General features: G+C 44.1%; 51 protein-coding genes and 2 pseudogenes (1 of these 53 running past the window's edge). 30 read left to right on the plus strand and 23 right to left on the minus strand.

The window, feature by feature from the left end; all coding sequences use genetic code 11:
* The 5 genes and pseudogenes from AAFP11_RS01365 to AAFP11_RS01385 all read right to left on the minus strand — a co-directional run.
* Nucleotides 1–358: pseudogene (locus AAFP11_RS01365) on the minus strand (hypothetical protein); the annotation flags it as partial.
* Nucleotides 359–367: 9 nt separating this feature from the next.
* A complete protein-coding gene (locus tag AAFP11_RS01370; protein ID WP_341735398.1) occupies nucleotides 368–847 on the minus strand; it encodes a hypothetical protein in 480 nt (159 codons plus the stop codon).
* Nucleotides 848–1,110: 263 nt separating this feature from the next.
* Nucleotides 1,111–2,355 carry a tyrosine-type recombinase/integrase gene (locus AAFP11_RS01375; RefSeq protein ID WP_341735399.1) on the minus strand — a complete coding sequence of 415 codons (1,245 nt, stop codon included), beginning with the start codon at nucleotides 2,353–2,355 and terminating at the stop codon, nucleotides 1,111–1,113.
* A 343-nt stretch (nucleotides 2,356–2,698) separates the two neighbouring features.
* Nucleotides 2,699–3,583: a ChaN family lipoprotein gene (locus AAFP11_RS01380; protein ID WP_341735400.1), complete on the minus strand. Its 885-nt coding sequence runs from the start codon at nucleotides 3,581–3,583 to the stop codon at nucleotides 2,699–2,701.
* A 593-nt stretch (nucleotides 3,584–4,176) separates the two neighbouring features.
* The gene (locus AAFP11_RS01385; protein WP_341735401.1) at nucleotides 4,177–4,452 is read right to left on the minus strand and encodes a hypothetical protein; all 276 of its coding nucleotides are present in this window, start codon (nucleotides 4,450–4,452) and stop codon (nucleotides 4,177–4,179) included.
* Between the two features lie 168 nt (nucleotides 4,453–4,620).
* Here AAFP11_RS01385 and AAFP11_RS01390 point away from each other — a divergent pair, with 168 nt between their 5' ends.
* The 4 genes from AAFP11_RS01390 to AAFP11_RS01405 all read left to right on the plus strand — a co-directional run bounded on the left by AAFP11_RS01390 (nucleotide 4,621) and on the right by AAFP11_RS01405 (nucleotide 7,525).
* Nucleotides 4,621–5,259, plus strand: a complete 639-nt coding sequence (locus AAFP11_RS01390) for a peroxiredoxin (RefSeq protein WP_340524493.1) — start codon at nucleotides 4,621–4,623, stop codon at nucleotides 5,257–5,259.
* 100 nt (nucleotides 5,260–5,359) lie between these two features.
* On the plus strand, nucleotides 5,360–5,944 hold the full coding sequence (locus tag AAFP11_RS01395; protein WP_341735402.1) for a Uma2 family endonuclease: 585 nt from the start codon (nucleotides 5,360–5,362) through the stop codon (nucleotides 5,942–5,944).
* 126 nt (nucleotides 5,945–6,070) lie between these two features.
* Complete coding sequence (locus tag AAFP11_RS01400) at nucleotides 6,071–7,045, plus strand: cysteine synthase A (protein ID WP_341735403.1); 975 nt, start codon at nucleotides 6,071–6,073, stop codon at nucleotides 7,043–7,045.
* Between the two features lie 180 nt (nucleotides 7,046–7,225).
* Complete coding sequence (locus AAFP11_RS01405; protein ID WP_341735404.1) at nucleotides 7,226–7,525, plus strand: (2Fe-2S) ferredoxin domain-containing protein; 300 nt, start codon at nucleotides 7,226–7,228, stop codon at nucleotides 7,523–7,525.
* A 14-nt stretch (nucleotides 7,526–7,539) separates the two neighbouring features.
* Here the strand turns inward: AAFP11_RS01405 and AAFP11_RS01410 are convergent, their stop codons facing one another.
* From AAFP11_RS01410 to AAFP11_RS01425, 4 genes are all read right to left on the minus strand, one after another.
* Entirely contained in the window at nucleotides 7,540–8,772 is a 1,233-nt protein-coding gene (locus tag AAFP11_RS01410) for a hypothetical protein (RefSeq protein ID WP_341735405.1), read from the minus strand.
* 36 nt (nucleotides 8,773–8,808) lie between these two features.
* The gene (locus tag AAFP11_RS01415; protein ID WP_341735406.1) at nucleotides 8,809–9,090 is read right to left on the minus strand and encodes an HNH endonuclease; all 282 of its coding nucleotides are present in this window, start codon (nucleotides 9,088–9,090) and stop codon (nucleotides 8,809–8,811) included.
* A 61-nt stretch (nucleotides 9,091–9,151) separates the two neighbouring features.
* A complete protein-coding gene (locus AAFP11_RS01420; protein WP_341735586.1) occupies nucleotides 9,152–9,910 on the minus strand; it encodes a class I SAM-dependent methyltransferase in 759 nt (252 codons plus the stop codon).
* A gap of 232 nt (nucleotides 9,911–10,142) precedes the next feature.
* Nucleotides 10,143–11,162 carry an LD-carboxypeptidase gene (locus AAFP11_RS01425; protein WP_341735407.1) on the minus strand — a complete coding sequence of 340 codons (1,020 nt, stop codon included), beginning with the start codon at nucleotides 11,160–11,162 and terminating at the stop codon, nucleotides 10,143–10,145.
* Between the two features lie 242 nt (nucleotides 11,163–11,404).
* Here AAFP11_RS01425 and AAFP11_RS01430 point away from each other — a divergent pair, with 242 nt between their 5' ends.
* On the plus strand, nucleotides 11,405–12,838 hold the full coding sequence (locus AAFP11_RS01430) for a carotenoid oxygenase family protein (RefSeq protein WP_341735408.1): 1,434 nt from the start codon (nucleotides 11,405–11,407) through the stop codon (nucleotides 12,836–12,838).
* A gap of 219 nt (nucleotides 12,839–13,057) precedes the next feature.
* On the opposite strand, the gene AAFP11_RS01435 is transcribed toward AAFP11_RS01430, so the two are convergent.
* Nucleotides 13,058–13,270, minus strand: coding sequence for a hypothetical protein (locus tag AAFP11_RS01435; RefSeq protein ID WP_341735409.1), 213 nt, complete (start codon nucleotides 13,268–13,270; stop codon nucleotides 13,058–13,060).
* A 263-nt stretch (nucleotides 13,271–13,533) separates the two neighbouring features.
* Here AAFP11_RS01435 and AAFP11_RS01440 point away from each other — a divergent pair, with 263 nt between their 5' ends.
* Together AAFP11_RS01440 and AAFP11_RS01445 are read left to right on the plus strand one after the other, a co-directional pair.
* Nucleotides 13,534–14,358, plus strand: coding sequence for an SDR family NAD(P)-dependent oxidoreductase (locus tag AAFP11_RS01440; protein ID WP_341735410.1), 825 nt, complete (start codon nucleotides 13,534–13,536; stop codon nucleotides 14,356–14,358).
* A 272-nt stretch (nucleotides 14,359–14,630) separates the two neighbouring features.
* Nucleotides 14,631–15,188, plus strand: coding sequence for a hypothetical protein (locus tag AAFP11_RS01445; RefSeq protein WP_341735411.1), 558 nt, complete (start codon nucleotides 14,631–14,633; stop codon nucleotides 15,186–15,188).
* 27 nt (nucleotides 15,189–15,215) lie between these two features.
* Here AAFP11_RS01445 and tsaB read toward each other — a convergent pair whose 3' ends face one another.
* The 3 genes from tsaB to AAFP11_RS01460 form a co-directional block, all read right to left on the minus strand.
* On the minus strand, nucleotides 15,216–15,998 hold the full coding sequence (tsaB, locus tag AAFP11_RS01450) for a tRNA (adenosine(37)-N6)-threonylcarbamoyltransferase complex dimerization subunit type 1 TsaB (RefSeq protein ID WP_341735412.1): 783 nt from the start codon (nucleotides 15,996–15,998) through the stop codon (nucleotides 15,216–15,218).
* A gap of 3 nt (nucleotides 15,999–16,001) precedes the next feature.
* Nucleotides 16,002–17,714, minus strand: a complete 1,713-nt coding sequence (locus AAFP11_RS01455; protein ID WP_341735413.1) for a serine/threonine-protein kinase — start codon at nucleotides 17,712–17,714, stop codon at nucleotides 16,002–16,004.
* A 237-nt stretch (nucleotides 17,715–17,951) separates the two neighbouring features.
* On the minus strand, nucleotides 17,952–18,200 hold the full coding sequence (locus AAFP11_RS01460) for a Ycf34 family protein (protein WP_341735414.1): 249 nt from the start codon (nucleotides 18,198–18,200) through the stop codon (nucleotides 17,952–17,954).
* A gap of 106 nt (nucleotides 18,201–18,306) precedes the next feature.
* Here AAFP11_RS01460 and AAFP11_RS01465 point away from each other — a divergent pair, with 106 nt between their 5' ends.
* The gene (locus AAFP11_RS01465) at nucleotides 18,307–19,560 is read left to right on the plus strand and encodes a CCA tRNA nucleotidyltransferase (RefSeq protein ID WP_341735587.1); all 1,254 of its coding nucleotides are present in this window, start codon (nucleotides 18,307–18,309) and stop codon (nucleotides 19,558–19,560) included.
* Nucleotides 19,561–19,764: 204 nt separating this feature from the next.
* Nucleotides 19,765–20,778, plus strand: a complete 1,014-nt coding sequence (locus AAFP11_RS01470; RefSeq protein ID WP_341735415.1) for a site-specific DNA-methyltransferase — start codon at nucleotides 19,765–19,767, stop codon at nucleotides 20,776–20,778.
* 12 nt (nucleotides 20,779–20,790) lie between these two features.
* Here AAFP11_RS01470 and AAFP11_RS01475 read toward each other — a convergent pair whose 3' ends face one another.
* From AAFP11_RS01475 to AAFP11_RS01490, 4 genes are all read right to left on the minus strand, one after another.
* Nucleotides 20,791–21,384 carry a restriction endonuclease gene (locus AAFP11_RS01475; RefSeq protein WP_341733041.1) on the minus strand — a complete coding sequence of 198 codons (594 nt, stop codon included), beginning with the start codon at nucleotides 21,382–21,384 and terminating at the stop codon, nucleotides 20,791–20,793.
* A 6-nt stretch (nucleotides 21,385–21,390) separates the two neighbouring features.
* On the minus strand, nucleotides 21,391–21,750 hold the full coding sequence (locus AAFP11_RS01480; protein ID WP_341735416.1) for a DUF952 domain-containing protein: 360 nt from the start codon (nucleotides 21,748–21,750) through the stop codon (nucleotides 21,391–21,393).
* A gap of 293 nt (nucleotides 21,751–22,043) precedes the next feature.
* Entirely contained in the window at nucleotides 22,044–22,496 is a 453-nt protein-coding gene (locus AAFP11_RS01485) for a cupin domain-containing protein (RefSeq protein WP_341735417.1), read from the minus strand.
* Nucleotides 22,497–22,751: 255 nt separating this feature from the next.
* A complete protein-coding gene (locus tag AAFP11_RS01490) occupies nucleotides 22,752–23,522 on the minus strand; it encodes an isochorismatase family cysteine hydrolase (RefSeq protein WP_341735418.1) in 771 nt (256 codons plus the stop codon).
* Between the two features lie 309 nt (nucleotides 23,523–23,831).
* Between AAFP11_RS01490 and AAFP11_RS01495 the strand changes: the two genes are divergently transcribed.
* From AAFP11_RS01495 to AAFP11_RS01510, 4 genes are all read left to right on the plus strand, one after another.
* Nucleotides 23,832–25,409, plus strand: a complete 1,578-nt coding sequence (locus tag AAFP11_RS01495) for an amidohydrolase family protein (protein ID WP_341735419.1) — start codon at nucleotides 23,832–23,834, stop codon at nucleotides 25,407–25,409.
* A gap of 88 nt (nucleotides 25,410–25,497) precedes the next feature.
* Entirely contained in the window at nucleotides 25,498–26,691 is a 1,194-nt protein-coding gene (locus AAFP11_RS01500) for a glycoside hydrolase family 10 protein (RefSeq protein ID WP_341735420.1), read from the plus strand.
* Nucleotides 26,692–26,860: 169 nt separating this feature from the next.
* Complete coding sequence (gene hisA / locus AAFP11_RS01505) at nucleotides 26,861–27,634, plus strand: 1-(5-phosphoribosyl)-5-[(5-phosphoribosylamino)methylideneamino]imidazole-4-carboxamide isomerase (protein WP_341735421.1); 774 nt, start codon at nucleotides 26,861–26,863, stop codon at nucleotides 27,632–27,634.
* Nucleotides 27,635–27,746: 112 nt separating this feature from the next.
* On the plus strand, nucleotides 27,747–29,150 hold the full coding sequence (locus AAFP11_RS01510; RefSeq protein WP_341735422.1) for a cation:proton antiporter: 1,404 nt from the start codon (nucleotides 27,747–27,749) through the stop codon (nucleotides 29,148–29,150).
* 350 nt (nucleotides 29,151–29,500) lie between these two features.
* Here the strand turns inward: AAFP11_RS01510 and AAFP11_RS01515 are convergent, their stop codons facing one another.
* Nucleotides 29,501–30,475, minus strand: a complete 975-nt coding sequence (locus tag AAFP11_RS01515) for a hypothetical protein (protein ID WP_341735423.1) — start codon at nucleotides 30,473–30,475, stop codon at nucleotides 29,501–29,503.
* Between the two features lie 215 nt (nucleotides 30,476–30,690).
* On the opposite strand from AAFP11_RS01515, the gene AAFP11_RS01520 reads away from it, so the two are divergent.
* Entirely contained in the window at nucleotides 30,691–30,960 is a 270-nt protein-coding gene (locus tag AAFP11_RS01520; protein ID WP_341735424.1) for a helix-turn-helix transcriptional regulator, read from the plus strand.
* A gap of 54 nt (nucleotides 30,961–31,014) precedes the next feature.
* Here the strand turns inward: AAFP11_RS01520 and AAFP11_RS01525 are convergent, their stop codons facing one another.
* On the minus strand, nucleotides 31,015–32,019 hold the full coding sequence (locus AAFP11_RS01525; protein ID WP_341735425.1) for an ADP-ribosylglycohydrolase family protein: 1,005 nt from the start codon (nucleotides 32,017–32,019) through the stop codon (nucleotides 31,015–31,017).
* 116 nt (nucleotides 32,020–32,135) lie between these two features.
* Between AAFP11_RS01525 and AAFP11_RS01530 the strand changes: the two genes are divergently transcribed.
* Entirely contained in the window at nucleotides 32,136–35,027 is a 2,892-nt protein-coding gene (locus tag AAFP11_RS01530) for an S-layer family protein (RefSeq protein WP_341735426.1), read from the plus strand.
* 172 nt (nucleotides 35,028–35,199) lie between these two features.
* Here the strand turns inward: AAFP11_RS01530 and AAFP11_RS01535 are convergent, their stop codons facing one another.
* The 3 genes from AAFP11_RS01535 to AAFP11_RS01545 all read right to left on the minus strand — a co-directional run bounded on the left by AAFP11_RS01535 (nucleotide 35,200) and on the right by AAFP11_RS01545 (nucleotide 40,314).
* Nucleotides 35,200–37,374: a glutamine synthetase III gene (locus AAFP11_RS01535; protein WP_341735427.1), complete on the minus strand. Its 2,175-nt coding sequence runs from the start codon at nucleotides 37,372–37,374 to the stop codon at nucleotides 35,200–35,202.
* Between the two features lie 701 nt (nucleotides 37,375–38,075).
* A complete protein-coding gene (locus tag AAFP11_RS01540; RefSeq protein WP_341735428.1) occupies nucleotides 38,076–39,158 on the minus strand; it encodes an ATP-binding protein in 1,083 nt (360 codons plus the stop codon).
* Between the two features lies 1 nt (nucleotide 39,159).
* Entirely contained in the window at nucleotides 39,160–40,314 is a 1,155-nt protein-coding gene (locus tag AAFP11_RS01545) for an FIST N-terminal domain-containing protein (protein WP_341735429.1), read from the minus strand.
* A 308-nt stretch (nucleotides 40,315–40,622) separates the two neighbouring features.
* On the opposite strand from AAFP11_RS01545, the gene AAFP11_RS01550 reads away from it, so the two are divergent.
* The 13 genes and pseudogenes from AAFP11_RS01550 (at nucleotide 40,623) to AAFP11_RS01610 (ending at nucleotide 55,007) form a co-directional block, all read left to right on the plus strand.
* Nucleotides 40,623–41,198, plus strand: coding sequence for a hypothetical protein (locus AAFP11_RS01550; protein WP_341735430.1), 576 nt, complete (start codon nucleotides 40,623–40,625; stop codon nucleotides 41,196–41,198).
* 241 nt (nucleotides 41,199–41,439) lie between these two features.
* Complete coding sequence (locus tag AAFP11_RS01555) at nucleotides 41,440–43,920, plus strand: glycoside hydrolase family 31 protein (protein ID WP_341735431.1); 2,481 nt, start codon at nucleotides 41,440–41,442, stop codon at nucleotides 43,918–43,920.
* A 398-nt stretch (nucleotides 43,921–44,318) separates the two neighbouring features.
* Nucleotides 44,319–44,600, plus strand: coding sequence for a hypothetical protein (locus AAFP11_RS01560; protein ID WP_341735432.1), 282 nt, complete (start codon nucleotides 44,319–44,321; stop codon nucleotides 44,598–44,600).
* Entirely contained in the window at nucleotides 44,584–46,665 is a 2,082-nt protein-coding gene (locus tag AAFP11_RS01565; RefSeq protein ID WP_341735433.1) for a cold shock domain-containing protein, read from the plus strand. The genes AAFP11_RS01560 and AAFP11_RS01565 overlap by 17 nt, the downstream gene beginning before the upstream one ends.
* Before the next feature lie 43 nt (nucleotides 46,666–46,708).
* Entirely contained in the window at nucleotides 46,709–47,164 is a 456-nt protein-coding gene (locus tag AAFP11_RS01570) for a hypothetical protein (RefSeq protein ID WP_341735434.1), read from the plus strand.
* A 63-nt stretch (nucleotides 47,165–47,227) separates the two neighbouring features.
* Nucleotides 47,228–47,482 carry a DUF2281 domain-containing protein gene (locus AAFP11_RS01575; protein WP_341735435.1) on the plus strand — a complete coding sequence of 85 codons (255 nt, stop codon included), beginning with the start codon at nucleotides 47,228–47,230 and terminating at the stop codon, nucleotides 47,480–47,482.
* Nucleotides 47,479–47,901, plus strand: coding sequence for a PIN domain-containing protein (locus AAFP11_RS01580; RefSeq protein WP_341735436.1), 423 nt, complete (start codon nucleotides 47,479–47,481; stop codon nucleotides 47,899–47,901). The genes AAFP11_RS01575 and AAFP11_RS01580 overlap by 4 nt, the downstream gene beginning before the upstream one ends.
* A 10-nt stretch (nucleotides 47,902–47,911) precedes the next feature.
* Nucleotides 47,912–48,046: pseudogene (locus AAFP11_RS01585) on the plus strand (Uma2 family endonuclease); the annotation flags it as partial.
* Between the two features lie 62 nt (nucleotides 48,047–48,108).
* Nucleotides 48,109–48,447, plus strand: coding sequence for a GUN4 N-terminal ARM-like repeat domain-containing protein (locus AAFP11_RS01590; RefSeq protein ID WP_341735437.1), 339 nt, complete (start codon nucleotides 48,109–48,111; stop codon nucleotides 48,445–48,447).
* The gene (locus AAFP11_RS01595) at nucleotides 48,417–49,634 is read left to right on the plus strand and encodes an AAA family ATPase (RefSeq protein WP_341735438.1); all 1,218 of its coding nucleotides are present in this window, start codon (nucleotides 48,417–48,419) and stop codon (nucleotides 49,632–49,634) included. Before AAFP11_RS01590 ends, AAFP11_RS01595 begins: the two co-directional genes overlap by 31 nt.
* Nucleotides 49,631–50,242 carry a hypothetical protein gene (locus AAFP11_RS01600; RefSeq protein WP_341735439.1) on the plus strand — a complete coding sequence of 204 codons (612 nt, stop codon included), beginning with the start codon at nucleotides 49,631–49,633 and terminating at the stop codon, nucleotides 50,240–50,242. Before AAFP11_RS01595 ends, AAFP11_RS01600 begins: the two co-directional genes overlap by 4 nt.
* A 19-nt stretch (nucleotides 50,243–50,261) precedes the next feature.
* The gene (locus AAFP11_RS01605; protein WP_341735440.1) at nucleotides 50,262–53,081 is read left to right on the plus strand and encodes a DEAD/DEAH box helicase family protein; all 2,820 of its coding nucleotides are present in this window, start codon (nucleotides 50,262–50,264) and stop codon (nucleotides 53,079–53,081) included.
* A 30-nt stretch (nucleotides 53,082–53,111) separates the two neighbouring features.
* The gene (locus tag AAFP11_RS01610) at nucleotides 53,112–55,007 is read left to right on the plus strand and encodes an ABC transporter ATP-binding protein (RefSeq protein ID WP_341735441.1); all 1,896 of its coding nucleotides are present in this window, start codon (nucleotides 53,112–53,114) and stop codon (nucleotides 55,005–55,007) included.
* Between the two features lie 398 nt (nucleotides 55,008–55,405).
* Here AAFP11_RS01610 and AAFP11_RS01615 read toward each other — a convergent pair whose 3' ends face one another.
* A complete protein-coding gene (locus tag AAFP11_RS01615) occupies nucleotides 55,406–55,834 on the minus strand; it encodes a hypothetical protein (RefSeq protein WP_341735442.1) in 429 nt (142 codons plus the stop codon).
* A gap of 289 nt (nucleotides 55,835–56,123) precedes the next feature.
* On the opposite strand from AAFP11_RS01615, the gene gnd reads away from it, so the two are divergent.
* Complete coding sequence (gnd, locus tag AAFP11_RS01620) at nucleotides 56,124–57,578, plus strand: decarboxylating NADP(+)-dependent phosphogluconate dehydrogenase (protein ID WP_341735443.1); 1,455 nt, start codon at nucleotides 56,124–56,126, stop codon at nucleotides 57,576–57,578.
* A gap of 56 nt (nucleotides 57,579–57,634) precedes the next feature.
* Nucleotides 57,635–57,671, plus strand: partial view of a restriction endonuclease gene (locus AAFP11_RS01625; RefSeq protein ID WP_341735444.1) — the start only. It continues 455 nt past the right edge of the window; 37 of the gene's 492 nt are visible here — the first part of the coding sequence; it begins with the start codon at nucleotides 57,635–57,637; its stop codon lies off the right edge, out of view.

A 57,671-nucleotide genomic window follows, 5' to 3' on the forward strand; every position in this document is an offset into this window, starting at 1 on the left:
CGGCGCGCTTTTTTACGAGCTCGTTGTCGGCAACCACGCCCTCATATTTACGGTGGTGTTTGTGGACTTTGGCATCGGCTTCCTCAATCTTGCCAGCAGCTTCATAAGCCCGTTTGGCGTGACGTGCGCCCTCAGTTTTCTCCTTTGCCAGCGTCTTCATCGCATCGGCTTCTTCTTCTGTGAAGTAGCGGGGTTTTTCGATGATGGGGACTGAGCGTTCACTTGCTGCGAACTTCCCAGGATTTAGCGGACTGATTGCGTCGGCACTGGTTGGGGCTAAAACGGTGGAATGGTTAATAGCGTGGCTACCATGAGCTAAACCGCCCGATTTCTCGTCATTTTTAAAGATTTTGTTCATGCGTCCCATTTATTTGGCTCCTATTTGAATGTTGATGCGGACTGGGGGGAATAGATTGAGGGGGTTGATTTGTCGCCACATGGACATAGCCAGCACAAATACCCCCACAGAAGCGAGTGCAAGTGCGATGAGTTGTCCAAAATCAACCCAGTCAAAGAAGGTGGAATTGTGGCGGGTAAAGTTGCAGACGGGGAAAGAGCCGTCATTAGTCCAGTCGAGGGTGTCTACACTGTCTACAGCTTGTAAGTCAAGCGGTTTAGATGTTTTGTCTACACTGTCTACACTTGCAACTTTATTGGTGTCTACACTGTCTACACTTGCTGTCTCAAGAGATTCATCGTCAACTAGGTACAGTTCCAGCAATGCTTCCCATGTAGCAGTTTTGCTAAGTTTCCCGAACTGTTTGGCATCTTCATTGGTGAAACCACGGTCAAAGGCGATCGCTTTGAGTTTGTCAATGCGACGGTGGCTGATGGGGGGTTCAGTCATGGCAAAACCCCGCCAACTCAATCATTAAGAGTTGCGATCGTCCCTTGGGACAATCGGCTGAATGTGGCATTATATTTAGGCTCCAAACGTTGAACAGAACGGTTTAGGGAAGTCGTGACTTGGCTAGCACTGCTAATGCTAATCAGTCGCGCATCAATCTTCCTTAGTTACATACGATCGCAGCTTCCCAGCAAACTGTCAACAGTTCGGTTGTAAAGTTTAGTGTCGCAAAAGTTGCCCAGAGAATCAACATATTAACAGTATCAAAGCGGGCGTAAATGCTCCAAAATTTTGCCGTCTAAATACACAGAATTAATCACTTTCTCAGACGTATCACACCACTTAGCCACCACCGCACTCGGTACACCCTTGCCAACTTGTTCGCTGATAAAAGTATCCCGACAAGAGTAGGGAGTAGTAGTTTTCCGCTGTCCTTCAATCTCGCGAGTTTTCTCAGTAATTGGGTCAACCAACTTATGCCAAGTGCGGATAGTGAAATTGCTGTAATTAATCGCCCCGCCCTTTTTGGGCGAAGGAAAAACCAGACTGTTTTTGTCCGTCAAGTTTTCCGGTTCAAGATTTCTTAAAAACTCGGTTAATTCCTGATTGCAAGGGAACCTACGACGCTTGTTGTTTTTACTACCATCAACCCTAGTCTCTATCCCGCCCGGATGCTGCACACTGCCGTTAAACACAATGTGAGAAAAGTCGGAGGCAATATCGCGCCACCTCAAGCCAACAGCCTCAGAGGGACGACATCCAGTCATGAACCAAAACTGCACCAAAGGGTAATAAAAGCAAAGCTTCTGCCCTCCATAGCCTCTGCCGTTCCAATTCCCCTTGTGGTTTTTGAAAGCTTCTAATACTAACGCCTTTTCTTCTGGACTAAAAGCGTTAGGTTCGGGGTCGCTTTGCCAGTTATGTTTTGGCAAGTCGGCTGCCATTCCGTTAAAAGGGGAAGCGGACAACCTGGTGATAATTTTAAATTTAATCCCCCATTCAACCGCTGCATTCACGTAAGTCACAACTCGCTTAGTCATGCTGTTAGTAGTATCGGCTAGCAGCCACGCGCGTATTTGCAAAGCATCATCTTCGGACAAACTTTGGTAGGGACAGCGGTTAATATAAGCCTGAATACTCGTTACTAAGTAGTGAAAAGTTGTGGGCTTGACAGCAGGTTTTTTGAACTCTAAATATCTCTCAAACAATTTAGTTAGAGTCAGTTCCGGTTTAGGCTTGATTGTCTCAACAACAGTCAAGTGAGTGTGTGACTTGTACTTTTTGAGTGTGGGGTCAAACCGCTCGAACTTGATGTCAGATTCAATCAACTGTGCTTTAGCTTGTGCCAGTTCCCAGTTTTCAGGGGTATCTGCCATCCCTAAAGACAGGTATTTTTGCTCGCCCCCGTACAAATGTCTCGGCAGTTGTAACCGCAGTCTACCCTCACGAGTTGCTACCACCACAGAACCGTAAGAAGCTTTGCTGCCCGATTTGGGAGTTTTAGTCATGTATTTTTACTCAAACCCGATCGACCAATCTTACCAAATTGACTACGGTTTGACTACGGAAACAGCGGACGGCAAAAACATTTTGTGAGAATTCCTTACAGGACAAAGGGTTTGCAGATTCCTTCCTATCGCTTCCCATGCTGAACGTCGCGGGTTCGAGTCCCGCCGTCCGCTTATACTATACAAGCCTCAAACCAACGAGAAATCAACGGTTTGAGGTTTTTAAATGCCAAGCATAGGGCTTAAATATAATGCTTGTGGAGACAATTTGGAGATAAATGCAAAGTCTTTCGCCCTGGAAACGATATTTTTGTATTTCCAAACCACAGGGCTTCATCACCAATTAATGTTTCCAAATATAGTCGGCAATGGGTTTGTCTGCGGACAAAGGAGAGAACGAAGTCTCTGTAGGCAAATTAAATAAGATCGATCGCGCTTTTACCAAACCAACTCCCAAACGCCTTTCTACACGGCTAGGAATCCCATAACCATAAACAAGATGTCCTGTCCCCGCTAACACTACAACTTGATAATCGGGATTCGCTTTGACAAATTCAGCTATTTTTTCAGCCATTGTTTCATCCCACAAAATTTGAGCTTGCAAAAATCTTTCAAAGGCCTTACTATTTCCCTGTTCTGCTTTTTGATGTTGTTGGTAAATCTCTAGTAACATTTTTCGATAGGCGACGTTATCAGTGCGGATTTCTGAGAGTGGTGGAATGTGCTTTTTTTCATCGGGAGTGAGGCTTTCTAAACCTTGGGTGGCAACTTTTCTCGTTACTTCCGTTGGTGTGTTTAATGCCAGAAGTTGCAGTTTATTTTCTTTTGCCAATCGCACAATCGGCGCGTAATATTCCCAGGGAAAACGCCATCTTTGATTGTATTCTGTTTGCTCAATCAATTCCTCTTCTGTGAGTTTACCTGCTACATATTGGTCTAGTACGCTTTGGAAGGGGCGCTGAAACATTTCAAGGGCGATCGCAATTTTCGGGTTTTGTCGCTGCATTTCTCGGATAATAACCAGTTGAGCTTGATGGTCTTCGATGCGATCGTGGGTTTCTCCCAGATAGACGACTCTTGCCTTTACCAACTGTTGCATAATCTCAGAGTTGGTATAAGTCTGCTGTGGCTGAGGGTTGGCTGTCGGTTCCGCCTTGGCTGCACTGCTACACAATAAAACAATACTGAGCGATAGGGCGCACAGTTTGATGAGTTTGGTTGTTTTCATACAAATATTATGCCCTTTTTTTCGATCGCAGGCAGTGCCAGACTCTAGTATTTTAACTTCATACCCACAAGCTCATTATTAATAATCCTTTACCTTCTGCCCTCTTGCTGCTGCCTTTATTTGTAAAGTTTAGTTGCAGGTAGTTGCACTTTTCAAACCAGGTGCTAAATTAACAATATGAAGCAAATAAAAAGCTTCTCTGACAGATGCCACAGCGAAGTTCAAAATTGAATATTAAGGAGTAAAACGCTGTTTAATCTCAAATCTGTCTCATCAAAAGTCAATAGCAGCACCCACCAACAAAGCTGATAATTCCTCAAATAATTAGAGGGAGCAATGCCAAGGAATCTCCGAATTTATGGCAACTCCGTATGGAATTTGAAAAAAGAGGAAATCCCTCGGTACATATGGTTAGGTGCTGTTGTTGTTACAAAAAGAGATTATGTAGCCTTTCTCAGAAAGATGAGGTAAGATCGGTAATTGGTAATGGGTAATTAGTAATACCCTATGCCCCATGACCCATTACCCTGTACCCACCTAACTGATAAAGGCTATAGCATTTTGTACTCCGCTATCCTAATGTCAGATTTTTTTTAACCCCAAGTGCGGGAATGCGATCGATAATCAGGACAGTCGATCGCGTCTTCCGACAAGGCTATTGTAGGGCGAACGGGACACTTGAGGTGGTAGTCGCCAGTAAAAAATACACAATTAGCACAAGGGATTTGGTGCATACGTTGGGCTCGGCGCAGGGAGTCGGTGACAGCACGGCCAATACTTGAAAATAGCACAAACATTAAGCCCCAGGCAGACACAAAACACAGGGGGACTAAAATAGGCTGTATTGTCTTAATCAAAAAGTAAAGCATAGAAATATTGCGAGTGTGGTAGAAACAGAGCACATATAAACCATCTGGATAGTCGAATTGGCGATCGCAGGACCAAAAAGTTTAAAATCATGTAAAGTTCGATCAAGAAACCGGACCATTGTGAGATGATAGAGAACCGTCCTTAAATACAATTAGAGGAAATCAGTTATGTCTCTGCGATTAGGCGATACAGTTCCCAACTTTACCCAAGCATCCTCCGAAGGAGAAATCAATTTCTACGACTGGGCTGGCGATAGCTGGGTTGTGTTGTTTTCCCACCCGAAGGATTATACTCCAGTGTGCACTACAGAACTAGGTGCGGTGGCCCGTCTGAAGTCTGAATTTGACAAGCGCGGTGTCAAAACCATTGCCCTGAGTGTCGATGATGTAGATTCTCACATGGGCTGGATTAAAGATATTGAGGAAACTCAAAAAGTCACCCTCAATTATCCAATTTTAGCAGATGGCGATCGCAAAGTCTCAGACATTTACGATATGATCCATCCTAACTCGTTAAATAACTTAACAATCCGCACTGTTTTTGTAATTGACCCGCAAAAGAAATTGCGTTTGAGCATTACTTACCCAGCGAGTACGGGACGGAATTTCAATGAAATTCTGCGGGTAATTGATTCCTTGCAACTTACGGACAAATACAGCGTTGCTACTCCCGTAGATTGGAAAGACGGCGACGATTGCGTAATTGTACCTTCCATTACCGACCCCCAAGAGTTGGCCGAGAAATTTCCCAAAGGTTACACCCCAGTTAAGCCTTATTTACGGATGACTCCTCAGCCAAATAAATAGGTTAAATTTACCCACAGGTTTGTAGTAGGGACGACCGTCCTTACTACAAACATAAAAATTGCACTATTGTCTTAATAATTGAGATTTGAGGAAAGGCAAAATGCTGTCATCAACAATCGTATTGCGAATACCGCCAAAATTGCAAATGACAGACGACCAGTTTTTCGAGTTCTGTCAAATCAATAGTGAATTACGCATTGAACGAAACAAATCGGGAGAATTGCTAATTATGGCCCCTACGGGTTCGGAGACGGGAAACCGAGAAGGTAATATATTTGGGCCTCTGTGGGTTTGGGCAGAACAAGACGGTACAGGTTTAGCATTTACTTCGAGTACAGGATTTACTCTCTCCACAGGTGCAGAAAAGTCGCCGGATGCTGCTTGGATTAAATTGGAAAGATGGAATGCTTTGTCACCGGAACAAAAGGAAAAGTTTGCTCCTATTTGCCCGGATTTTGTAGTTGAACTCAGGTCTGCTTCGGACAATCTCAAGCCCTTGCAAGAAAAAATGCAAGAATATATGAGAGAACCTGGAGTGCAGGTAGGATGGTTAATCGATCGCAAAAATCGCAGAGTTTACATTTACCGTCCCGGTTTGCCAGAGGAATGTTTGGAAAATCCGGCGACAGTCAGTGGCGATCCCGTTTTACCCGGATTTGTTCTGAATATGAGTAAAGTTTGGTAGGAGTTGAGTCGTGCTGATTCCCAAACCAATTCGTCAGATTTCAGAACTATAATTAGTAATAAAGTTTCAGTTCGAGAAACCTGTGGAATCGAAAAGTTCACAGGAAACCACTTAGGTAAACTCAGCATGGATATCAAAAACGGTTTTGTAGGCACAATAGGCAACACGCCACTAATTAGATTAAACAGCTTCAGCGATGAAACTGGGTGCGAAATTCTCGGCAAAGCAGAGTTTCTCAATCCCGGCGGTTCGGTTAAAGACCGGGCTGCTTTATACATCATTAAAGATGCAGAAGAAAAAGGCTTACTCAAACCAGGAGGAACTGTAGTAGAAGGGACTGCTGGCAATACAGGCATCGGTTTAGCCCACATTTGCAACGCCAGAGGTTACAAGTGTTTAATCGTAATTCCTGACACTCAATCCCAAGAAAAAATAGATGCTTTGAGAACCTTGGGTGCGGAAGTTCGGACTGTTCCGGCTCTCCCCTACAAAGACCCAAATAATTATGTTAAATTGTCGGGAAGATTAGCAGCGGAAATGGAAAATGCCGTGTGGGCGAATCAGTTTGACAATTTAGCAAATCGCCAAGCTCATTACGAGACAACTGGCCCGGAAATCTGGGAACAAACGGAGGGTAAAGTTGATGCTTGGGTGGCTGCAACGGGTACTGGTGGGACTTTTGCTGGGGTAGCGATGTTTTTGAAATCGAAAAATCCTGCGATTAAAACTGTCTTGGCAGATCCGATGGGTAGCGGGCTTTACAGTTATTTTAAAACCGGGGAAATTAAGACTGAAGGTAGTTCGATTACCGAGGGAATTGGCACCAGTCGGGTTACGAGAAATATGGAAAATGCTCCGGTAGATGATGCGATCCAAATTGATGATACTGAAGCCGTTCGGGTGGTTTACCAATTGTTGAGAAAAGAAGGGCTATTTATGGGGGGTTCTGTGGGGATTAATGTGGGGGCTGCTGTGGCTTTGGCGAAGCAAATGGGGCCTGGACATAGGATTGTGACTGTACTGTGCGATGGTGGGGCTCGCTATCAGTCGCGTTTGTTCGATCGACAATGGTTAACTTCCAAAGGTTTGTCACCAAATTAAAAGTAACCAAGGACTCAGGTATTCCTGGGCTTAGGGTCTAGGGTCTAGGGCATAGATGTTTCCTTTTCTGTCTGGGAATTAGTAAATGCGTAGCTCCCTGACAGGAGAATAGTTATATGCTCGCACCTATTCCCATGATAAAAAAATAGCATATATTGAGATTATTGTCAAATAAAAACTATGAAAATTATCGAATCTTCTCGGCGAGTTCTGGTTTGTCAAAACCGCACTTGTCGCAAGCAAGGTGCAGCCAAGGTACTGGCGGCTTTTCAGAGTTTGTCACCCTCAGCAGTGGCGGTGGTTGCTAGTAGTTGTTTGGGACAATGTGGCAGTGGACCGATGGTGTTAGTGATGCCAGAAGAGGTTTGGTACTGCGCTGTTTGTCCTGAAGAAGTAGCCTCAGTTACAGAGCGACATTTGCGGGGAGGAGAGCCGGTGAAGGCGATGCTTTACCGCAAATTTCATGGCTCTGCTAATTAGTCGATCGCCCTTGTTTAAAATTCTTCAGCAAACAATCGGCGGAGAATTTCCGTAACTTCGGCGCAGATTCTAGCATCGAGTTCGATCGCCAAACTATCGGTACTCTTAGAACCATCTAAAGTTTTTACACCCCGCAAAGTCAAAGCTAAAGTTCTGAGTTTGGCTGGCTTTCCACCCGCCTTTGGCCGATCGTCCACAAACCACATCAAAGCCAGGTAAACTGTTTCTATAGTTCCCCTAATCGAGCTGACTCCGTGGCCGAGTTTCGAGATAATTACTGGAGAAGTGATGACGCCATCCATCCCCAAAGTTTTAATTGCTTGATCTCCATATCGAGCCGTGTCATTTCCCATGGCTTTAATAATGCTTTTGAGGCTGTTCCACTGAGCACCTCGCAAGCGCGATCGCTGTTCCAGATTGTAGTGCCATCCTAACATTGAAACTAACTTAGTCAGATCGTAGGCGCATACAAGATTATCTTGTTTAGGGCTATTTTCAGCGGCTGTGAGTACCACTTTTTGTTTGATTTTATCAAAAATTTGGGGATTTTCAATAAACGGATCGTCGCCGTAGTCGCTGCGAAAAATGAGGTCATTATTGCCCGTGGTTTTCTTCAGCCACTGTTCGAGTCCTACACGAGTATCAAAGCGTTTGAACATCGCCGCCAAGGAGTTGGAAGTTGCGATATTTTCCGTATAGCTAATCATGTCGGCGGCTAAATCATCAAAGGGAATATCCTTTTGTTGCCCATCAACATCTCCGATCGTACAGTTACTAATGTCGCAGTCGGGATATTTGATATTTACTTGACAGACGGTATTGATTAGGGGAATAATTTTAGTACCACTCCAAAACTGAGCTTTGGTAAGTGCATTTTTTCCCAGCCACTTCGCCTGGATTTTACCATCCACAAAAGTGCCAATACAAACACAGGCTTGTTTGATGTCTTCGTGGATAAAGTTTAAAGCTTGAGTGTCAATTTGAGGCATGACTCCCAGACTCGGAAAGGGGCTAAATGTGAGCTGGTTATTGGCTGGGGGAATGTAGCTAATGAACTTTACACCGTCTGGTTTTTGCTTGAGGTAATCGGGATAGTTTTTAATTTCTTTGCGGTAAGCAGATTTTTGAATCCCCCAGTCTAAAAATGCTTGTTTGTCTGAGTTAGCTTGGATATCTATTTCGATTTGGAGGAATTTTTTGAAAATGAGCGATCGATCTTTCGCAATTTCGATGGGAGTTGGGTTCATAATAGTAGTTGGGTAGTCCGTCGGGAATTTGAAAGATTAAGCTTTTTTACCACGTACTTGAATACGTTTATCAGTTTTTTGTTTCTTAGCCCAAGAGATAAATCTCTGGAGTTGAGGGTCGTTTTTGAGCTTTTCCAGGGAGTTGAGCTCTTCGGCTAGGTGTTTGTTGTCAAATAGGGAGTGAATCTGGCGGTGACAAGCAGAACAAATGTCGATTGTCGGGCTGGGATCTGCGTTTTTTCGCTTGGTGTTTTGTTTGGGTATCAGGTGATGGGCGGTTAATGCTTCCATTTCGCGATCGCACAATTCGCACTTCATAGTTTTTTCTACGTTGTTTAATAGTATAAACTACATCAAACCGATGACTAATCACTCACAACTAAGCTTTTTTTTCAAATACCATTAAATGCTGCTGAGGTAACATTTCCTTAGTTTGTTTCCAAACTAAACCCACCGCTGCCATTTCTTTTTTTACTTGTTTTTGCGTCATTTTGTGCAAACCTTTAATCGGCAGTAAGGGGTTTTCGCCTCGATACTCGATGGATACTGTCCGTCCTCCAGGTTTCACCGCCTTGACAATGCCTTGCATCATCTCTCTCGGATATTCAAATTCGTGATAAGCATCCACCATGACAACTAAATCTACACTGTTTTCTGGTAAATTCGGGTCAGTGATACTACCCAAAACTGGCTCAACATTAGAGATATTTTTCTCAATCTTATTCAATTCTACAAATTTTAGCATTTGCGGCTGCACATCCACGGCAAAAACTTTTCCTTGTGGAACCAAGGGTGCAATCCGAAAGCTGAAATATCCGGTTCCCGCGCCAATATCTGCCACAATATCTGTTGGTTTTAAATCGAGATTATTCACTAATCTGCCTGATTTTTCTTCCATGCCGCGAGAAGGTCTTTCCAGCCACCCAGCCCCTTCATATCCCATGACTTTAGCGATTTCTCGACCCATATAAAATTTACCTATTCCATCGGGATTGTGGATGGTGCGCTGCTGATAAATCTCGTTGTCTTTGGCAATTTCCCCTGCGATTGCTACACCAACATTGAGTTGTAATAGACAAAATATTGCCAAGAAAATTGCTGATATTGAATTAATAAATCTTTTGGTGTTTTTCACAATAATCCTGAGCTTATGTTTGTATGATTGTCTCGTTTCCAGGCTCTTCCTGGGAAAGCCGATGCTTTGGGAGCATCCCGATTTTGCATAGGCGAAGCATTGCGGCAGACAATTTATTAGTGATAACCAGAGATTTACAGCCGCAATGCGAGAACCCCTACGAATATATTTGCAAAACAGAGATGTTCCCGATGCTTTGGCTCTGCCTCGCCAATATCGAGCACTAATTCCAGATTTAATTAACAGCCGACTCTAACAATCTAATTGTACCATAACGTGCATCAATTTCAACTTCTTGACCGATGGGTAAAGTGAACTTATCTCGAATATGACCGATCGCCGAACCGTACCAGGCAGGAATTTTCAAGGGGCGGATATGATCCGACAAAACTTGAGTTAAGGTTAGAGATTCCTTCGGTGTTTCGGGGTCACACTTGGTACATTGTCCGAAAATAAAACCGGATATTTGATCCAGAATGCCAGCTAACTTGAGTTGAGTCAACATTCGATCGATGCGATAAACTTCTTCGCCAACTTCCTCAACAAACAAAATATTGTTTTGCCAATCTGGCAGATACCCGGAGCCAATCATAGTTGAGATCACTGAGAGATTCCCTCCGATCAGCTTTCCCCTAGCTTTCCCTTCTCTAATAGTTTTTATATCCATTTTTTGAGGATTTTGGCAAGTTACAGCAGCACCCTCAAACAAAACTTTTTTGAGATAATCTACTGTAAAAGAACTCCAGCTAGATACACCCAAAGGTCCGTGAAATGTAACGAGATTAGTTTTAGTATGAATAGCTAATAATAGCGATGTCACATCACTGAAGCCGATAATTATTTTCGGATTTTTACGAATTATGTTATAATTGAGAAGTGGCAAGATGCGACCGCATCCCCAGCCGCCCATACCAGTGAAAATAGCTTGAACTGAGGAGTCGGCAAAGGCGTTATTGACATCGGCGGCGCGGTCGGCATCTTTACCAGCTAAATAGCCGTAGCGCTCGTAAAAATGTTCTCCCAATTTAATTTTTAAACCCAAGAGTTCGGTCGCTTTTAAAAAAGGTTTAACTTCCTTTTCGTAGGCGAAGGCGGCGGGATTGATTAAAGCTACAGTATCACCTAATCGCAGGCGGCGTGGTAAGATAGGAGTTGGGGATTTGGGTAAGATATTGGATTGGGCGATCGGTAATAATTGAGTACCAATAGCAGTTAGTCCAAAAGTTCGGAGCAGATAGCGACGGGGTATAACCATAGTGATTAAATGATTGACTTTATGATTGTATAATGAAATGTATGTTATACCAATTTAATGGGTCGTTGCACATATCTCGATCCCCCTCGCATCCCCCTTAAGAAGGGGGACTTCGATCGGAATCTTGTCCCCCCCGAATGTAGGGGGGTGCCAAGACTGCCCGCCCTCGGCTAGGGGGAATCGAGATATGTGCAGCCGCATAAAAAATTGATATTAGCTTAGTTTAATTTTGTGATTCTTCCATGAAAACAGACAGTAAAATATCAGCTAAAAAATCTTGGGCGAAACCTTTCGCCAGTCCCGCTACCGAGTTTCCGCTGACTAAACTATCAGTTAAAAGTGGCAAAATTCCCCTCGGATTTCGCGGGAGTCTCTACCGCAACGGGCCTGCTCGTTTGGAACGCGGAGGTGTTTCTGTGGGACATTGGTTTGATGGGGATGGTGCAATTTTGGCCGTACATTTTACTGATGGCGGTGCTAGTGCTGTTTATCGCTACGTGCAAACAGGGGGATATCTAGCTGAGGAAAAAGCTGATAAATTTCTCTACAGTAATTACGGCATGACAGCACCGGGCCCTGTGTGGTTGCGGTGGACTAAAACAGTTAAAAATGCTGCCAATACTTCTGTTTTAGCTTTGCCCGATCGCCTTTTGGCATTGTGGGAAGGTGGCCCGCCTCACCGCCTTGATTTGCAAACTCTGGAAACTTTGGGAATGGACGATTTAGGCAGTTTAGATAGTAACTTTGTGTATTCCGCTCACTGCAAGCGCGACCCGATTACTGGGAATATTTTCAACTTTGGAATTGCCAATGGTGCGACTACAAAGTTAAATCTGTATAAAAGCGATTTTACTGGCAAAGTCGTACAAAAATCAACTGTTACCTTAGATGGAATTTATGCGCTCCACGATTATGTTTTTGCGGGAAAGTATTTGATATTTTTTGTACCGCCGGTGCAAGTCAATTTTTTGCCATTGTTAGCGGGAATTAGCAGTTATAGCGAGTCCTTTAAGTGGAAACCGGAATTAGGAACGCAGATATTAGTTTTTGACTCGGAAACTCTATCTTTAGTTAGTCGCGGCGAAACCGAGGCTTGGTTTCAGTGGCATTTTGCTAACGGTTTTGTCAAGGAAGATGGTGAGGTGGCAGTTGATTTTGTCCGCTTTGCTGATTTTACAACTAATCAGCGACTGAAAGAAGTAGCGACTGGTGAAACTCACACCGATGCAGAGGGTACTCTTTGCCGAGTGCATCTCAATCCTCTAACGGCGAAAGTGACAGGAATAGAAGAATTGTTGGATAAACCTTGCGAGTTTCCCATCGTACCCGCGGCCGAAGTAGGGCAAGACTCCCGCTATATTTATGTGGCAATGTATCGACCTCAAGTAGATATTGTAGCGGAACGTTATGGTGCGATCGCCCGTTTCGATACCCATAACCGCAATCTCACAATTGCCGACTGTGGCGAAAATCGCTATCCCGCAGAACCCATCTACGTTCCAGATATTTCGTCCGAGAAAGGTTGGATAGTAACAGTTGTTTACGACGGCAATTCTGATAAAAGCGAAGTCTGGATCTTTGACAGCGACGGGCTCGATCGCGCTCCTATTTGTCAGCTAGAATTGCCTAGTGTCATACCTTTAGGGTTTCATGGTACTTGGAAAAATGCTGTATGAGCAGATTGTAAAGAAGTATTGCGGAACATTTATTAAAAATTGTTGCCGCTTTAGCTTCTAGTTGTTAAGGTGTGTGTAGAGAGGTAATTCTCGTATATAGGAGGCGTGAAATTTATGCTCTATATTGCTCAAAAATCCTCTGTTTTTTCCCGGCGAATAGAATTACCGGCTACACAGGAAAACACCGCCAATCCAGGCGAATATCCGATAAATTCCCGGTTAATTCCCGGCGAATTCCCGATGAATTCCCGATGAATTCCCGATGAATTCCCGGCGAATATCCGATGAATTCCCGGCGAATATCCGATGAATTCCCGATGAATTTTCGGCAAATTCCCGATGAATTCCCGATGAATTTTCGGCAAATTCCCGATGAATTCCCGGCGAATATCCGATGAATTCCCGGCGAATAAAATTCGCGGCTACACACACAAAGTCCGCCTGCGCGGACTCAAGATAGAGGCAAATTCAGCCAAAGTTGGTATAATTGTTCACCGGGTTTTCCCACCTCAAGTTTGTCTGCTTGAATGAGGTTTACTTATCAGATTCCTGACAAATTTCTGGCACATCAAAGTTTAGTTCAACTCACGGGTACGTTGTCGATTCAAAAGTTTTGAGTTAACTCCACAAAATTCACAACTCACAACTTATAACTCCGTACTCGGTGAGCACTTCAAATCCAGAGGGTTAAATCTATGCAGCTTCAAGGAAAAACAGCTCTTGTGACAGGGGCTTCTCGCGGAATTGGGCGATCCATCGCCCTGGAATTAGCCAGACAAGGCATCAAACGTTTGTTGATTGTGGCGCGCAATCGCCAGCAATTAGTTGAATTAGCGACTGAAATCGAAGTTTTTGGTGTAGAAGCAGTGCCATTAGCTTTAGATTTAACTAAGTCGGTAGCAGTGAATATTGCGATCGCCCAAGCGTGGCGAGATTGCGGCCCAATTCACCTCCTAGTCAACTGTGCAGGTGTCGCGCACCAAGCATCATTCTTACGTTCCCCAGTCCCATTGATCGAGGAAGAAATCGCCTTAAATTTACTGGGAACTTACACAGTTACGCGCTTAATAGCCAGGAGAATGGCGGCCCAAAGAGACGGAACAATTGTCAATGTTTCGAGCTTGATGGGCAAAATTGCGGCTCCCACAATGGCAACTTATTCTGCTACTAAATTTGCCATTTTGGGCTTCACCCAAGCTTTACGCAGCGAGTTGACAGCGTACAATGTTCGAGTCACAGCTTTGCTACCCTCGCTAACAGATACCGACATGGTGCGAGACTTGGAGCAATTTCGGTGGGTGGTGCCGACAACTCCCGAAAAAGTTGCCCTAGCGCTGGTGGCGGGATTGCACAAAGATGCGCCGGAAATCTTGGTAGGATATCAAAGTCATTTAGCAGTTTGGTGTCACCGAATTGCGCCTTGGCTGCTGGATTTTGTGTTGCGGATGGCGACTCCCCAACTTTCGGATAAAGCGCGGAGCGATCGCAAATTGCGAGAGGTTTTAGCTAGCGGGCGATAACCTTTACATAATACCCAGAACCCCGACTTATTTAAGAAGTCGGGGTTCTCAAATAAGAGTGTTAGCCTAATTTGGTATCAGATCGTGTCCGGTCGATCGACAATGATATAAAGGCCGGGGCGGGTTTAGTATATTATTAGTTTTAGGCAATTATTGTTGGTAAAACCCGCCCCTACAGGAATTTTATAGCAACCGCCAAGGTGGTTAAGGCATAACTTTGGGGTAAGGGCGAAGCATTCGGGCAGATAATTTATGGGTTTTACTCAAGGATTTTGGGCCCGAATGCGAGAGCCCCTACTGCCTTAATCGCCTTGGCGGTTGCTATCACTGGTTCCCAGGCAGAGCCTGGAAACCCATGTTTAGAAGAATTTCATGAACAACCATCAGGAAAACTTTGTTTACCCCTGAATCTACCCAGACCATATAAAGGCTTCACGCTGGACGAACATCTCCACGTAGCTAAGATTATGTGTTGTCAGATTAGGCAGTCAGCAATCACAACCATCCTGATCTGGAATGCTTATGGAAGCAATTCTAAGGCAACCAAGGCAGCTTACAAATGGTGGAAAGCGGCAACTGCCCTAGTTTCGGAACTTAATGAAGTCTCAGGTGAGATTGGTATATATGCCACAACGTATCCTAGTGACGAAGCCCATCGATTTGAGGTAGAAATTGCTGCCGATCAGAGCTTTGCTGAACCGCTGAGAATGCCATTGCAAAAATCTATTCTTCAAAAGGCTGTGGTGGCTAATGCCGGAAACGTCACTAACCATACGTACAACCTGGATCTCGGATTAGATTGGCTAAAAGTCAACATCACTTATCCCTAATTACCAATTTCCGAATCCCCCCAATATTTAGTTACCCTTAACCGGATGTTGACCGTAAAAAGGCAAAGCATCCGACCAATCTGGACGACTACCCATTTGCCACTCCAAATAAGCCAATTCTAATACACTAGAAACAGACGCACCCAACCCGCTAGTCGCTTCAATCAACTGATAAGAATTACCCCAACCATCCAACTTTTCCTGCCAAGATTCAGGAGTCATCACCGTATCAGGAAACAACTCATTCAAACCCGAATCTTGATTAACTGAATAAACAGCCCCAAATAATTGACCGCGCTGTGCAGGCATTTGCACCGCGACATCATCTCTCAAAAGCCCCCCTGAGTGTAGGGGCGGTGGATGGTGCGTGCCCGCCCTGGGTTGGGGGGGTTCCAATTCCAAAAGCCTCCCTGAGTGTAGGGGCGGTTCCAATTCCAAAAGCCCCCCCTTAATAAGGGGGGGTTGGGGGGGTTGTGCCCAAGCAAAAGCCGCCAAAGTTGAAATAGTAAAAATCGGAATATCCAACTGTTGAGCCAAAGTCCGCGCCGTCACCATACCAATGCGAGTCCCCGTGAAACCTCCAGGCCCCTTAGCAACTGCAATAAAAGCCAAATCCGCCCAAGTTTGTGGCTGAATAAACTCAACTAAATACTGGTGCAAATGAGTTGCTAAATCCCGATCCAAATTCCAAGTTGCACAGCGAGATTCACCGGCAAAATTGCTGATGGCGAAACCAAGTTCGCGACTGGCTGTGTGCAAGGCTAAGCCGTATTTTTTAACTGATGTTGCGGATTTGGGATGGCTATTCATTATTTATTGATAATTTTCCTTAATAAAAAACAGAGGAGAAGCTACAACTAAGCAAGCCAAAAGAAAGCCAAATATTCCCGTATTTAAAATCCTGGAATTTCCCATGCTTCCGGCCATCAGAAACAACAATACTAAAGTTGCAAATAAATTGTTATTCGCAAATTCTTTATTTTGGGAAACTTGATACTTGACGAACATAAAAGCCACTGAAATTATCAGGGCAAACATAGCATTAAAAATCACTATTTGAGAGCCAAAGATAAACCAAACTAAGCTAAACATCAGTAAGTCTATCCAAAACTCTTTTGTTTGCAACTTTGGCAACCAAAAATCTTGGGTAGCAAGGGGCGCGATTCGTTTAGCTAATTTATTATGGTGCAGCCGAATGATTTTATTTCTTAACTTAATCTTTGGGTCAATTTGCAATACTTGCTGCCACTCTGGCGCGCGGGAATTGTTAACTCTGCCCAACAACTTCACGGCTGCAATTTTATTTAACTGCAAATCGGTGAGTCTGGTGGTAATTATTTGAGCTAAGTGCGGATAATAAACGGGATTGTCTGGAGTTCTGTTGATGACGATATTCAGCTTGTGCTTGGCTTGGTTAACTTGAATTATGACATTATATGGGGCGATCGCCTCTTGCAAAGCTTGTTGAATTGCGGCGTGCTCTTGGGGACTGAACAGGGACACACCGGGCGCAGGTGTCAGCACCCGTTCTGCGGGTTCCTCCGGCGCGTCTAAAACAGGCGAAGCCTCTAAATATACCGGTTTGGGGTTTAATTGCCGGATGACGGCTGATACTGAACTATAGCGCCGATTGGTGGCACTTTGGAGCATGGTGTCGAGGATGCGGCCGAAATCGTCGCTAACAGCGGTTTTCAAATAATTTCGCCACGCCCAAGCATCCTCGGTGGTGTCGAACAAATCGAAGGGGGGAATTTGAGTCAGCAAATGAATGCAGGTGACACCCAAACTATAGATATCGCTGGCAAAAACTGCCTTACCCATCAGTTGTTCTGGGGCCGTATAAGCAGCACTGCCGATAATTGTACCAGTTGGCTGCAACCCCGGTGCTGTTACTTTTTTAGCGGCACCAAAATCAACGAGAACAATATCTTTTTGAAACGGAGATGGTTGAAAGGAATTTTCTAGTGGTGGTAAAGGGGTTGGGGAGAGTCGGCGACGAATAATATTTTCGGGTTTGATGTCACGGTGAATGACTTTTGATTTGTGGACAAAGTGGAGCACTGGTAATAAATCATTGAGGATTTGTCGAATTTGATTTTCGGTGAATGCTCCTTTTTGTTCTAGTTCTTGAGCTAGGTTTTTGCCGTCTATAAATTCTTGTACTAAATATTGTCTGCCGTTTTGTTCAAAATGTGCTAATAATTCGGGAATTTGCGGGTGTTTGCCTAATATTTGTAGTTGGGCTGCTTCTTGGTGAAATAGTCGATCGGCTTTTTCAGCGGGGTTTTTTTGGGGTAAGGATTGCTTGATGACGCACTGGGGAAAAATCTGGGGTTTGGTTTCATCTACTGCTAGGAATGTTCGACCAAAACCGCCTTGTCCGATCGGCTTTATGGTACGGTAGCGAGATGCTGGGGAGGCTTTTGGGTCTGGAGTTAACAATAATTGTGAGCCGCAACTTTCGCACAATTCTGCATCACCGAGGTTTTGCGGATGCTGACAAGTTGGGTTTAAGCAATAGCTCATTTGATTTTATATTTTATATTTTAGATTATTGATTGGTAATTGGGAATGGGGAATTGGGAATGGGGAATTGGGGAATTGGGAATTGGTTATTGGCAGCTCCAAGCGACGAAAAAATAACCAATTACCAATGACTAATGACTAATGACTACTGACTACTGACTACTGACTAATGACTACTGACTAATGACTACTGACTACTGACTACTGACTAATGACTACTGACTACTGACTACTGACTTAAGTCGGTACAAGTTCGCCCGGCCGCAATTTGGCCCATTTTCCGATTTCTTGCTTGAAACTTTCACAGCCGACTACATCCCATTCCATTTCTACTTCTTCTTGGCGGGGGCGGATGTTGACGTTGATTGTGGGTTCTACGGGGTCGAAATCGGGGGTTTCGGTGAGGTGAGGCTGTTCGTGCTGTCCTTCTACGGCGTGGTAGGTGAAGCAGCGGTCTACATAATGGCAGTTAACACAAATACACATCTTTGATATCCTCTGTGCATTTCAAAAAAATTGGTGAATTTCGAGCTTTCTGTTAATCTAGCGTAACCAGAGTTTTATGGTTGTAAGTTTATTTATTTTTGTTGCGATGTCGAATAGTTTGCCACCTACATTATCTCCTGATTCTTGGCCGTTTGATTTGGAACTGCTGACGCCACCTGCTTATTTGGTGGGGGGTGCGGTGCGGGATGCGTTACTGGGGAGGCGATCGCCTTATTTTGATTTAGATTTTGTTATGCTAACACGGGCAGTGAAGACTGCTCGAAAAATTGCCGATCGCACCAAAGCAGGGTTTGTTTTGTTGGATGCGGAACGCCAAATTGCACGGGTGGTGTTTGCGGGCGGTACGGTGGATTTGGCGCAGGCGGAAGGGGGGAGTCTGGAGGGGGATTTGTGGCGTCGGGATTTTCGGATTAATGCGATCGCCTGCAATCCTTTTACCGGAGAAATCATCGATCCTGTGGATGGTCAAACTGATTTGTGGCTGGGTTTGGTGCGGATGATTTCCCGCGCCAATTTGGAAGATGATCCGCTGAGGTTATTAAGAGCTTACCGTCAAGCGGCGCAGTTGGGTTTTGCGATCGAAGCGGAAACTCAATCGGCGATTCGCGAATTAGCACCGTTGTTGAGTCGGGTAGCGGTGGAACGGGTGCGGACAGAATTGGGTTATTTGTTAAGCAATCCTAACGGCGTACCTTGGATTTGTCGCGGTTGGGAAGATGGTTTGTTTTCGATTTGGTTTGAAAGTGCGATCGACCGTTTTGATACTTTAACCAAAATTGACCAATCTGCTGACCAATTAGCGGCAATTTACCCGGAATTAGCAAAGGAATTCGGGCGCCAGATTCGAGATACGATTAAAACGCCGTTGTTGGCTGTGGCTAAGTTGGCTATTTTGGCAGATTCTGACCCGACAATGGCTGAAACTGAGTTGCTACGGTTAAAGTATAGCAATGCTGAGATTAAAAGTGCGATCGAGCTTGTGAAATATTTGCCAAAATTGCAAGCACAACCTATCTCTAAGATGTCTTTGCGAGAACAGTATTTCTTATTTCGAGATGTGGGAATAGTATTTCCAGTTTTAGCAGTGTTGGCTGTAGCTGTGGGAGTTTCCATGGATGAGATTTCACTATTAATTAATCGCTATCTTGATGCGGGCGATATAGTTGCACATCCGACACAATTAGTTAGCGGCAATGATTTAATGGAACATTTAAATATGCCCAGAAGTCCGCAAATTGGTCAATTATTAATGGAAATTCAATTGGCGCGGGTAGAGGGGAGAATTTCTACTCGCGAAGCAGCGCTAAAATTGGCAGCAGATTTGATTGATGTTCATTGATTTTACAACTCTTGCCCCAGTTAACCTGAACTTTAAACCCCAATATTTGTCTGGCGGGTTCACCAACAATATTGGCCTAAAACCGATCATCTCGTAAACCCGCCCCCACCCCACGGTAAATCGCAATCTACCTCTTTTAAAATACAAGGGTTAAAGTGCGATCGAATCAATAGTCTCTTGACAAGAATAGCTGCAATTAATATTATGGAACTGAGAAATATCAACAAAAATAGTTCAATGCAACCTTTGAATATGATATCACCTGTGACTGCAACACAACGGGGATTGCGAGAGGTTTATCACAGCGAATACGGCATTCTATATCAGGAAGACTGTCTCAAATTTTTAGGTGCTATTCCCGATGACAGCGCCGATATTGTATTTGCCGATCCGCCATTTAATCTGGGCAAAGATTATGGCACTGGTGCAAGCGATCGACTAAATTCCAGCGATTATCTTGCTTGGTCAAAACAGTGGCTTAAAGAAAGTATTAGAGTGCTGAAGCCTGGGGGAAGTCTATTTATTTTCAATTTACCTAAATGGTGCATTGAATACGGTGCATATTTAAATCAAGAAGGAATGAATTTTCGTCACTGGATAGCTTGTAGAATGCCTAAAGCCTTTCCTCGCGGCAAGAAAATGTCTCCCGCACACTACGGATTGCTTTACTACACAAAAGGCGAACCAGCAGTTTTTAATAAAGTTTATACGCCGATTCAAGTCTGCCGACATTGTGGAGGAGAAATTAAAGATTACGGCGGACACCGCAAAAAATTAAATCCTCAAGGTATTAACTTAATGGATGTTTGGGATGCTCCCGAAGATGTCTGGGAAGATGCTTCAGCAGATATTATCGAAAAAAATCTGTGGACTTTAATTGAGGAAATGTGGACAGATATCCCACCAGTACGACACAGACAGCACAAGAAAAGGGGAGCCAACGAATTAGCTCCAATCATGCTGGAACGCATCATTGCTATGGCATCGCATCCGGGACAAGTTGTAATCGATCCGTTTGGAGGTTCTGGTACTACATTTTATGCAGCAGAGAAGTTGGGCAGGTATTGGCTAGGTACAGAAATCGGCGATATAGAACCAGCAGTCAAGCGGTTACAAGACTTGGCAAATGGAAATGTAGAAAATTGGGAATCAGCAAGGGGAAAGACCAAAAATAAAGCCCAACCAAACGAGTCAATTCAACTAGAGTTGTTTTCTTGAATGCCAAAAATTTTATATTAAAGCGCGACCATCTGTGCCTTTAGTAATTGTAGGTACGCTGCTATCAACGGCATCATGCTCAATTACAAATATGGCCAAAAAACCTTGTTGTATGTTAATAGCACGCCAGACATCAAAGTAAGGCTCTAGTTCCTCATAGTTGCCAATTCGATCGGTCAAATAAGGGTACAGTTTCCGGCTGGGCAAAACTAATGCCGTCCCCAAAAAAATCCCTCGTAAAATACCGAGAACCAGTTTGTTAACCGCACGGTGACTTGATGAGATGTTTCCTGTTTCCCATTCAAAGGCAAATAAATGATTGTCTAAGATTTTGGTAGCATCTACTCGTCCAGGGAATCTCGTTGCAAATCTGATTTTAGTTTCAAGCTGCCATCCAAAATCGTCATGAAGAGCAGCCATACAAGCATTTTTGATAGGTTTGACACCATTCCCGTGCCTGGTTGGATTTATCGTAAAGCTGGATGCACCGACCGGCCAAACGATGGCGTCAATAGCAATCCGTATTTCATTTTTGATAACTCCCCATTCTTGTGATTCCTCAAAGTCACCGTGACTAATAAGTGATACTTCTTGAACTATCTTCACAACGTACTAAGCCTGTTCATTTATACTTGCTCTTAATTCTGTCGGCAATTCAAACTTCCCATCGGCACCTGCTTCAAACTCCATAACTTTCAACACCGCATCCACATTCAGCGGCCCGTAAATATGGGGATACATATCTCCGGCGGCCGGTTCATACTTAACCTCTGCTTGCACTTTTTCCGAATCTATCCACAGCAAAAGTAATCCTGTTTGTCCGATAAAAAACTTATTAGCACTTCTAGTAATTTGCGGGATTGTCGAACAGTGGATGAATCCTTCAGAGTCTAGGGTATCGCCGTGATAGAATTGAAGCTGTTTTGCTTCTTCCCACTGTTGGCTTTTAGCAATGTGAAATATAACGCTCATAAATTGATAAGTTTAACGTAAAACAATCTGTTTTTGGATACCAGGTTTTTTCCAGTATCTGCCGATATTACCTTAGCATGAAATCGAGGCAGAGCCTCTGGATATGCGTTACCAGGCTCTGCCTGGTAACGAGATTTTACAACAGTTTAAATATGCGTTACCAGGTAGAGCCTGGTAACGAAATTTTACAGCAGTTTAAATATGCGTTACCAGGTAGAGCCTGGTAACGAGATTTTACAACAGTTTAAATATGCGTTACCAGGTAGAGCCTGGTAACGAAATTTTACAGCAGTTTAGCAGGCCACGAGTACATCCGATCGCCCTAATACTCTCATATCTTCCTCATCAAGTTCCACAGGCATACCGCTGCGTATTAGTTCTACAAAATCCTCATTAGGGACCATGATGCACAAAGCATACAACCGTTCGCTACCAGTGTTCTCAATTAGGTGGGTGCTGGTGGGTGGCACTAACAAACTATCTCCGGCCCTAATACTAACTGTTTTGCCATCACAGGTTGCTCGCCCTTGTCCCTTGAGTACAAAAAACATTTCTACTGCCAATAAATGCCGATTGGGAGGAGTTTTGCCACCCACATCAAAAATTTCGATGCAAACTGTTAATGAACTATTAGCTGCTGCGGGATCGAAGACGATGGCTAATCTATTAGTATCCCATGGACTAATGCGAAATACTTGGTAGTCTTGGGGAGACTTTGACACGGGAATCATGCACTGATTTGTCATGTTTTTATTATGGTAAATTATCAGTTGTTATGTTTTTAATGTCATTAGCGAGGGAGCCAGAGTCATTAGTTTAGGATTTAGGTATGGGTGGCCAGAAACCGGGTTTTTACGAGAAGACCCGTTACAGGCGACAAAAACTGCAAAAACCCGGTTTCTTTGGTGCTGGTTGTTATGTTTCTGATGTCATTATGACTAATGACTGCTGACTAATGACTGCTGACTAATGACTGCTGACTAATGACTAAGGACTGACTGCTATTTAATTGCTTCTAACATAGCCTGAGAATTAGACAAAAAACCAAAACATTGCTTAACGTTATATAGAGTAGCTTGCCAGCAATAATCTGGCGATGTCGTAGCAGTACAATCTTTGACTAAAATGCAGTCGTAACCGAGGAAATTAGCATCTTGCAGCGTCGCCATCACGCACTGATCCGCGTTGACTCCTGCAAAGAAAAGTGTAGTTTTGCCCAGGTTTTTGAGAATACTATCTAAAGCAGTATCCCAAAAGCCACTCATCCGATATTTATCAACGCAAATATCCTCCGATTTCGGTGTCAATTCATCGACAATTTGCGCCGCCCAACTCCCAGCCGTTAATACAGCAGCACCGTTTTTTGGTAGCGGATCTCCCAAACCTACGCCGTCTCCTGTGGGATTGTAAACGTGACGGGAAGCTGCGCTAATATTGAGTAAATCGGGGCGGTTTCCCCAGTTGATCCAAATAATCGGAATTGCGCGCGATCGCAATTTTGGCAGTAAATTTTGTAAAGGAATAATTGGAGTTCTCGCTGGCGTTACATCTACGCCAATATATGATAGCCAACCGTCGGGATGACAGAAATCATTTTGCATATCGATCACCAACATTGCAGCTTTGGCTAAATCCACACGCAGCGTTTTAGTTTGTGTTTCCAAAGTTACAATTTGGGGAGGCAGTTGGGGGCGGGTGATGTCGGCAATTTTGGCATCAACTTTCCAAGCATTCGGCGGCACGCCCAAGGTACGGAGATTTTCAGGATTCATAGGTTCTATCGCACAAAACTAATTTCAATTTTATCACCATTTTTTTACTTACTAATTTACCAAAGGTGAAGATTTTCAGCTTAATAAATTAACAAAAATTAAACACAGCTATTCTGACATTTTTTTGGGGATTCGATATAATTAAATTGTCCTATCCTAGATTATCGCCAAATCTAGATATCTTAAGGAAAGTTTTATAATAATTCATCTGTAATTCAATATGCTAAAATCCTTGGGGCGCAGCCAGTTTTAGACCAGACCGATCGTAAAATAATAAATAGATGTGAATTCACCAGCAGGGGTCAATCTGTGAGCTTTACAATTCAAAATGTTTTAATTCCCGTTGAGGGGGGTTATGAAACCGCAGAGGTGCAGGTGGTGGATAATTGCATAAGTTCGTTAGCGAAGCCCTCGAAGAGGATCGCACCCAACAACCCCTCTGTTAATTCCCCCCCTTACCAAGGGGAAACCGCCCTTTTTAGTCCCCCCCCTTACCAAGGGGAAACCGCCCTTTTTAGTCCCCCCCCTTACCAAGGGGAAACCGCCCTTTTTAGTCCCCCCCCTTACCAAGGGGGGGATAGGGGGGGTGAAACAGTTATCGACGGCACAAATAAGCTGCTGCTTCCCGGTTTTGTCAACGCCCACACGCATTCTTCCGAAATGTGGCAGCGGGGCATAATTCCCCCTTTGCCGCTGGAATTGTGGATTGCAGAATTGTACGATTTTACCCCTCTCGATACCGAACAAATTTACTTGAGTGCACTGGGAACAGCCGTAGAAACATTGCTATCTGGAGGGACAACCGTAGTCGATCATTTAGTCTTGATTCCCGGACAAGAATTAGAGACTATTGCGGCGGCAGTTCGCGCTTACCAAGAAATTGGAATTCGCGCTTTCATCGGGCCGTTAATTCAAGATGAATCTCTAAAATCGGGAATGCCCGGTGGCGATAGTGGTATCGAGGCATCAGCTTATTTGCGATCGACTCAGGCAACTTTAGATTTAATGGAATCAGCCATAAAACTGTTTCATAAACCAGAATTAGGTGTAAATATATTATTAGCACCGACGGGAATTCAACTGTGTTCTGATGCGTTATTTGAAGGCTGTATCGATTTGAGCGATCGCCAAAATCTTTGCCGCCACGCCCACCTCTTAGAAACCCGCGCCCAGAAACAATTAGCTCAAGAAAAATATGGTTGTAGCGCCGTAGCACACTTGCAACAAATTGGGTATTTGAGTCCCAGAACATCCCTAGCACACTGTGTTTGGTTGGACGATGCAGACATTGCAATTATGGCAGCAACCCAATCCACCGTTGTCCATAATCCCCTCAGTAACCTACGTTTAGGAAGCGGTATCGCACCAATTTTAAAATACCTTAAAGCCGGAGTAAATGTTTCCTTTGGTTGCGACGGTGCCGCTAGCAATGACTCCCAGGATTTGCTAGAAGCGATTAAGATTGGTTCCCTATTGCACAACATCACGGATTTAGATTATAGCCATTGGATTACGCCACGACAGTCAGTAGAAATGGCCTCATTAGGAGGAGCCAAAGGCTTAAATATGGCAGATGAAATTGGTTCTTTGGCGGTAGGCAAACGAGCGGATTTTGTGTTATACGATTTAACGAATTTATCATTACTACCACGGACAGATCCCATTGGTTTACTCATCTTGGGTCGTTCGACTAATGCTGTGCATAGTGTTTGGGTAAATGGTAAACAACTTGTAGCAGAAGGTAAGGTGAAAACAATTGATGTGGATGATTTGAGAAAGGAATTATTCGATCGCAGTCAGTGGACTAGCAAGCGCCAATCAGCAATGGTGACTGAAATTGAGGCACATTACCGCCAAGTGATGAATTTGCCCGATCGCTCAAAGTAAGATAAAATTGAGATCTAGCCTTTGTCAGTAACATGAAGTAGCCAAGGGTAATCGGTAATGGGTAATGGGTAATATGTACAAAAAGTTGATGATTAAACTACACCGATCGCAGAGGATACTGGCTTTAATACTTGTTTGTGCGATCGCCCTCACATCCACCGCCATCTTCTCTCCCCGTGGCTGGGCTCAAACTCCGCCAAAAATGCCTATAAAAACCGAATTGCGCGGCATTTGGCTGACCAACATTGACAGCGATGTCATCTTCTCCCGCAAAAACATAAATGACGCTGTAAATCGCCTAGAAAAACTTAATTTTAATACCATATATCCTACCGTTTGGCAAGGGGGTTATACCATTCATCCCAGCGCTGTAGCCAAACGAGTATTCGGACAATTAAATGACCCAGCACCAGCATTAAAAGGGCGAGATGTTCTCAAAGAAATCATTACAGAAGCACATAAAAAAGGTATCGCAGTAATCCCTTGGTTTGAGTTTGGTTTCATGGCTCCCGCCAAATCGGAATTAGCGAGATTGCACCCCGACTGGCTGGCGAAACGACGCGACGGTTCAACTATTTGGAAAGAAGGTATAGAAGATCGGGTATGGCTGAGTCCTTTTCATCCAGAAGTGCAGAAATTTATCCAAGATTTAGTTGTGGAACTGGTGGCAAATTACGATCTAGATGGGATTCAATTTGACGACCATTTCGGCTTACCGTCAGAATTTGGATATGAACCGCTAACGGTTTTAATGTACCAAAAAGATATCAAACAACCTCCCTCGAACGACTCTCGCGAAACCTTCTGGGTGCGGTGGCGTGCTGACAGAATTAATGACTTCATGGCGCGACTTTTTACTGCTATCAAAGCCCGAAAACAAAAATGTATTGTGGCTTTATCTCCCAACCCTTTTAACTTTGCCTTACCAGCTAGTTTGCAAGACTGGTTTACTTGGGAAAGACGCGGTTACATCGAAGAAATTGTGTTGCAGGTTTATCGCAGCGATATCAAGCGTTTTAATCAGGAACTGGAACGAGAAGAAGTTAAACTTGCTAAGCCTCATATTCCCACGGCGATCGGTATTTTAACTGGTTTGAAAAATAACCCGGTTCCCCTCAAACAAATTCAAGAACAAGTACAAGAAGTGCGAAAACGAAACTTTGCCGGTGTCTCATTCTTTTTCTATGAAAGCTTATCAAATTGGGCCAAAGAAACTCCCGAAGAGCGAAATACGGCATTCCGAGCATTTTTTCCCACAAAAATACAGCGTCCGTCAGTTTAAAATATTGTAGGATGTTTGTAGTCAGGACTTTAGCTCCCAGAAGCAGGAAGCAGGAAGAAGGAAGAAGGAAGAAGAAAGAGAATTCCCAATTCCCAATTCCCAATTCCCAATTCCCCATTCCCAATTCCCCATTCCCAATTCCCCATTCCCAATTCCCAATTCCCAAATTATGAATGTAATTCCCGCGATCGACCTATTGGATGGAAAATGCGTCAGACTCTATCAGGGAGACTACGCGAAGTCGCAAACTTTTAACGACAACCCCGTCGAAGTCGCCAGACAGTGGGTAAATCAAGGCGCAACCATGCTGCATTTAGTAGACCTCGACGGTGCCAAAGCAGGTCATCCCGTCAACCAGGCAGCCATTGAAGCCATTGTCAGAGCCGTTGATGTTCCCTGTCAAGTAGGTGGCGGAATGCGCGATCGCACTTCCGTGGCTGCTATCCTTAATTTAGGCGTTCGGCGGGCAATTCTCGGCACTGTCGCTGTCGAAAAACCGGAATTAGTCGGTGAATTGTGCAGCGAATTTCCCGGTCAAATTCTGGTCGGCATTGATGCCAGAAATGGTAAAGTTGCAACTAGAGGCTGGCTAGAAACATCGGAAGTTTTAGCAACAGAATTAGCACAGCAAATGGCAGAATTAGGTGCTGCTGAAATTATTTATACCGACATTCACCGCGATGGTACAATGGAAGGGCCGAATTTGGAATCTTTGCGCGAAATTGCCAATGCTATTTCGATTCCGGTGATTGCTTCCGGTGGTGTTAGTTCCATCGCAGATTTGTTGAGTTTGTTAGCCTTGGAAGCAATTGGTGTCAAAAGTGCGATCGTTGGTAGAGCGATTTATACTGGAGATATCTTGCTAAAAGAAGCAATTCAAGCAGTAGGTCAAGGACGATGGCAGGATGTTCCTCCCGATTTGGGTTCTTCAAGTTTTGCTTGAGCTTCATGTTGAGTTAAGTAGCTATAAAATAGCTAGCAGTTATCACTCTGGCAACTCACATTTAACAGCGAACAGTCACCCTAGAATCGTCCTTCTTATCCTCACCTAATTCATGTTTGTGAACCATACAATTACAGCCTTAAGTTCTGGGATGGCATCCCTAGTTGCTCCCATACCTTTGTTAGCAACCGTCGAAGCCGAATATTCTCCCATCGTCCTCAGCGGAGTTTTACTTAGTTTAGTAGTGATTTATCTCGCCAGTAAACTAGGCGCAGAAGTAGCTAGAAACTTCGATTTCCCCCCTGTTTTAGGTGAATTAGTCGCAGGGGTAATTGTCGGAGTATCGGCATTACACCTCATCGTCTTTCCCGAAGCTGGGCTGTCAGCCTCAGACTCTGGGATTATGAGTGTTCTGCAATTAATTAATCATCTCTCCCCAGCCGCCGTCACCAGTATCTTTGAATCCCAGAGTGAAGTCATTTCAGTGTTAGCTGAATTGGGTGTAATTATTCTGTTGTTTGAAATTGGCCTAGAATCGGACCTCAGACAACTTAAGGAAGTCGGAATTCAAGCTGTTGTTGTCGCCTGTGTTGGCGTGGCAGTTCCCTTTGCCGCTGGTACTGCGGGCTTGATGATTTTCTTCCATACTGCGGCGATTCCAGCGATTTTTGCCGGGGCCGCTTTGACGGCAACTAGCATTGGCATTACATCGAAAGTTTTGTCGGAATTAGGACAACTAAAATCTAAAGAAGGTCAAATAATTGTCGGTGCGGCGGTGATTGATGATGTGCTAGGAATTATTGTCCTAGCTGTTGTTGCTAGCTTAGCTAAAACTGGTGAAATTGATGTGGTTAATGTCATTTATTTGATTGTTAGTGCCACTGCTTTTCTGCTAGGTTCGATTCTGTTGGGTGGTTTTTTCAACAAAACCTTTACTGGGGTTGTAGAGACACTCAAAACTCGTGGCAATATTGTGATTCCGGCATTTACTTTTGCCTACTTCATGGCATTTCTGGGTAATGCAATCCATCTGGAAGCGATTTTGGGTGCGTTTGCTGCGGGCTTGGTTTTGGATGAAAGCGATGCGCGCAATGAGTTGGATGAATTGGTGAAACCTATCGCCGATTTACTTGTACCCGTCTTTTTTGTGACGGTGGGAGCACGGGCGGATTTGGGAGTTTTGAACCCCACAGTCCCGGATAATCGGGCGGGACTTTTGATTGCTGTTTTCTTGATTTTGGTGGCGATTATTGGCAAGCTAGTTACAGGCTGGGTGGTTTTTGGTCAGCCGGGAATTAATCGATTGGCGATCGGAGTTGGGATGATTCCTCGCGGTGAAGTCGGGTTAGTTTTTGCAGGCATTGGTTCGGCGAGTGGGGTTCTTGATAAACCATTGGAAGTGTCGATTATTATCATGGTGATTCTAACAACATTTTTAGCCCCGCCATTTCTGCGGATTGCTTTTGGTGATTCCGTGGAACCGCCTGGGGAGGGGGAACCTTCTAAGGTCATATAGGACTTAAGGACTCCGACAAAGAAACCGGGTTTTTATTAAATTTGTGGACCGGAACGAAGTATTTTGGTAAAAAACCCGGTTTCTCGACTTCATAAGTAGAAGGAAGAAGGAAGAAGACTTATGCAGTCAGCTTTTCGGTCATTCGTATTTTACGTTTAATTAAGTGGATTTACTTATCAATTCCGATTCTACCGAATTTGATATTATAGGAATCGCCTTAACAGCCTTGGCGATTCCTATACCAGAGCCCCGACTTCTTAAAGAAGTCGGGGCTCCCTAGCCACCGTCTTGGCTGTCGCTATATTTGCCACAAATTAAACACAGTAGTTTCAATCCGGTGGTACTGAATTTTATTCCCTAGAACCTCCCTCAGTTAATGTTGACGCAGCCTGAGATTTTTCTCCGATAATTTCATGATTTTTATCCTCCAATGAATTCGACTGTTTCTCCCCTTTAATTTCAAATTGCCGATTTTTCAACTTAACTTTACCAGCCGAACTTTTAGCCTGAATTTTCTCGCCCACACCTTTAGTCTTAACTTCCCCTTTAGCACCTTTTGACTTAACCTTCACTCCAAAACCTTGAGATTTATTGCCTTTAGCCGCTGGGGATTTTTCTTCCGTTGCAGGCTTCTTAAACTCCTCGTCTAACTGGTCTAAAATTTCCTCTTGTTCGGGAGTATGTTCCGCTGCTTCCTCTACATTTCGGGGATTGTATTCATCCACCAACCGGGCTAACAATTCCGAAATTGACATACCCGCTGCGGCTGCTTTTTTAGATAAAAGAGCGTAGGTGTCCGTTTTAATCTTAATTTGTTTGAGCCGCAGTTCGGGATTGTTGTCAACCGTTTCGCTAATAGTAACTGCGGTAATCTTTTCTTTTGGCACTACATCCACAACTTCTTGCCATTTCTCCTCCAAATGACAGTCGCCATATTGGTCGGTGACTGCGTGTTTAAACAAAGGGACAACCTGAGCAACGCAGCTAGGCAAAATATCAAATCCGGCTTTAATTAAGCGCAGACAAATGCCAGCAGCTTTGATGATTTGCGTACAGTAAAAATACTGCCTACCTAATGCTTGTTCGCAATATTTTTTAAAGGTTTTGAACAGGTCTTTATACAATCGCAGTCTTCGGATAGCATCCAGCATGATTCCTTGGCGCACGTAGTCTAGGAATCCCCTTTTTATTTCGCCAGTTAGGTATTCTAAATCGTGAAAGGGTGATTGATTCTGGATTTCTTCTTCAAAGTCTAGAAGGGGGCCTGCAAAGTGAAAGTTGAAGGCGACATCGCCTACATAGAAGTTGTCCGTGGATGTGGGCATAATTGGGAATAGTTCGAGGAAGGGAAGAATATCACAGAATTAGTGCGATCGCCAAGTACAGAAAAGTTTTTGTGTTAATGTTTAATACTTTGATACAATAAACCAAAGCGTTTCCACCGTCCGGCTACACAAGCCAACTTTCCGTTGTCCTATATTTAAAAGCATACTTGTAAAACTTGATCTTGTAAACAAGTTTGCTTGTAAATTTCTATGATATGTCTAAAAAGAAACAAGCTCAAGATTCCAAAGATATACCAGCACTGCAAATATTGCGAGAAGCTGCTGGTTTGTCACAATCGGCTTTAGCCAAGCAAATTCCTGACAAAACGGGCGCAAAAACTCTAACTCAGCAAGCAATCAGCAACTGGGAACGGGGAATAGACGAACCTGAACTCACAATTGTTCAAATGAAAGCCCTTTGCGAAGCCCTAGGAAAAACGCTGAACGATTTACCTAATGACTTAGGCCCACCAAATCGTGACTGATATCAAATCCGATCGCGATCGCACTTGCAATAAGTCTTAACTTGTTAGAAGCGGCTACAACTTCATTTTTAACTGATAACAACTGTCAGCGAGTTTAGTCAGTTCGTCCAAGCCCCAGGTCTCCCGATCGTTCAAAAGTTCCGTTAGTTGCTTCGGGATGGCTTCTAAACCTAGAAATGCCCCGCTGATGGCACAAGCCATTGCTGCGGTGGTATCCACATCGCCACCAACGGCGATGCTAGTGCAGAGAGTTTCCCAGTAATCTTCAGGCGTTCTCAAAAACGCATATAAACTCCATAAGACGCTACCGACGACAAAGGGCGAAATTCCTTGCCAAGAATGCTGGTAGTTTAACGGTAGTCCAGCTTTAGAAATCAGCTCTACCGCTGACTCTGGGGGCAATTTGACCAACTCAATCAAATCTTTCAGCAAAGCGGCAAAGGAAGAATCAACTTCTGCTACCCATTCGCTCAGTTGGCCCAGGAATGGCTCAGTTTCAATAGTGTCAGATTGAAGGGCGATCGCGACAGCCCCGGCGATCGCCACAGCACCCGCAGAACACCGCGAGTCTTGATGGGTAATGCGCCCTTGATCGCAAGCAGCTTGTATGAGCTGAGACGGGCGATCGTAGAATATTAAGCCGATCGGTCCTGCCCTCATAGCACTACCATTACCAGCACTGGGAGCAGGAGTGCCAGCTTCTTGCCAAGCAACGCCCCGAATCAGCCGGTTTGCAGCTTCTTCAGTCGATCGACCCCGCCCGACAATGCGTTCTTGAGCGAAAATGTCAGCAATACGAGTCGCGTAGTCGCTGGGGTCGAATTCGCCACAAGCGAGATAGCTTTGGAGGAGTTCGCGGGCGAGTTGGGAATCGTCGGTATATTGACCAAAGGGGAAGCCGAAGCGATCGCGATCTTTAATTTTTTTAAGTCGAACTTCGTAGGTGACAAAGTTTTGGCAAACTTCGGGAGGATAGCCTTCTACTCTACAGCCTACAGCGTCGCCAAGGCACTGACCGATCAAGCAGCCTCTAAATTGTTCTAGACGCGGTACAATCATTTATCTGGCTTTAAGTACGTTTATCCAATCTTATGTTAAATCCCCGACTTTTCTAAGAAGTCTGGGGTCGGGGTATTCTATTTTTTATTTCCCATAATATATGGAGCAATATAACTATGTCCCGCCTATTTCCCACTCTATTTTTTACTTTATTCTTACTATTTCCCACTACCACTCTCGCTCAAATCGTCCCCGATCGCACTTTGGGAACAGAAAACTCCCGCACAGTCTCCGACACCATCAATAACCTACCATCAGACCGCATAGAAGGCGGTGCAACTCGCGGCCCTAACTTATTTCACAGTTTCCGCGAATTCAACGTCGGTGAAGGCAGAGGAGCCTATTTTGCCAATCCCAACGGCATTGCTAACATTTTTACCCGCATCACAGGTGGCAATCCTTCCAATATTTTAGGAACATTAGGAGTACAAGGAAACGCCAACTTATTCTTACTCAACCCGCAAGGAATTATCTTTGGTTCCAATGCGCGGTTAGATTTACGCGGGTCATTTTTAGGCTCAACTGCTGATAGTATTGTTTTTAATAATGGCTTTGAATTTAGTAGCAAAAACCCTAGGACAGTACCATTATTAGCGATTAATATTCCTGTGGGCTTGAGATTTCGAGACAATCCCGGCACAATTGTAAACTCTTCCCAATCAATTGGCCCCACACCAACCTTACCGCCACTGACTATAGAAGTTCCTGTTTCTAACAAACTTGGTTTAGCAGTAGATCCAGGTCAAACTTTAGCCTTAATTGGTGGAGACATTCAACTGCAAGGAGGAAATTTAACAGCTTATAGCGGACAAATTCTTCTGGGAAGTGTGAAGAGTCCAGGTTTAGTACAATTTGAACTAACGGCTTTGGGTCTGAATTTAAACTACAGCAATATTCATAACTTTGGCAATATTGAAATGAACGGTGCATTGATAAATACCAGCGGATTAGGAGGTGGCAAGGTTGATATCAGAGGTGGAAATATCACTCTCAACGGTTCTGGAATTTATGGACTGACACTAGGAAATATGGACGGCAGAGGCATCGACATCAATGCCCAAAACTTGCGACTACAAGAGGGGTCACAAATTTTCACCACGACACTGGGAGATGGGAAAGGGAGCAATATCAACATCCACGCTACTGACTCAGTAGAAATGTTCGGGTTGGGAATTGAGGGCTATCAGCAGCTTACAGAAAATTTTCAGACATCTGGAACAGGCAACCCCTTTGTTTCGCAAATTGTTCTGTTCACTAGCACTATTGGCAGTGGAGCCGCAGGAGACATTAACATTGAAGCCGGACGGCTGTTGATGAGCAATGGGGTAGTGGCCGGTGCCCCCACCTTTGGTGCTGGGAATGGCGGAAATCTGACTATCCGCGCCAACAACGTCGAACTCGTTAGTTCGACGCTCTATAACGGCACAACGAACGCAACCACTGGTCAAGGTGGAAACATTACTGTTGAAGCCCAACGGTTAATACTGCGCGATGGCGGTGCTTTTGCCAGCTTCAGTCTTAGTGATGGAGCATCGGGGAATATCGCGATTAAAGCGAGTGAATCTGTGGAATTGTCGGGGAGTCTCCCTGTAGGTTTAGGGCAAACTAGGCTCGGTACGAATACTTTTGAGGGGAATGGAAAAGGTGGGGATATTAGCATCGACACTAAACGGCTAACTGTTTCTAATGGAGCCACAATTAGTTTAACGACGGGTGCTATTTTTGGCGAAGTCGTGTTTTATACAAGTGGGGGGACGGGAGGAAATTTAACTGTGAGAGCCTCCGAGTCTATAGAAGTAAGCGGCGAGTCAAGATTTTTGGGGAATGCGGGCTATGTAGCAAGTTCTTTTGTTACTCAAACTGCAAGTTCTGGTAGAGGTGGAGATATCCGCCTCTCAACACCTAAACTAACTGTGCAGAATGGCGGCGTTATTTCTGCGGCTTCTCTGGGTATAGCAGATGCCGGAGATATTACAATTAATGCCGATCGCGTAGAAGTGCAAGGTATTGGGAGTAACAGTCGGTTGAGGAGTGCAATTGAGGCCTCGGCTGGTAGGGCGTTTAATGCTGTCAATTCCACTGCTAGCGGAAATGCAGGCTCGTTGAATTTGAATGCTAGTCAATTGATCCTTCGGGATAGTGCAGTGGTTAATGTTCAATCTTCAGGAACAGGTAGGGCTGGCAATATTAACGTTGTAGCTAACTCGATCGCCCTTGACAACAAAGCCAGCATTGATGGTACAACTGTATCTGGTACGGGAGCAAATATCAACCTGGAAGCGCGATCCATCCAGTTGCGCCGCGGCAGCAGAATTACCACTGATGCAGGTATTTCTGACGGTGGAAATATCAGAATTAATAGCGATATTTTGGTAGCTCTACCGCGAGAAAATAGCGACATTACAGCCAACGCTCGCACAGCTAGGGGCGGACAAGTTGCGGTTAATGTCCCGAATATCTTTGGCTTTACTACCATTAACCGAGAACAAGCTAGAAACACTTTAGGACTGAATGATGCGGAATTTGCCAATTTACAAGTAAATCCCACATCTTTAATTCCCACTAGCGATATCGCCGCCATTTCTCAACAGGCTGGCCCGGCCTTGCAAGGTGCGGTAACATTTAGCACTGCTGGTGTAAATCCCGCTCAAGGTTTAGTAGAACTACCTCAAAATGTTGTCGAGCCGGCTGCATTAATTGTGGCTAATCCCTGCATACAAGGAGCGGGAAGTGAGTTTACTATCACTGGTAAAGGAGGAGTACCAGCCAACCCTAGTGATGTGCTTAATAGCGATTCTACCCAGTTTAGTTGGGTGGAACCAGCCAGAGGTGAAAGTCAGAATCTACAGGGTAAAAAAGCGGAAATAAAAATGCCACCACCAGCAGTTATTCCTGCTCAAGGTTGGGTGATGGATGCTCAAGGGCAAGTGACGCTGGTAGCATCTAATTCAATCGCTCAAGTTCCACAGCGCCAGAGGCGAATTTTGCCTGTTTGCCCGGAACGCTGAAATGGGGTTGATATCAAATCCGTTGGTATCGTCCTCTACTCATCTCCCTCTTCTCGGACTCTGCGGCCTCTGTGGTCTCTGCGGTTTAATCATTCCGAAACAACCATAACGTGAAAGGACACGGCACTGCCGTGTCCCCACAAATCTCACCCGAAATTAACCAGGTTGGCGATTACTTAATGAACAGCATTTCCTGATAAGTAGGCAACGGCCACAACTCATCAGCAATTTCACCTTCTAAAGCATCCGCATACTGGCGAACCTCATCCATCAAAGGACGAATTGTTTGCGAAGCATACTGCATATGCTCTTCTGTCGAAGCAAAATCATGATTGCTCAAAGCATCAGTCAACTTGCTAGTACAATCCATCATCGATTTAAGCAGGGTGGCTACCTTTTGGGCAGTTTCTTTATCTAAGTCAATGCCAATTTCTTTCAAACCAGCAATAGTGTTAGAAAGATCCGACAAATAACTCACCGCTGCTGGATAAATCAGGGTTTTTGCCATGCTGACTACCAGTTTCGCTTCAACTTCAATTGCCAGCAAATACTGCTCTGCATAGACATCGAAACGGCTTTCCAATTCAACAGGAGTCAACACACCTGTCTTTTCAAACAAATCTTCAATGTATTCTGCTTTCAACACGGGCAGAGCATCGGCAGTAGTCCGCAAGTTGGCTAAACCGCGTTCTTCCACGGCCATTTTATGCCATTCTTCAGAATAGCCATTGCCACCGAATACTACTGCACCATGCTCGTCCATGACTTCTTTCAGGGCGTTTTGGATGGCAGCATTTAGTTCAGTTCCTTTTGCCAAATCGCTTTCTAACTTGTTAGCAACCCAGTCCAAAGAATCTGCCAGAATTGTATTCATCGCCACCAAGGGGCCGGAAACAGATTGACCGGAACCTACAGCACGGAATTCAAAACGGTTGCCAGTAAAAGCAAAGGGCGATGTCCGGTTTCTGTCGCCGGCATCTTTTACGAAAGTAGGCAGTGTTTCTACGCCTAAATTCATGATTCCGCGACCTTGAGAACCCTTAATTCCGCCCTGGCGAATTTGATCGAAGATATCTTCTAATTGCGAACCCAAATAGACAGAGATAATCGCTGGCGGAGCTTCATTGGCACCCAATCTGTGGTCGTTGCTGGCAGTTGCAACTACGGCGCGCAACAAAGGGCCGTATTTGTGTACGCCGCGAATTACAGCACCGCAGAACACTAGGAATTGTATGTTGGAGTGCGGTGTATCGCCTGGGTCTAACAAGTTGCCTTGGGTGGCGTTACCGACTGACCAGTTGACGTGTTTGCCGGAACCGTTAATGCCTGCAAAAGGCTTTTCGTGGAGTAAGCAAATAAAACCATGTTTCTTCGCGGTGTTGCGCAGAATTGTCATGGTTAATTGTTGGTGGTCGCTGGCAACGTTGGCTGCTTCAAAAACTGGTGCAATTTCAAATTGACCTGGTGCTACTTCGTTGTGGCGGGTTTTGGCGGGAATTCCGAGGCGATACATTCTTTCTTCTACTTCTTGCATGAAGATTTGAACGCGCTCTGGAATTGCTCCAAAATAGTGGTCGTCAAATTGCTGACCTTTGGCTGGAGGTTTGCCAAACAGGGTGCGACCTGCTAACAGTAAATCGGGACGATTGTTGGCAAAGTTGGCATCTATTAGGAAGTATTCTTGTTCGGCACCGCAACTGGAATTTACGGGAGCAACTTCGGTATTTCCTAATAGTTTCAAAACGCGGGTTGCTGCTTTGTTCATTGCGGCAATGGAACGCAACAGCGGTGTTTTCTTGTCTAGTGCTTCGCCTGTCCAGGAGATGAAAACAGTGGGAATGCACAATGTCATGCCGTTGTCTGTTTCCATGACATAGGCAGGGCTGGTGACATCCCAAGCTGTGTATCCGCGAGCGGCGGCGGTGGAACGGATGCCGCCGTTGGGGAAGGAGGAGCCGTCTGGTTCACCTTGTACTAGCAGTTTGCCGGCAAATTCTGAGATGACTGAACCATCGCTTTGTACAGAGATGAAACCGTCGTGTTTTTCAGCGGTGCTGTTGGTGAGCGGATAAAATACGTGAGCGTAGTACAATGCTCCTTTGGAAATAGCCCAGTCTTTCATGGCTACCGCAACTACGTCAGCTACGGATTCGTCGAGTTTTTTGCCGGTTTGAACTGTATTTTTTACTGATTTAAAAATACTTTTGGGCAGACTCTCTTGCATCTTGCTGAGAGTGAAGACATCTGTTGCCCACATATCTTCTAGTCGTTTCGCAGGCTGGGTAGGTGTCAGTGGGCGGTTGACAATTTGGGAAATTGCTTGAACGCGCGATTCGTTTCCACTCATGATAGTTTTTTGTTGTTGATTTGGGGACAAGTAGTTTTGAAAAGATACGGCTTAGGAACAGCCAGTTTTTAGTGAGGATGTTAGTCCTTTTTCTTGTTTTATAATCATGGCTTTAGTCCTGACTACAAACAAGTTTTATTACGGGTGGTTAGAGCGAGGTCCGATCGCCCTGACACTATCCTGACACTATATTGATGACAATCCAGTGTCAGATGCGGTTGGATATCGGTTATTAACAAAACAATAGATGGCAAGAGCGTGTACTAAATTTGGTCAATATCATTGATATCAACTTGGCACAGATTTAGTACCTAATTTTTACCCTGGTAAGATCAAAAATTTTGTGCCTGAGGTTTTGGAGAATTATCGAAAATACACAATCCACACTTGGAGAGTGTAAGCAATCATTAATTAAATAAATGTATTGTAGAATACAGAATATATTTTTTTGGCACAATGGTTGTAGATACCTTTCGGCGAGATGTCTCTGGCTTCTGTAGGGCGGTTGCTAGACGGTGGGGTTGAGGGTGGGTAGCCAGGGAATATCCGTAAGGCTGGGTTCGTAGCCAAGTTGTTTAATCAGTGTCGTCATTTGTCCTGGATATCGATAGACCATTCTAGAATTTGCCGATCGATAATATATATAGTCGCGTCTGGTCCGGGGACCAAACCTGATGTTACATTCGGCTGTAAGGATTTGATTAAACCGGATTACAGACTTGTTTCTTGATAGGAATATGAATCACAAACTCCGCCCCTCTTCCCGCAGTTGAAAAAAACATGAGCTTACCGCCATGTTTTTCAGTGATAATCTGGTAACTAATCGCCATTCCCATTCCTGTGCCCTTCCCAATGGGTTTTGTGGTGAAGAACGGATTAAATATTTGTTCTTGAATTTCTTCGGGAATTCCTAATCCCGTATCTGCGATCGCAATTTGTACCCATTTTGCATCAACCACTGATGTAGAGATAGTAATCTGACTAGCATTTTCTTTTATTTCTGGAACCGTTCGTTTTTGATTTAATTCTTCAATGGCATCAATAGCATTGACCAGAATATTCATAAACACCTGATTAAGTTGTCCGGCATAGCACTCCACCCGTGGCAAATTACCGTAGTTCCGAATCACCTGAATCTCTGAGTTTTCCGGATGATTTTTCAGACGATGCTGCAAAATGAGTAATGTACTATCAATTCCTTCATGAATATCGACTGACTTGAGGTGAGCTTCGTCCATTCGCGAAAATATCCGCAAAGACAGGACAATGTTACGGATGCGTTCTGTTCCTAGCTTCATAGAAGTCACAATTTTGAGCAAGTCTTGCTGCAAAAAAGCTAGGTCTATTTCATCTGCCTCGCCTTGAATTTCAGCTACCGGATTTGGGTAGTGCTGCTGATAAAGTTGCACGATACTCAACAGGTTTTGAGCATATTCGTCCAAGTATTTTAAGTTGCCGTGGATGAAGTTGACTGGATTATTAATTTCATGAGCTACTCCTGCTACAAGCTGCCCTAGGCTAGACATTTTTTCAGCATGAACGAGTTGGGCTTGAGTGCGTTTAAGTTCGCTCAAAGTCTGTTCTAACTGACGCTTTTCTTTAACTTCTTTTTGGGAATTTTCTAGGTCGTTGATAATTTGCCGGAGCAAAGATTCTTTTTTTTGATTCGTTTGCTCTAGTTCTTGGCAAGTTGTCTCCGATCGCTCTAATTTTTTGCGTAAAATGCGATTTTCTTTTTCAAGCTGCTTAATTATTGCCCTAAGGTCTATTTCTTCTGACTGCATCTTAGGCTTCTCCGATTAGCAAAGTGACAAATGTTTCATTATGAAAATAAGAGATACCCCTAGCTTCTAAGGGGGAAATTTCCCCATTGGTGTAAAAGCCACAACTGGGCAAGGATTTGGTCAAACAGGTCTGAGTTAGTGCATATTCTTCTTTAGTGCGAGTACCTAAAACTTGTCGCCTACCGCAACAGGAAAAATACAAAGCAGCAGCAGGTTCTTTACCGGGATAATTCTGTAAGGCTTGCATCATAGATGTTCGAGATGCAGATAGAATACTATCATGGGTGGCTTCGGAAATTTGAACGATCGCCTGTTCTGGAACATCCCCAAAAAAGGTCACGCTACCAACTGCTGGATCGTAAACTCCGTTAGATGCTCGCACATAGTAATTAGTTTCATTGATATCAAACACGGCTAGAGGATATTCTGTGGCTGGCATCCTTTTCCCCAAATAGTGCTGATAAAACTCTAGAGCAGGTTTACTATCGATTTCGTAGACTACATTTTGAGAAGCTTTGGTAACTTTACCTCGCTTACCAACCGGATTCCACCCACTAGCAACACTATGAGAAAAGAGGATCGATCCCGATATTAAAATAATGGGAATTGCATCGCTATAAACTTCTGTTTTGTAGAACTGATAAGTTTTTTTGAACTGCCACTGATCCGCCGTGAGTCCGCCCAAAATAGGTACTTTTCCCCCTAAAGCTTGATTCAAGCTATCTAAAATCAAAACGGCGCTGGTGGTGAGACTTTCTGGCAAAGTAATACAGAGTTTAATCGGTTCTGTATGACCTGTTGTTGCTTGAACAATAGCGGTTTGAATGGCGCAGTTCAAGTCCTGGGAAATGTCTCGTCCAATTCCAGCACGAATAGTGATGTTGTCCGAACAAAATAGCATCAGAGTGAGGGAATCCTGCTCAAATCCTAGAACAGAAGACATCTCTCCATCGGTTGTGCCACCAATTAGCTCAATTCCCGGATATGTCAGATTAATTTGATTTAAGATGAGAGTATGTTCAAAGTCAATGGCTGCAAACAGTATAGCCGCTTGAGGTGATGCTCCTGACAGGGATTGCTGGCATTGCTCTAGGACTTCTGTTATGGCGGAGAGAGAGTCAGGGTCGTTGCTATGACCAACCACTGTTTTTAACATGGGTTTACTCCAATAATTGTACTGTCAGTAAAAATTTACAGGTAACAGCTATGCCTCAGTGAGAATACTTATAAGCCGATGCTTGTCAATATAAATACAGCAAAAATTCCTCGGAATTAAAATTTTAAAATAATCTTATCATACTGCTCGACTGAAAATTAGCACCGATCGCACTTTTGTTGAAAATCTGGGAATGGGAGATGGGAAATGGTGTTGGGGGCGATCGCCTAAATTCTGATTTGTTCACAGCTAATGCAAGGTCACATCTATAATTTGTTATCATAGATTAGTTGGAAAAAGTGAATTGTATGATACTTTTAAAATTATTACCGATCGCCCTGGTATGCTTAAACTCTATCATCGGAGGCGATGCAGTAGCACAGTCGGCGAAACCAGGTAGACAGATCGGGCAGGCGATGGATTGCGATCGCGACGGACAACAAGACGACATCCGCATGGATGATGATGGTGATGGCATACCCGATCGGTGTTTGCTGAACCAAATTAGACCTGTAATCAATCGGGCTAATTACGATCGAGAGTTGAAACAACTTCAGGCTAAACCCTGTCAAAAAGCCACAAAAACTGTCAAAAATGTTAGCTACATGATGTGTTCCACCGATGGTGGTAAAACCATTGTCAGTGCATCGGAAGCCCTGCTGGAAGCGGGAGATGGAGTGGGATTTTGGCTAAAAGGCGATCGGGTTAGGGCGATCGTCTTTTTTGGTTCCGGTGATGTTGTTTTCTTCAATGGTGGAGTGTTGGAATCACAGATGTCAGATAAAGGGGAAGTTACAACTGTTTTTACTGCGGATGAACGGCGGCAGTTTGAGGGATTAGAAAGGGAAGGAGTACGTCGAATTTTGCAAGTATTTGGGCGGTAAGCTGTCACGCATTTAAATTGCATATTTAGGGCGGGCGGGACGCCCACCCCACAACAATTAAATTGTTTTTTGACATTCAATTTAAATGCACAACAGCTTAGTAGGTTAAGAGATTTCTTAAATGCACAGTTAACAGTTAACAATCACCGACCGTGCAACCGGAAACGATATTTCTTCCTTTTGCCAGATGACAACCCTTAACTCCTCGCAGCAAAATCGATAATATTTCGAGTCAGAGTGTATGCCGCAATACTTCGGAAAACTGCAAACAACAGAACAGCCTTGGTCAATAATCGGCGCAGTAGAATCGATCGATAAGAGCGATCGCACAATTCACTTCAACTGTACCAATTCCGCTCTCAAAATCAGCGTACTCGCACCCAATTTAATCCGAGTGCGAATGTCGCCAAACCCCCCCCAACCCCCCCTTGCTAAGGGGGGGCAAGAAATTATAGACCAACCCCCCCTTAGTAAGGGGGGGCAAGAAATTCAATCTCAACCCCCCCTTGCTAAGGGGGGGCAAGAAATAAAATTATCACCCCCCCTTAGCAAGGGGGGGCAGGGGGGGGGTCAAAGCAAATTGCACTCAGTAACTCTCCCTGACGAAAAATGGGAAATCGTACCTTTTGAAGTGCGAGAAACAGCAGAAAAAATCGAAATAGAAACAGCACAAATAACACTTGCTGTCAAGCGCGATCGCACTTCCATCGAATGCTTTGACAAATCGGGAAAACCCTTTGCTAGCGACTGCGATCGCCCCATGGGATGGCGCGCGGGCGCAACTGCTGGCTGGAAGCGCATCGAACCCGACGAGCACTTCTACGGTTTCGGCGAACGCACGGGCTTGCTGGACAAACTCTCCGAAGTCAAGACAAACTGGACAACAGACTCCCTCGACTACAATTCCCTCACCGATGAAATGTACCAGGCGATCGCATTTTACATCGCCCTGAATCCCGATCGCGCTTACGGCATCTTTTTCAACACCACATTTTGGAGTCAATTCGATATCGGCGCCGAAAAACCGGGCGTTTTGCGGATGGAAACCAGAGACACGGAACTCGACTACTACATCATTTACGGCCCCGAACCCGCCCAAATTCTCGCCACCTACACCCAGTTAACCGGTCGGATGCCACTCGCGCCAAAATGGGCGCTAGGATACCACCAGTGCCGCTGGAGCTACGAGTCAGAGGACGTTGTGCGCGAGTTGGCTAAGGAATTTCGCGATCGGGCGATTCCCTGCGATGTCATCCACCTCGACATCGACTATATGCGCGGCTACCGGGTGTTTACTTGGAGCCCCAAGCGTTTCCCCGATCCCGCTAAACTGATCGCAGATTTGAAAGCAGCGGGTTTCAAGGTGGTGACAATTGTCGATCCCGGTGTCAAGTACGAACCGGAAGCAGATTACGAAATATTCGATCGCGGTGTGGAAAACGACTATTTCGTGCGCACCGCCGACGGAAAGCTTTTCCACGGCTACGTTTGGCCCGATAAAGCGGTATTTCCCGACTTCCTGCGCCCAGACGTGCGCCAGTGGTGGGGGGAATTGCACCAAAGCCTGACTGATATGGGTGTTGCGGGGATTTGGAACGATATGAACGAACCTGCGATCGCAGAAAGGCCTTTTGGCGATGGCGGCGAACACATTTGGTTTCCGCTGGATGCACCGCAGGGCCCCGATGACGATCGCACAACCCACGCCGAAACCCACAATTTGTATGGGTTGATGATGGCGAAAGCTTGTGCTGAGGGGTTGCAGAAGTTGCGGGGCGATCGGTCTTTTGTGCTGACGCGATCGGGTTTTGCGGGGGTACAGCGGTACTCGTCGGTGTGGATGGGGGACAATCAATCGCTGTGGGATCACTTGGAAATGTCGATGCCGATGCTTTGCAACATGGGGCTTTCCGGCGTTGGGTTTGTCGGCTGCGACATCGGCGGTTTTGCGGGGAATGCAACCGCTGAATTGTTCGCGCGGTGGATGCAGGTGGGGATGCTGTATCCGTTGATGCGCGGTCATTCGGCGCTGAGTACGGCCCAGCACGAACCGTGGGTTTTTGGCGATCGCACTGAGAAGATTTGCCGGGAATACATCAATTTGCGCTATCAGTTGTTGCCTTACATTTACACGTTGTTTTGGGAAGCTGCGACTACGGGAACGCCGATTTTGCGACCGCTACTGTATCACTTTCCGCGCGATCGCACAACTTATCACCTTTACGATCAAGTATTGCTCGGCCCGTCGCTGATGGCTGCACCCGTTTATCGGCCTGGAGTTGAGCATCGCGCCGTGTATTTGCCGGAGGGTAGTTGGTACGATTGGTGGACGGGCGAATGCTATCAGGGCCCGACGCACATTTTAGCCCATGCGCCTTTGGAGAGAATGCCGCTTTACGTGCGGGGTGGGGGGATAATTGCGATCGCGCCTGTGAGGCAATTTGTCAGCGAAGAACCGCTTGATTCATTGAAAATACGAATTTGGCACGGAACTGGTGAATGGACGCTTTATGAGGACGATGGACACAGTTTTGAACATGAAAAAGGTGTCTGGGCTACGACTAATTATCAGGTGTATTTTGAAGGGGAAAGGGCGATCGTTGAAATTGCGGCGCGGGAGGGGGAATTTGCGATTTGCGATCGCGAAGTTACTGTAGAAGTTGTTGGGATTGGGGAACAGCGATTTACGGATGATGGTACGGTGCGGCGTTTGATATTTTAGGCAATTTTCTCAACCATATCCGTAGGGACACAGCAGTGCTGTGTCCTCGTATCTCAACCAGATCCGTAGAGACACAGCACTGCTGTGTCCTCGTATCTCAACCAGATCCGTAGGGACACAGCACTGCTGTATCCTCCTATTGCGATCGAGTTAGCCCGTCCTGGCAATCTTATTATACTAAAAAGCGTTTTACTATAATAAGATTTCAATTCAGCCGTCTTATTTCACTGGACTAACATAAGACACCAAGAGCTCAACTTTAAAAAGGTTGCTGTATAAGCATTCCTCCTTCTTCCTTCTACTTAGCAGACTAGAGCAATCCCAAAAAATATCTAACAAATTCGGCAAAGGTGTGGGATAAATTGTAAGGTAAAGGTTTTGAGGGTAGAGGAAGTCGGATGGCGAGGCAAAAGAAACCTGACCAAAGGGCGATCGAGCAGTACAAGCACGAAAACCAACAAAGAGTCAATAACCCACCCGTCGGACTGGTTACGCCAGACACCGATCCAGATGGGGATAGCAAAAAATATGCCTACGATCCTCACCTCGATCCTCAGTTAGTTTGGGCTGGCAAAGCGGAACATACCAGCTTTGAAGTACCAACAGTCTCGCTGCACTCCCGCAGAAATGATAGTTTATTTATTAAGCTTCAGGGCCTCCAAAATGAGAAAAATTGGTAAAATCAAATGGTTCGGTGGTCACAACAATAAAACTGGCCGCCAAAATGACTTTGGATTTATTGCTTGTGAAGGCAAACCCAATGATATATTTGTACACCTAAGACAAATCAATTGTTCGGCAACTGCTTTAATAGAAGAAACAATCGTTACTTTTGAAGTAATTACTAACTTCCGAGACGGCAAAGAAGAAGCTAAAAACTTGCGCTTATTGATTGACGAAACCGATACAGAAATTATTACTTTTTGTGCAACCAATAAAGATTCAAATTTATGGATTCCTGTATTTAGTAAGTATTTTGCTAATTTTTCGATTGATGAAGCCATTTTATTAATTTTTCAAAAACTTGAAACTCTCTCAGAGGGCGAAATAGTTTCGTTTGTCCGAACTCTCCCAAATCAGATCTTATTTTCCCATAAAGCTCGAAAAATCAGAGAAACTTTGGCAAAAGACGAACATTTAAATTTATGTGTCAAAATGTTCAATGAGCGGGTAAGCTTGCTAAAAGATTACTCATTTAAAGAGGAAATAAATGCCACTATTGAAGGCGCAAGCGTTCAATTTGTGGAGAAAATATGGGAAAATATTCCCAGTGAATTATATGTAGATGTTCCTGAACAGCGCCAACGTTTTAATCTAAAAATACACGCTAGATGCTTAGTCAAGCTAATTCTTGACTCCAAGGATGACCAAAGTAAAAGTATTTTCCTAATGGAGCTAAGAGAGTGTTTAAAAGAAGCAAATAAAGATGAATTTTGGGAAATTATTCCAGATGAAATACTCATTTATGAACAAATTTGGCCTATTACCATCCCAAAGCGTCGCGTTCGTATCCTTGTAAACAAACTTGAGAAAACTGAAAAGGAAAATCATAAAAAAATCATCAGTGAGCTTGTAAAAACTATTGCTAAAACTTCCATAAATGAGCATTCAATCTTACTTTTAGAAATTCCAGAATGGCTGAAAGAAAATGAGGCATTTTTCCCTTTTAAAAGTCCAGTTGAACAAGTTAATTTGGTCTGGGATTTGATCGAAGCTGGTTTATGGTCGTCAGCTTGGCCTCGGTTTTCAAAAGAAGCAAAAATTATTTGTATTTATCGTGTCTTAAAGTATAAAATCAACACAAATACCTTTTTTGCGGAATTAGAGAAGTTAAAAACAGAGAAACCAGAGAATGAACCGCTAGTCAAATATGTGATAAATATTTTGTGGGCTAAGGATCGTCCAGCTAGAAGAAATGAAGCTTTCCAAAAATCACACGAATTTCTTCAAGAATGGGTGATTGAGCAAGCATGGAATTCAACTGAACCGTTGAATCTTTACCCAATACTTCCTGTTTGCCAACCTAAAAAAGTTGACTACTGTGAAGGAAAACCCTGGCCAACAGAAGAAGATAAAGCATCAGGTGCAAAAAAAGTATCTCGTGCTTTCTGTCCGCGAGCAAATAAATCCTGTAGTTTATTTGAGCCTAACACGGAAAGAAATTTTAGCTTTGGTTTGGAAGGCGCTCGTCTTTACGCTGAATGTACGCAGGATTGGAAAGATTGGTCTTTGTTAGAACTTCTGCAAGCAACAGGCGTTGTTCCAAGTCTTCCAGATTTAAAATCTGATGAGTATGTGCAAAAGCTATCTGGTTGGATAAATCGTCTTAATGAAATTCGGGATAGACTCAAATGCTCTGTTTGCAGCCAGACAATGACGCCTAACGATAAATATTCTAAGGCTCTTGCTCGGTATAATATGACAGTTGCTTCGTGTAAAAAAGGCAATGGTCACGATCGAAATATTTATTTTAATCATTGTTGGGCTTGTTACCAAATAATTGACAGTAGAGAGAGTAAAATTCAACTAGACGGCTTATACATTTGCATTCACTGTGGAAGTGGAGCGAAAAAAAGTCTCAGTTATTCTCAGGGAGATATATGCCCAAAATGTGGAACCGCAGAAATGAAACAAAAGGAAGAGGGATCTAGGTTTATTCAGTGTTCCTCATGCCAGCATACAATTCGCCTACCTGCCCAACAGCATCTAACTGGATATAGATGGCGAGGGTATAAATTCAAATAGAAATACCCCTCACAATCAAGGTGTCACATTATTAAAAGCACAAATGAACGCAGATTTACTAACAGAAGACCTCAAGAAAAAACGCGCCAGTAATGAAAGTTTCTGGCTGATGGGTCAACCAGATGTTGCCCTCCGCCGCATGAATAGAGGAGAAGATGCAGGTAAGTGGGAAGTAGAAGTTCACGGCTTCGATTACTACAACACCAAAACTGGAAATATCGAGTCTGGCAGCGTTGAAAAAATTGCCGTATGGATGTTAGATATCGATTATGATGGCAGAAGCATTTTCCCGCGTCAGGTTTTCTTCCAGATGGCAGGAGAAAAAGATGCTTGGTCGCGTCTAGCCCGCAATCTGAAAGCCGAAATTGACGAGGATTTAATCGAGTCTTATCAAGGCACTGTCTCGTTGCCTTTTGAGATAGGAGAATATCAGCGCGTTGCTGTCAAGATTGTGGACGATAGAGGCATTGAGAGTTTGAAGATTATTCGATTAACCTAAAGAAACCGGGTTTCTGGGTCGGTGCTATAATGGTTTTAGGTAGTTAATTGGGAGAATATAACTATGACTCTGGCTATCAATAAAAAAGATGTAATTTTAGATAACCTCGAAATGCTAACAGTAGAACAGCAGGATACTGTTTTGGAATTTATTGAGTTTTTGCGATATCAGGCGCAAAAGCAGGAGGAACAGAAAGTTGAGGAAAAACAACCTATTTCTGCTTATGAAGCAGCCCAAGAATTTGCTGGATGTGTTGATTTTGGCCCTGGTGATTTGGCGACAAATAAAGAATATCTAAAAGGAATGGGTAAAAAATGAGAAAAAAAGTGTTACTAGATACAGGGGTGTTAGTTGCATTTATTAATAAAAGAGAAAAGCTACATTCCTGGGCAATTGAACAATGGAAAATGATTGAACCACCTTTATTGACTTGTGAAGGGGTAGTAACTGAGACTTGTTTTCTGCTGCAAGATGTCTATGAAGGTGAGGAGGCAGTGATGAATTTAATCAGTCGAAAAATGATTCAAATTCCCTTTCAACTGAATGATGAAAGCGAAGCGATTAAAGAATTGATGAAACGGTATCAGAATGTACCGATGTCTTTGGCTGATGCTTGTTTAGTCAGAATGAGTGAGTTAATTGCTGGCAGTTGTGTATTAACATTAGATAGCGATTTTCTAGTTTATCGTCAGAATAAAAATCAGATTATAGATTTAATTATTCCGGCTCGGTTATAAATTTAATTTAAAATTAACTAAATCGGTTTATCAGTTAGTAGATGGTGAGTATCAAATTAAGCTATTTCGAGGAGATGAAAAAGTTGAATCGGCAGTGTTTCCAGAGTTAAACTTGACTGCAAAGCAAATTTTTAATGGTGGGTAAGTGTAATGCAGTGATAAATTTTCAACCAACCTGGGAAAGTTAATAATTTGGAGAGAAATAGAATGTCTACAACAATTGAAGAAATTAAGAAGCAGTTATCCAGTCAAAGTGAGCAAGAAAGACTTGCTGCTTTATCAAAAACTCTCAATTATGGTCAACAAGGTTTAGAACTATTGATTGAACAGTCTATCAAAGATAAATCTGATATAGTTAAACAATTTGCCTACAGAGTTTTTCGGGGTGATAATTCTTATTTGAGGGGAAATACACCAGAAAGCTTAACACCTTGCCCAACAGATGTTATTACTTCTCTGGCAATAAGTCCAGATAATACTATTTTAGTAGGAGGGAGTTGGAAAAAGATTTGGGTATGGAATTGGAGATGGAAAGGGCGATCGTAATTTTAAATTATTACAAGAACAATGGAAATTTTATCAGTATGATTATCTCCCATATAGAGCTGAAAAATTGGCGCAATTTTCAGTCAGTGAATGTTGATTTGCGCGATCGCGTTTTTCTAGTAGGCCCCAATGCCTGCGGTAAGTCAAACTTCCTCGATTCATTGCGCTTTTTGCGGGATCTAGCCAAAGCAGGAGGCGGATTGCAGAAAGCTGCGATCGATCGAGGTGGCGTCTCCAAAATTCGCAGTCTTTATGCACGTCGATATCCAGATGTAGAAATAGCAATTCACCTTTCAGAATCTAATGCCGAACAGCCATTATGGAGGTATGAACTGGGAATTAAACAGAGAAAAGGCGGTAAAAATGAGCCGATTGTTGCCTACGAACGAGTTTGGAAAGGCGATCGGCAAATTATCGATCGCCCTACTAAAGAAGATGAGAACGATGAGCTACGTCTCACCCAGACTTATTTAGAGCAAATTAATACCAACGCAGAATTTAGAGAAATTCCTAAATTTTTAGAATCGATTTTATATTTACATTTAATTCCTCAGTTAGTTCGCCATCCCGAAGCTTTTGCTACTCCGGGACTTTCCGAAGATCCTTTTGGGAGAACTTTTTTAGAGCGAGTTGCTAAAACTCCCGAAAAAACTCGAAAAGCGCGATTAAAAAAAATTGAAGATGCTTTAAAATTGGCTATCCCACAATTGAAAAACCTTACAGATACCAAAGATGTGATGGGGGTTCCCCATTTAGAAGCTGTTTACGAACATTGGCGGCCCGGAGCGGGAAAACAACGGGAAGACCAATTTTCTGACGGAACTTTACGGTTAATTGGCTTATTGTGGTCGCTGTTAGAAACCGATTCATTATTGTTACTAGAAGAACCAGAACTTTCCTTGAATTCGGCAATTGTTAGCAATCTACCGTCTCTGATTTATCGCCTTCAGCGTCCGAGAAAGCGACAGGTTATTCTCAGTACCCATAGTGCCGATCTGCTCTCAGACAAAGGTATAGGTGGCGAAGAAGTCTTGCTAATGACACCGACTCCTGAAGGAACTCAAGTAAAACTTGCCTCAAGTAACGAACAAATAAAAATGCTACTAGAAGGAGGTTTAAGTATAGCGGATGCTGCACTTCCTCTCACAGCACCGCCCGCGATCGAACAACTCAGTTTATTCAAATGACGGATATTCCCATCAATCTAGTGTTTGAGGATGTACTCAGTGAAGCAGTTCTTAAAGAAATGCTGAAACAGTCTCAACGTCCATTTTTAGTTGGATCTCGCTCGAATAAGAAAGGATTTGGCGACATTAAAAAGAGCCTTCCTGCATACAATAATGCGGCTAAGAGAATGCCTTACTTAGTCTTAACTGATTTGGATAATGCAGACTGCCCGTTAGTAATTCTGTCGGAGTGGTTAACTCAAGCAAAACATCCTAATCTGCTGTTTCGGATTGCGGTTAAAGAAGTAGAAGCGTGGTTGCTAGCACATCGAGAAGCATTTGCTGAATTTCTGGGTATTTCAGTAGACTTGATTCCTGCTGATGTAGATAAAGTTTCCGACCCCAAACAGCTTTTAATCAATTTGGCTAAAAAGTCAAAGAAGCGAGAACTGCGGGAGGGGATTGTCCCCGATCGCAATAGTACGGCAAAAATTGGCAAAGATTATAATGGTCAACTTATTCAATTTGTCAATCAAAATTGGCAGGTTGCGTCAGCACAGACTAATTCCGCCAGTTTGGAACGGGCTATGAATGCACTCATAAATTTTCAACCAACCTGGGAAACTTAAGGATAAAAAAATAGAAATTATGTCATCCGAAACTATCAACCAACTTATCATTAATTCCCCCTACGAAGAACCCAAACAATATTGGCACTACGATCGCACTTCTCGCCTCTTCAACCGTGCAGAGGGAAGAAGACCCGCAGGCTATATCATTGCTTCCGAAAGCTCCAAAACCTTCGACGATCCAGGCAAATTTGTCGAAATTCCTCTAGTCAACCAAATTCGTCCCCGCGTCAAAGCTTGGTGCGATGAGGGACACCCCGGCGTTACAGGCATTACCAAACGTCTGCTAGAACACTGGCACAACTCAGAAGAACGCGACTTTCCCTTCTTTTTCTGTCAGTTAGAAGCTATAGAAACCCTAATCTGGCTAACGGAATCCCCCCCGTCTGCAAAAGTTGGCATCGACATTCCTTCCGATGGGGGAAACTTCAAACGTCTCTGTTCCAAAATGGCAACAGGTTCCGGGAAAACAATCGTCATGGCGATGTTAATTGCATGGCAAATTCTGAATAAAGTTACCTATCCCCAAGACTCCCGCTTTTCCAAAGCTATTTTTGTCATAGCCCCCGGCCTTACAGTTAAGAATCGTCTGCAAGTTCTGCTTCCCTCTGCTGAAAATAGCTACTACGAAATTTTCAATATTGTTCCTCTGGGCTTATTCGATCAACTTCGTCAAGGCAAAGTTTTAATCCGTAACTGGCACACCCTCAATTGGGAAACTGAGGAACAAATTAAAAAGAAAAAAGGAGTTGATAAACGTGGTGCAAAAAGTAATGAAGCCTACGCACGGGAGGTTTTAGGTGAACTTGCCAACTCCAGCAACATAGTTGTCATCAACGACGAAGCACACCACGCATGGCGCATACCTGCTGAATCCAAAGTTAAAGGTGTCAGCAAAGAAGAATTAGATGAGGCAACTAAATGGGTTGGTGGGTGCGATCGCATTCACCAAGCTAGAAAAATCCTCACCTGTTTTGACTTTTCCGCCACACCCTTTGCCCCGTCTGGTAAAAAAAGCTCAGAAGAAGCTCTCTTTGGCTGGATTGTCAGCGATTTTGGCTTAAATGATGCGATCGAATCTGGCTTAGTCAAGACTCCCCGCGTTGTGATTCGCGACGATGCAAGACTCAACGTGCAAGATTTCAAATCCCGTCTTTACCATCTTTATCGAGATCCAGAAGTTTACGATGATGTCAATCGTAAAGCCAAGCCCAATGAATCGCTTCCTGATTTGCTCAACAACGGCTACCTCTTACTCGGAAAAGATTGGCTGGAAACTGCGAAAGCATGGAAAGAATCTGGGCATAAAGTTCCACCAGCAATGATTTCGATCGCCAACCGTACCGAAACTGCTGCCCGAATCAAATACGCCTTTGACCATAACAAAATTCAAGTCGAAGAACTCTGCATTCCAGAATACACCTTACACATAGATTCTAACGTTCTGAAAATGGCAGAATCCCAAGAGGAAAGCGCTGAAATACAAGACACCAACCCAGAGACTGCCGAAGATGATAACTCTGATGATGAACCTATTCGCAAACTTTCCAAGAAAGAACAAGCAGAACTTTTACGGCAAATGGTGGATACGGTTGGTCAAGTTGGAAAACCTGGAGAACAAATTCAAAATGTTATTTCTGTTGGGATGCTGTCTGAAGGTTGGGATGCCAAGACTGTAACGCACATTATGGGGATTCGCGCATTCACCAGCCAACTTCTCTGCGAACAAGTCGTAGGTAGAGGTTTACGGAGAACTACTTACGACATCAACCCAGAAACTAACCTACTTGAAGCCGAATATGTCAATATTTTTGGTGTTCCTTTCACATTTCTCCCCCACGAATCTGATGAAGGAACTCCGCCTCCGCCCCCTACTCCTAAAACTGAAATTAAACCAGATCCTGAAAAGCAGCAGTTTGAAATAAGCTTTCCAAATATCGTTCGCATTGATTACATTTATAAACCAGAACTCAAACTAAATATGTCTCAAATTGAGACTTTACAGTTAGATGCCTACGACAATAGCACGCTAGCAGAACTTGCTCCTATTGTGGATGGCAAACCAGATGTGACTAAAATTAAGGCGATCGACCTAGAAGATTTAGGTCGCAAATTTCGGATGCAAAAAATTGCCTTTGAGGTTGCTAGGGACATCTTCGACCAGATGAAACCGGCTTGGAAAGGCAATCGAGAATACTTACTGGCAAAACTGATTCGATTAGTTGAAGAATTTATACACTCAGATTTTATCCAAATTACTCCGCCATTATTTAATCGAGACGAAATTCGACGGCGTATCCTGATCACTCTTAATCTGAGAAAAGTCGTTCAACACATCTGGAACGCTATTTATTTAGAAAATACAGAAAGAATTGAACCAGTTTTTGATCCAGTTCATCCAATCCGATCTACATCTGATATGCGTTCCTGGTACACAGGTAAACCTTGTGAGTACACTCGTAAATCTCACATCAACTGCTGCGTCTTTGACAGTACATGGGAAGCCAGCGAAGCCTACGAACTCGATCGAGAAAGAAACGATCATATTGTGGATGCTTGGGTAAAAAACGACCACTTGGGATTTGAAATTCTCTATATTTTTAATGGAGTTGTTCGCAAATATCGACCCGACTTTATAGTTCGTCTAAAAAATGGCAATTTCTTGATTTTGGAAACTAAAGGACAACCAACTCGCCAAGATGAAGCTAAATGGGGATTTCTCGATCGGTGGATTAAAGCTGTTAACCAGCATGGTGGTTTTGGTTATTGGCAGTATGATGTATCCAGAAATCCGGCTGATGTTCGCTTAATCTTGGAAAAAGCTGCACTATTCAGTTGAGATAAAGTTACTATAATATAGTAGGAGCGGATGAGTAGACCCGACACCTACCCACAAACTATGCAACCCATCAAAATCACCACATTCCAAGCTTTGCGCCGCAGTCTGGACCTCATAATCCAAGCCGCACCAGTAGAACTCCGCAATTTAATATTACTCAACGTCATCCGCGGTGCTGCCCCATCTGGCGTGTTATTTTTAGATAAATTAATTATTGATGAAGTATCTCGGTTGCTGTCGCAAACCCAAACAGCACAGCCCTTTGCTTTGATGCTTTCCCAGCCAATATTGCTGTGGAGTATTGCCGGAGTCTTAAGTCTTAAATTAGTCGGCGATTCCATCGATAGCATCAGTTCCTTTACAGTAACATCTTTGCGCGATCGCCTTCAAGGCGCAGTTGAAGGAAAAGTCCTCGAAAAAGTCGCCAACTTCGACGATATCGCCCTGTTTGAAAACCCCGAACTCTTAAATATTGTAGAACTAGCAAAAACCGGAATATCGAGAATACAGCAACTAGCATTCACCATCAGCATGACAATCACAGGAATTTTTATTTTTATTCCATCTGTCAGCCTTGCTGCTGCTATAGCTTGGTGGGTTCCTCTGGTGATATTAATTTCCTCAATTCCCTCAATTTACATCGAAAGAAAATATACTAAACTTATCTGGAAAATTCAAAAAAAGCAAGCTAAAATTAGTCGAGAAATGAATTTATCTGCTAGAGTATTAACAGGAGAAGAATACGCTAAGGAATTGCGTTTGTTTGGCTTGCAAGAACTTTGGCTCAAACGTTGGCAAGGTCAGTTTGTGCAGTATTTTAGCGAGATGCAGGCAATTAGAAAAAAGGGAGCAATTGTTGTACTGTTGTGGTCAATTATTAGTAGAATAGGAGTAGCTTTGCCCTTTGTTTATATAGTAATGGGAGCTTTGGGCCGGCGCTATACTTTGGGAGATTTGGCGCTGTATTCTGGTTTGATTGTCCAAGTCGAGCAAAGTTTGCAGTTACTGATTAATAATTATACTAATTTGTACGATATTGCTCTCGGTGTTAGTCCGATTTTTCAACTGTTGGATCTGAAACCGGAATTGCAATCTCCCCTTGGGGATGTGGTGTCTCGCCTCCCTAGTTTACCAGAGGGCAGCCAAGATAGTCACCCCACAACAGATAAAATTGGCATCGAAATTAAGCATTTATCTTTTTGCTATCCCGGTAGCAGTAAAAACACAGTTACAGATATCAACTTAACCATTAATCCGGGTGAAATGCTGGTGCTTGTCGGGGAAAATGGCGCGGGTAAAACCACCCTTGGCAAACTCCTCGGCAGACTGTACGATCCGACAAGTGGTTCGATCGCCTGGAATGGCAAAGATTTGCGATCGTACTCTCTAGCATACGTGCGATCGCGCATAGCAGTTGTCATGCAGGATTACGCCCGTTTCCCCTCCACAGTTCGAGAAAACGTCGGTTTCGGTGACTTGCTTTCCCTCTCGGATGACACTGCAATTAACGAAGCTATTTCCGAAGCAGGAATTAGCGCCAAAGTCAATACTTTGTCCGCAGGTTTAGAGACTCCGTTGGGGAAACAATTAGAAGACGGCATCGACTTATCGGGGGGACAGTGGCAGAGAATCGCGATCGCCCGCGCCCTGATGCGGCTTGACACAGCCGAAGTCCTAATTTTTGACGAACCAACCGCCGCCCTCGACCCCAAGACAGAACACGAAATTTACAGCATCTTCCGCCAAATAGCCGCCGGGAAAACCACGATCGTGATCAGTCACAGATTGGGCTTAGCAAAAATAGCCGATCGCATCGCCGTGATGGAAAACGGTAAAATAGCAGAAATAGGAACTCACGACGAATTGATAGCATCAAACGGAATTTACTGCTCGATGTTCACCCGTCAAGCCAGCAGCTATATTTAGAGTTAAACAAACAGTCCAACCGGGGTTAAAACCCCTGTCTCATAGCGAAAGTCGGTTGAAACCGACTGGGGAGATATTGCAATGCAATGCTTGTTCAAAAATCTGTCTTTCAGTCCTCTTTGAGAGGACTTTCGCTATGAGACGGGGGTTTTCAACCCCCGGCGGAATTGTGGGTTAGCGTAAGGATTTTGGGCGCGAATGACTAATGACTAATGACTAATGACTAATGACTAATAACCAATGACCAATGACTAATAACCAATGACCAATGACTAATAACTAATAACTAATAACTAATAACTAATGACTAATGACCAATGACTAATGACTAATGACTAATAACTAATAACTAATGACTAATGACTAATGACTAATGACTAATGACTAATGACTAATGACTATCTCCCAGTCAGCGTATCCGCATAAGGATCGGGCAAAGCTTGCTGCACCTCCACAAGCGACAAAGCATCCCCAGTCAACTTTGTACTGCTATTTAAATAATTTTTTTTTACCCCATCACCCTTGCGATCGCGCTCTTGCAAATGCGATAATTCCTCTTGATAAACAGCCACAATCCGCGCCAAACTCGCAGCCAAATCATCCCAATTATCATCGGAACCCAACTTCTCAGAAATCCCCTCAAATAACTCTCCAGCTTGCCTTTTTTGCACGTAAGCTTTCAAAAGCTTTCCCGACTTTTGCAAAACCGCCTGATAAATGTCCCCATCAGACCACCACAGTCCCTGTTGACTCAGCAGCCAAGTCAAAATATACTCGCGAGCGTGTTGCTCCTTCACCCAGGCCGCGAGATACTGCAAATCTTCCATAGTGACAGTCTCCTAACTTTTATCGAAAATTTTGGCTAATTTGTATCTACCGTTACTGCGATCGATTTAATATCTGCTTTATTATCACCCACCGATCTCTTTAATATCCCTTAAATCTTAAAAAAACCCTACTGATTCACCAAACATCAATTTTTAGCATATAAAAATACACTTAAACTGACATCAAGTCTATTGTTCGATACTTTCTGTCCACAGGAAAGCGCTAAACCCCGCCTCGCTTTCCTCTCTCGCAAACCTATCATCAAACGGAACCAGCGGATTACTTAGCATGACAAAGCAAAATTTTGGTTTAATCGGTCTAGCAGTGATGGGCGAAAACCTAGCGCTCAACGTCGAAAGCAGAGGCTTCTCCGTAGCGGTGTACAACCGCACAGGAGCTAAAACCGACGAATTCATGGCGAAACGCGCCCCCGGCAAAAACATTGTAGCCGCCAAGACTCTGACAGAATTCGTCGATGCCCTAGAAACCCCGCGCCGCATCTTAGTCATGGTGCAAGCGGGCAAACCAGTCGATGCAGTCATCGACCAGCTCAAACCCATGCTGTCACCGGGCGACATGATTATTGACGGCGGTAATTCCCTCTACGATGACACCGAACGTCGCACCAAAGATTTAGAAGCTGCCGGACTGGGATTTGTCGGCATGGGCATCAGTGGCGGCGAAGAAGGCGCGCTGAATGGTGCTAGCTTGATGCCCGGTGGCACCCACGCTGCTTACGCCATACTAGAGCCAATTCTGACTAAAATTGCGGCTCAAGTAGATGACGGTCCCTGCGTCACATTCATCGGTCCTGGTGGCGCTGGTCACTACGTGAAGATGGTTCACAACGGGATTGAGTACGGGGATATGCAGCTTATTGCTGAAGCCTACGATTTGCTCAAAAACGTGGCTGGATTGGACGGTAAGCAGTTGCAGGAAGTTTTTGCCGAATGGAATACCACTGACGAGCTCAACTCGTTTTTGATTGAAATTACGGCGAATATTTTCAAGTACATTGACTCGGAAACTAAGCAGCCCTTAGTTGAGGTGATTATGGACGCAGCGGGCCAAAAAGGTACTGGCCGCTGGACTGTAATGAGTGCTTTGGAATTGGGCGTGAGCATTCCGACAATTATTGCTGCTGTGAATGCCAGAATCATGTCTTCTTACAAGGCTGAGCGTGTCAAAGCTTCCCAAGAATTAACGGGGCCTACCGCCAAGTACGAAGGCGATCCGAAAGAGTTTGTTAACAAAGTTCGGGATGCGCTGTACTGCTCGAAAATTTGCTCCTACGCCCAAGGCATGGCGCTGTTGAGCGCGGCCTCGAAGTCGTATAATTATGACCTCAGTTTGAGCGAAATTTCCCGCATTTGGAAGGGTGGCTGTATTATTCGGGCTGGCTTTTTGGACAAGATTAAAACTGCTTTTAAGGACGATCCTGCATTGCCGAATTTGCTGTTAGCGCCGGAGTTTAAACAGAGCATTCTCGATCGCCAATCAGCTTGGCGGGAAGTGTTGTCTGCTGCTAGCACCCTGGGGATTGCAGTACCGGCATTCAGCGCCTCGCTGGATTATTTTGATAGCTACCGGCGCGAAAGATTGCCGCAAAACCTCACACAAGCGCAGCGGGATTATTTCGGGGCTCACACCTACGAGCGCACCGACAAACCGCGCGGTGAATTCTTCCACTCTGAGTGGACTCAGGCTGCTGAAGAGTCGCTGCAAACTGGAACTACTGATTAATTAGTTTTTGTAGGGTGCGTTTCGGCGCACCTTACGAATTTATCTGGGGTGGCAATATGTTAGATTTTATATTAGTAGCCGGTCTAGTTATCA

The sequence above is a fragment of the Microcoleus sp. CAWBG640 genome (genome assembly GCF_020883015.1).
GTDB classification, from domain to species: domain Bacteria; phylum Cyanobacteriota; class Cyanobacteriia; order Cyanobacteriales; family Microcoleaceae; genus Microcoleus; species Microcoleus anatoxicus.

Coding starts and splice junctions, on each gene's coding strand:
- AAFP11_RS01370 (WP_341735398.1), bottom strand. CDS start 847: ATGACTGAACCCCCCATCAGCCACCGTCGCATTGACAAACTCAAAGCG.
- AAFP11_RS01375 (WP_341735399.1), bottom strand. CDS start 2,355: ATGACTAAAACTCCCAAATCGGGCAGCAAAGCTTCTTACGGTTCTGTG.
- AAFP11_RS01380 (WP_341735400.1), bottom strand. CDS start 3,583: ATGAAAACAACCAAACTCATCAAACTGTGCGCCCTATCGCTCAGTATT.
- AAFP11_RS01385 (WP_341735401.1), bottom strand. CDS start 4,452: ATGCTTTACTTTTTGATTAAGACAATACAGCCTATTTTAGTCCCCCTG.
- AAFP11_RS01390 (WP_340524493.1), top strand. CDS start 4,621: ATGTCTCTGCGATTAGGCGATACAGTTCCCAACTTTACCCAAGCATCC.
- AAFP11_RS01395 (WP_341735402.1), top strand. CDS start 5,360: ATGCTGTCATCAACAATCGTATTGCGAATACCGCCAAAATTGCAAATG.
- AAFP11_RS01400 (WP_341735403.1), top strand. CDS start 6,071: ATGGATATCAAAAACGGTTTTGTAGGCACAATAGGCAACACGCCACTA.
- AAFP11_RS01405 (WP_341735404.1), top strand. CDS start 7,226: ATGAAAATTATCGAATCTTCTCGGCGAGTTCTGGTTTGTCAAAACCGC.
- AAFP11_RS01410 (WP_341735405.1), bottom strand. CDS start 8,772: ATGAACCCAACTCCCATCGAAATTGCGAAAGATCGATCGCTCATTTTC.
- AAFP11_RS01415 (WP_341735406.1), bottom strand. CDS start 9,090: ATGAAGTGCGAATTGTGCGATCGCGAAATGGAAGCATTAACCGCCCAT.
- AAFP11_RS01425 (WP_341735407.1), bottom strand. CDS start 11,162: ATGGTTATACCCCGTCGCTATCTGCTCCGAACTTTTGGACTAACTGCT.
- AAFP11_RS01430 (WP_341735408.1), top strand. CDS start 11,405: ATGAAAACAGACAGTAAAATATCAGCTAAAAAATCTTGGGCGAAACCT.
- AAFP11_RS01440 (WP_341735410.1), top strand. CDS start 13,534: ATGCAGCTTCAAGGAAAAACAGCTCTTGTGACAGGGGCTTCTCGCGGA.
- tsaB (WP_341735412.1), bottom strand. CDS start 15,998: ATGAATAGCCATCCCAAATCCGCAACATCAGTTAAAAAATACGGCTTA.
- AAFP11_RS01455 (WP_341735413.1), bottom strand. CDS start 17,714: ATGAGCTATTGCTTAAACCCAACTTGTCAGCATCCGCAAAACCTCGGT.
- AAFP11_RS01460 (WP_341735414.1), bottom strand. CDS start 18,200: ATGTGTATTTGTGTTAACTGCCATTATGTAGACCGCTGCTTCACCTAC.
- AAFP11_RS01465 (WP_341735587.1), top strand. CDS start 18,307: ATGTCGAATAGTTTGCCACCTACATTATCTCCTGATTCTTGGCCGTTT.
- AAFP11_RS01470 (WP_341735415.1), top strand. CDS start 19,765: ATGGAACTGAGAAATATCAACAAAAATAGTTCAATGCAACCTTTGAAT.
- AAFP11_RS01480 (WP_341735416.1), bottom strand. CDS start 21,750: ATGAGCGTTATATTTCACATTGCTAAAAGCCAACAGTGGGAAGAAGCA.
- AAFP11_RS01485 (WP_341735417.1), bottom strand. CDS start 22,496: ATGACAAATCAGTGCATGATTCCCGTGTCAAAGTCTCCCCAAGACTAC.
- AAFP11_RS01490 (WP_341735418.1), bottom strand. CDS start 23,522: ATGAATCCTGAAAATCTCCGTACCTTGGGCGTGCCGCCGAATGCTTGG.
- AAFP11_RS01500 (WP_341735420.1), top strand. CDS start 25,498: ATGATTAAACTACACCGATCGCAGAGGATACTGGCTTTAATACTTGTT.
- hisA (WP_341735421.1), top strand. CDS start 26,861: ATGAATGTAATTCCCGCGATCGACCTATTGGATGGAAAATGCGTCAGA.
- AAFP11_RS01510 (WP_341735422.1), top strand. CDS start 27,747: ATGTTTGTGAACCATACAATTACAGCCTTAAGTTCTGGGATGGCATCC.
- AAFP11_RS01515 (WP_341735423.1), bottom strand. CDS start 30,475: ATGCCCACATCCACGGACAACTTCTATGTAGGCGATGTCGCCTTCAAC.
- AAFP11_RS01520 (WP_341735424.1), top strand. CDS start 30,691: ATGTCTAAAAAGAAACAAGCTCAAGATTCCAAAGATATACCAGCACTG.
- AAFP11_RS01525 (WP_341735425.1), bottom strand. CDS start 32,019: ATGATTGTACCGCGTCTAGAACAATTTAGAGGCTGCTTGATCGGTCAG.
- AAFP11_RS01530 (WP_341735426.1), top strand. CDS start 32,136: ATGTCCCGCCTATTTCCCACTCTATTTTTTACTTTATTCTTACTATTT.
- AAFP11_RS01535 (WP_341735427.1), bottom strand. CDS start 37,374: ATGAGTGGAAACGAATCGCGCGTTCAAGCAATTTCCCAAATTGTCAAC.
- AAFP11_RS01540 (WP_341735428.1), bottom strand. CDS start 39,158: ATGCAGTCAGAAGAAATAGACCTTAGGGCAATAATTAAGCAGCTTGAA.
- AAFP11_RS01545 (WP_341735429.1), bottom strand. CDS start 40,314: ATGTTAAAAACAGTGGTTGGTCATAGCAACGACCCTGACTCTCTCTCC.
- AAFP11_RS01550 (WP_341735430.1), top strand. CDS start 40,623: ATGATACTTTTAAAATTATTACCGATCGCCCTGGTATGCTTAAACTCT.
- AAFP11_RS01555 (WP_341735431.1), top strand. CDS start 41,440: ATGCCGCAATACTTCGGAAAACTGCAAACAACAGAACAGCCTTGGTCA.
- AAFP11_RS01560 (WP_341735432.1), top strand. CDS start 44,319: ATGGCGAGGCAAAAGAAACCTGACCAAAGGGCGATCGAGCAGTACAAG.
- AAFP11_RS01565 (WP_341735433.1), top strand. CDS start 44,584: ATGAGAAAAATTGGTAAAATCAAATGGTTCGGTGGTCACAACAATAAA.
- AAFP11_RS01570 (WP_341735434.1), top strand. CDS start 46,709: ATGAACGCAGATTTACTAACAGAAGACCTCAAGAAAAAACGCGCCAGT.
- AAFP11_RS01575 (WP_341735435.1), top strand. CDS start 47,228: ATGACTCTGGCTATCAATAAAAAAGATGTAATTTTAGATAACCTCGAA.
- AAFP11_RS01580 (WP_341735436.1), top strand. CDS start 47,479: ATGAGAAAAAAAGTGTTACTAGATACAGGGGTGTTAGTTGCATTTATT.
- AAFP11_RS01590 (WP_341735437.1), top strand. CDS start 48,109: ATGTCTACAACAATTGAAGAAATTAAGAAGCAGTTATCCAGTCAAAGT.
- AAFP11_RS01595 (WP_341735438.1), top strand. CDS start 48,417: ATGGAATTGGAGATGGAAAGGGCGATCGTAATTTTAAATTATTACAAG.
- AAFP11_RS01600 (WP_341735439.1), top strand. CDS start 49,631: ATGACGGATATTCCCATCAATCTAGTGTTTGAGGATGTACTCAGTGAA.
- AAFP11_RS01605 (WP_341735440.1), top strand. CDS start 50,262: ATGTCATCCGAAACTATCAACCAACTTATCATTAATTCCCCCTACGAA.
- AAFP11_RS01610 (WP_341735441.1), top strand. CDS start 53,112: ATGAGTAGACCCGACACCTACCCACAAACTATGCAACCCATCAAAATC.
- AAFP11_RS01615 (WP_341735442.1), bottom strand. CDS start 55,834: ATGGAAGATTTGCAGTATCTCGCGGCCTGGGTGAAGGAGCAACACGCT.
- gnd (WP_341735443.1), top strand. CDS start 56,124: ATGACAAAGCAAAATTTTGGTTTAATCGGTCTAGCAGTGATGGGCGAA.